Annotated in this window: 53 protein-coding genes and 2 pseudogenes (1 of these 55 running past the window's edge); 27 read left to right on the top strand and 28 right to left on the bottom strand. The window is 67.3% G+C overall.

The window, feature by feature from the left end:
• Positions 1 to 360: 360 nt before the first annotated feature.
• Both ATO4_RS26985 and ATO4_RS08575 read right to left on the bottom strand, forming a co-directional pair.
• A complete protein-coding gene (locus ATO4_RS26985; RefSeq protein ID WP_139802324.1) occupies positions 361 to 735 on the bottom strand; it encodes a hypothetical protein in 375 nt (124 codons plus the stop codon).
• 209 nt (positions 736 to 944) lie between these two features.
• Positions 945 to 1154: a cold-shock protein gene (locus ATO4_RS08575; protein WP_083591026.1), complete on the bottom strand. Its 210-nt coding sequence runs from the start codon at positions 1152 to 1154 to the stop codon at positions 945 to 947.
• 714 nt (positions 1155 to 1868) lie between these two features.
• On the opposite strand from ATO4_RS08575, the gene ATO4_RS08570 reads away from it, so the two are divergent.
• Positions 1869 to 2936 carry a hypothetical protein gene (locus ATO4_RS08570; protein WP_083591025.1) on the top strand — a complete coding sequence of 356 codons (1068 nt, stop codon included), beginning with the start codon at positions 1869 to 1871 and terminating at the stop codon, positions 2934 to 2936.
• A 64-nt stretch (positions 2937 to 3000) separates the two neighbouring features.
• On the opposite strand, the gene ATO4_RS08565 is transcribed toward ATO4_RS08570, so the two are convergent.
• The 12 genes from ATO4_RS08565 to ATO4_RS08510 form a co-directional block, all read right to left on the bottom strand.
• Positions 3001 to 3696: an Isoquinoline 1-oxidoreductase subunit gene (locus ATO4_RS08565; RefSeq protein ID WP_083591024.1), complete on the bottom strand. Its 696-nt coding sequence runs from the start codon at positions 3694 to 3696 to the stop codon at positions 3001 to 3003.
• A gap of 249 nt (positions 3697 to 3945) precedes the next feature.
• Positions 3946 to 6102 carry a xanthine dehydrogenase family protein molybdopterin-binding subunit gene (locus ATO4_RS08560; RefSeq protein ID WP_083591023.1) on the bottom strand — a complete coding sequence of 719 codons (2157 nt, stop codon included), beginning with the start codon at positions 6100 to 6102 and terminating at the stop codon, positions 3946 to 3948.
• Positions 6103 to 6105: 3 nt separating this feature from the next.
• Complete coding sequence (locus tag ATO4_RS08555; protein ID WP_083591022.1) at positions 6106 to 6564, bottom strand: (2Fe-2S)-binding protein; 459 nt, start codon at positions 6562 to 6564, stop codon at positions 6106 to 6108.
• Positions 6565 to 6958: 394 nt separating this feature from the next.
• On the bottom strand, positions 6959 to 7147 hold the full coding sequence (locus ATO4_RS08550) for a CsbD family protein (RefSeq protein ID WP_083591021.1): 189 nt from the start codon (positions 7145 to 7147) through the stop codon (positions 6959 to 6961).
• On the bottom strand, positions 7140 to 7946 hold the full coding sequence (locus ATO4_RS08545) for a DUF805 domain-containing protein (RefSeq protein ID WP_176222909.1): 807 nt from the start codon (positions 7944 to 7946) through the stop codon (positions 7140 to 7142). Before ATO4_RS08545 ends, ATO4_RS08550 begins: the two co-directional genes overlap by 8 nt.
• A gap of 316 nt (positions 7947 to 8262) precedes the next feature.
• Positions 8263 to 8667: a F0F1 ATP synthase subunit epsilon gene (locus ATO4_RS08540; RefSeq protein WP_083591019.1), complete on the bottom strand. Its 405-nt coding sequence runs from the start codon at positions 8665 to 8667 to the stop codon at positions 8263 to 8265.
• The gene (locus tag ATO4_RS28280) at positions 8645 to 8860 is read right to left on the bottom strand and encodes a glutathione S-transferase (protein WP_083591018.1); all 216 of its coding nucleotides are present in this window, start codon (positions 8858 to 8860) and stop codon (positions 8645 to 8647) included. The genes ATO4_RS08540 and ATO4_RS28280 overlap by 23 nt, the downstream gene beginning before the upstream one ends.
• On the bottom strand, positions 8860 to 10299 hold the full coding sequence (gene atpD / locus ATO4_RS08530) for a F0F1 ATP synthase subunit beta (protein ID WP_083591017.1): 1440 nt from the start codon (positions 10297 to 10299) through the stop codon (positions 8860 to 8862). The genes ATO4_RS28280 and atpD overlap by 1 nt, the downstream gene beginning before the upstream one ends.
• A 27-nt stretch (positions 10300 to 10326) precedes the next feature.
• A complete protein-coding gene (locus tag ATO4_RS08525) occupies positions 10327 to 11208 on the bottom strand; it encodes a F0F1 ATP synthase subunit gamma (RefSeq protein ID WP_083591016.1) in 882 nt (293 codons plus the stop codon).
• A gap of 69 nt (positions 11209 to 11277) precedes the next feature.
• Positions 11278 to 12807 carry a F0F1 ATP synthase subunit alpha gene (gene atpA, locus ATO4_RS08520; RefSeq protein WP_083591015.1) on the bottom strand — a complete coding sequence of 510 codons (1530 nt, stop codon included), beginning with the start codon at positions 12805 to 12807 and terminating at the stop codon, positions 11278 to 11280.
• Positions 12807 to 13367 (bottom strand): F0F1 ATP synthase subunit delta, encoded by a 561-nt coding sequence (locus ATO4_RS08515; RefSeq protein WP_083591051.1) that lies wholly within the window; start codon positions 13365 to 13367, stop codon positions 12807 to 12809. Before ATO4_RS08515 ends, atpA begins: the two co-directional genes overlap by 1 nt.
• A 270-nt stretch (positions 13368 to 13637) precedes the next feature.
• Positions 13638 to 14030 (bottom strand): hypothetical protein, encoded by a 393-nt coding sequence (locus tag ATO4_RS08510; protein ID WP_083591014.1) that lies wholly within the window; start codon positions 14028 to 14030, stop codon positions 13638 to 13640.
• A gap of 44 nt (positions 14031 to 14074) precedes the next feature.
• On the opposite strand from ATO4_RS08510, the gene ATO4_RS08505 reads away from it, so the two are divergent.
• From ATO4_RS08505 to ATO4_RS08465, 9 genes are all read left to right on the top strand, one after another.
• Complete coding sequence (locus ATO4_RS08505; protein WP_083591013.1) at positions 14075 to 14467, top strand: hypothetical protein; 393 nt, start codon at positions 14075 to 14077, stop codon at positions 14465 to 14467.
• Positions 14468 to 14536: 69 nt separating this feature from the next.
• Positions 14537 to 15304, top strand: a complete 768-nt coding sequence (locus ATO4_RS08500) for a class I SAM-dependent methyltransferase (protein WP_083591012.1) — start codon at positions 14537 to 14539, stop codon at positions 15302 to 15304.
• Between the two features lie 296 nt (positions 15305 to 15600).
• Positions 15601 to 16404 (top strand): DUF4129 domain-containing protein, encoded by an 804-nt coding sequence (locus ATO4_RS08495; protein ID WP_083591011.1) that lies wholly within the window; start codon positions 15601 to 15603, stop codon positions 16402 to 16404.
• Positions 16401 to 17789 carry a hypothetical protein gene (locus ATO4_RS08490; protein ID WP_083591010.1) on the top strand — a complete coding sequence of 463 codons (1389 nt, stop codon included), beginning with the start codon at positions 16401 to 16403 and terminating at the stop codon, positions 17787 to 17789. The genes ATO4_RS08495 and ATO4_RS08490 overlap by 4 nt, the downstream gene beginning before the upstream one ends.
• Positions 17743 to 18699: a MoxR family ATPase gene (locus ATO4_RS08485; RefSeq protein ID WP_083591009.1), complete on the top strand. Its 957-nt coding sequence runs from the start codon at positions 17743 to 17745 to the stop codon at positions 18697 to 18699. The genes ATO4_RS08490 and ATO4_RS08485 overlap by 47 nt, the downstream gene beginning before the upstream one ends.
• Positions 18699 to 20012, top strand: a complete 1314-nt coding sequence (locus tag ATO4_RS08480; RefSeq protein ID WP_083591008.1) for a DUF58 domain-containing protein — start codon at positions 18699 to 18701, stop codon at positions 20010 to 20012. The genes ATO4_RS08485 and ATO4_RS08480 overlap by 1 nt, the downstream gene beginning before the upstream one ends.
• Entirely contained in the window at positions 20009 to 21031 is a 1023-nt protein-coding gene (locus ATO4_RS08475) for a stage II sporulation protein M (RefSeq protein ID WP_083591007.1), read from the top strand. The genes ATO4_RS08480 and ATO4_RS08475 overlap by 4 nt, the downstream gene beginning before the upstream one ends.
• Positions 21031 to 21981 (top strand): RDD family protein, encoded by a 951-nt coding sequence (locus ATO4_RS08470; RefSeq protein WP_083591006.1) that lies wholly within the window; start codon positions 21031 to 21033, stop codon positions 21979 to 21981. Before ATO4_RS08475 ends, ATO4_RS08470 begins: the two co-directional genes overlap by 1 nt.
• Positions 21982 to 22062: 81 nt before the next feature.
• A complete protein-coding gene (locus tag ATO4_RS08465; protein ID WP_083591005.1) occupies positions 22063 to 22851 on the top strand; it encodes a hypothetical protein in 789 nt (262 codons plus the stop codon).
• Between the two features lie 158 nt (positions 22852 to 23009).
• On the opposite strand, the gene ATO4_RS08460 is transcribed toward ATO4_RS08465, so the two are convergent.
• Together ATO4_RS08460 and ATO4_RS08455 are read right to left on the bottom strand one after the other, a co-directional pair.
• On the bottom strand, positions 23010 to 23744 hold the full coding sequence (locus ATO4_RS08460; RefSeq protein WP_083591004.1) for a ribonuclease HII: 735 nt from the start codon (positions 23742 to 23744) through the stop codon (positions 23010 to 23012).
• Positions 23745 to 23913: 169 nt separating this feature from the next.
• Complete coding sequence (locus tag ATO4_RS08455; RefSeq protein ID WP_083591003.1) at positions 23914 to 25071, bottom strand: PA0069 family radical SAM protein; 1158 nt, start codon at positions 25069 to 25071, stop codon at positions 23914 to 23916.
• Between ATO4_RS08455 and ATO4_RS08450 the strand changes: the two genes are divergently transcribed.
• Complete coding sequence (locus tag ATO4_RS08450) at positions 25003 to 25737, top strand: glycosyl transferase family 2 (protein ID WP_245308641.1); 735 nt, start codon at positions 25003 to 25005, stop codon at positions 25735 to 25737. The genes ATO4_RS08455 and ATO4_RS08450 overlap by 69 nt on opposite strands.
• A gap of 214 nt (positions 25738 to 25951) precedes the next feature.
• Here the strand turns inward: ATO4_RS08450 and ATO4_RS26980 are convergent.
• Positions 25952 to 26054, bottom strand: a pseudogene (locus tag ATO4_RS26980) (IS5/IS1182 family transposase); the annotation flags it as partial.
• A gap of 82 nt (positions 26055 to 26136) precedes the next feature.
• Here ATO4_RS26980 and ATO4_RS08445 point away from each other — a divergent pair.
• Positions 26137 to 26457 carry a ribonuclease E inhibitor RraB gene (locus ATO4_RS08445; RefSeq protein WP_083591001.1) on the top strand — a complete coding sequence of 107 codons (321 nt, stop codon included), beginning with the start codon at positions 26137 to 26139 and terminating at the stop codon, positions 26455 to 26457.
• Between the two features lie 15 nt (positions 26458 to 26472).
• On the opposite strand, the pseudogene ATO4_RS26975 reads toward ATO4_RS08445, so the two are convergent.
• Positions 26473 to 26577: pseudogene (locus tag ATO4_RS26975) on the bottom strand (FAA hydrolase family protein); the annotation flags it as partial.
• Between the two features lie 53 nt (positions 26578 to 26630).
• A complete protein-coding gene (locus ATO4_RS08440; RefSeq protein ID WP_083591000.1) occupies positions 26631 to 28538 on the bottom strand; it encodes an ABC-F family ATP-binding cassette domain-containing protein in 1908 nt (635 codons plus the stop codon).
• A 326-nt stretch (positions 28539 to 28864) separates the two neighbouring features.
• Here ATO4_RS08440 and ATO4_RS08435 point away from each other — a divergent pair, with 326 nt between their 5' ends.
• Entirely contained in the window at positions 28865 to 29569 is a 705-nt protein-coding gene (locus tag ATO4_RS08435) for a chromosome partitioning protein ParA (protein ID WP_083590999.1), read from the top strand.
• A gap of 297 nt (positions 29570 to 29866) precedes the next feature.
• Positions 29867 to 31534, top strand: a complete 1668-nt coding sequence (locus ATO4_RS08430) for an AMP-binding protein (protein WP_083590998.1) — start codon at positions 29867 to 29869, stop codon at positions 31532 to 31534.
• Positions 31535 to 31567: 33 nt separating this feature from the next.
• On the opposite strand, the gene phoB is transcribed toward ATO4_RS08430, so the two are convergent.
• The 8 genes from phoB to ATO4_RS08390 all read right to left on the bottom strand — a co-directional run bounded on the left by phoB (position 31568) and on the right by ATO4_RS08390 (position 40357).
• Positions 31568 to 32293, bottom strand: coding sequence for a phosphate regulon transcriptional regulator PhoB (gene phoB, locus ATO4_RS08425; RefSeq protein WP_083590997.1), 726 nt, complete (start codon positions 32291 to 32293; stop codon positions 31568 to 31570).
• 4 nt (positions 32294 to 32297) lie between these two features.
• Positions 32298 to 33041 (bottom strand): phosphate signaling complex protein PhoU, encoded by a 744-nt coding sequence (phoU, locus tag ATO4_RS08420; protein WP_083590996.1) that lies wholly within the window; start codon positions 33039 to 33041, stop codon positions 32298 to 32300.
• Between the two features lie 28 nt (positions 33042 to 33069).
• A complete protein-coding gene (gene pstB / locus ATO4_RS08415; protein WP_083591050.1) occupies positions 33070 to 33879 on the bottom strand; it encodes a phosphate ABC transporter ATP-binding protein PstB in 810 nt (269 codons plus the stop codon).
• Between the two features lie 12 nt (positions 33880 to 33891).
• The gene (gene pstA, locus ATO4_RS08410) at positions 33892 to 35172 is read right to left on the bottom strand and encodes a phosphate ABC transporter permease PstA (RefSeq protein WP_083590995.1); all 1281 of its coding nucleotides are present in this window, start codon (positions 35170 to 35172) and stop codon (positions 33892 to 33894) included.
• Positions 35165 to 36547: a phosphate ABC transporter permease subunit PstC gene (gene pstC, locus ATO4_RS08405; protein ID WP_083590994.1), complete on the bottom strand. Its 1383-nt coding sequence runs from the start codon at positions 36545 to 36547 to the stop codon at positions 35165 to 35167. Before pstC ends, pstA begins: the two co-directional genes overlap by 8 nt.
• A 68-nt stretch (positions 36548 to 36615) precedes the next feature.
• The gene (locus ATO4_RS08400) at positions 36616 to 37656 is read right to left on the bottom strand and encodes a PstS family phosphate ABC transporter substrate-binding protein (protein WP_083590993.1); all 1041 of its coding nucleotides are present in this window, start codon (positions 37654 to 37656) and stop codon (positions 36616 to 36618) included.
• Between the two features lie 154 nt (positions 37657 to 37810).
• Complete coding sequence (locus ATO4_RS08395) at positions 37811 to 39070, bottom strand: ATP-binding protein (RefSeq protein ID WP_083590991.1); 1260 nt, start codon at positions 39068 to 39070, stop codon at positions 37811 to 37813.
• 168 nt (positions 39071 to 39238) lie between these two features.
• On the bottom strand, positions 39239 to 40357 hold the full coding sequence (locus tag ATO4_RS08390) for a hypothetical protein (RefSeq protein WP_139802323.1): 1119 nt from the start codon (positions 40355 to 40357) through the stop codon (positions 39239 to 39241).
• A 228-nt stretch (positions 40358 to 40585) separates the two neighbouring features.
• Here ATO4_RS08390 and ATO4_RS08385 point away from each other — a divergent pair, with 228 nt between their 5' ends.
• From ATO4_RS08385 to ATO4_RS08370, 4 genes are all read left to right on the top strand, one after another.
• Entirely contained in the window at positions 40586 to 42451 is a 1866-nt protein-coding gene (locus ATO4_RS08385) for a glycoside hydrolase family 15 protein (protein WP_245308640.1), read from the top strand.
• Positions 42438 to 43247, top strand: a complete 810-nt coding sequence (locus tag ATO4_RS08380) for an SDR family oxidoreductase (RefSeq protein ID WP_083590988.1) — start codon at positions 42438 to 42440, stop codon at positions 43245 to 43247. Before ATO4_RS08385 ends, ATO4_RS08380 begins: the two co-directional genes overlap by 14 nt.
• A 148-nt stretch (positions 43248 to 43395) precedes the next feature.
• Positions 43396 to 44193, top strand: coding sequence for an SDR family oxidoreductase (locus ATO4_RS08375; RefSeq protein ID WP_083590986.1), 798 nt, complete (start codon positions 43396 to 43398; stop codon positions 44191 to 44193).
• Between the two features lie 137 nt (positions 44194 to 44330).
• Positions 44331 to 45884 (top strand): bifunctional diguanylate cyclase/phosphodiesterase, encoded by a 1554-nt coding sequence (locus ATO4_RS08370; RefSeq protein ID WP_176222906.1) that lies wholly within the window; start codon positions 44331 to 44333, stop codon positions 45882 to 45884.
• Between the two features lie 244 nt (positions 45885 to 46128).
• Here ATO4_RS08370 and ATO4_RS08365 read toward each other — a convergent pair whose 3' ends face one another.
• Positions 46129 to 47028, bottom strand: coding sequence for a polyprenyl synthetase family protein (locus ATO4_RS08365; protein ID WP_083591048.1), 900 nt, complete (start codon positions 47026 to 47028; stop codon positions 46129 to 46131).
• A 161-nt stretch (positions 47029 to 47189) separates the two neighbouring features.
• Here ATO4_RS08365 and ATO4_RS08360 point away from each other — a divergent pair, with 161 nt between their 5' ends.
• The 9 genes from ATO4_RS08360 to ATO4_RS08320 all read left to right on the top strand — a co-directional run.
• Positions 47190 to 47870 carry a transglycosylase domain-containing protein gene (locus ATO4_RS08360; protein ID WP_083590983.1) on the top strand — a complete coding sequence of 227 codons (681 nt, stop codon included), beginning with the start codon at positions 47190 to 47192 and terminating at the stop codon, positions 47868 to 47870.
• Between the two features lie 356 nt (positions 47871 to 48226).
• Positions 48227 to 48406 carry a 50S ribosomal protein L32 gene (rpmF, locus tag ATO4_RS08355; RefSeq protein ID WP_083591047.1) on the top strand — a complete coding sequence of 60 codons (180 nt, stop codon included), beginning with the start codon at positions 48227 to 48229 and terminating at the stop codon, positions 48404 to 48406.
• Positions 48407 to 48720: 314 nt separating this feature from the next.
• Complete coding sequence (locus ATO4_RS08350) at positions 48721 to 49416, top strand: GntR family transcriptional regulator (protein WP_083590981.1); 696 nt, start codon at positions 48721 to 48723, stop codon at positions 49414 to 49416.
• Between the two features lie 248 nt (positions 49417 to 49664).
• Positions 49665 to 50459 carry a transporter substrate-binding domain-containing protein gene (locus tag ATO4_RS08345; RefSeq protein WP_083590980.1) on the top strand — a complete coding sequence of 265 codons (795 nt, stop codon included), beginning with the start codon at positions 49665 to 49667 and terminating at the stop codon, positions 50457 to 50459.
• Positions 50460 to 50560: 101 nt separating this feature from the next.
• Positions 50561 to 51235 (top strand): amino acid ABC transporter permease, encoded by a 675-nt coding sequence (locus ATO4_RS08340; RefSeq protein WP_083590978.1) that lies wholly within the window; start codon positions 50561 to 50563, stop codon positions 51233 to 51235.
• Positions 51235 to 51987 carry an amino acid ABC transporter ATP-binding protein gene (locus tag ATO4_RS08335; RefSeq protein WP_083590976.1) on the top strand — a complete coding sequence of 251 codons (753 nt, stop codon included), beginning with the start codon at positions 51235 to 51237 and terminating at the stop codon, positions 51985 to 51987. Before ATO4_RS08340 ends, ATO4_RS08335 begins: the two co-directional genes overlap by 1 nt.
• A gap of 58 nt (positions 51988 to 52045) precedes the next feature.
• The gene (locus ATO4_RS08330) at positions 52046 to 53266 is read left to right on the top strand and encodes a cysteine desulfurase-like protein (protein WP_083590974.1); all 1221 of its coding nucleotides are present in this window, start codon (positions 52046 to 52048) and stop codon (positions 53264 to 53266) included.
• A gap of 20 nt (positions 53267 to 53286) precedes the next feature.
• Positions 53287 to 54717, top strand: a complete 1431-nt coding sequence (gene hydA / locus ATO4_RS08325) for a dihydropyrimidinase (protein ID WP_083590972.1) — start codon at positions 53287 to 53289, stop codon at positions 54715 to 54717.
• A gap of 185 nt (positions 54718 to 54902) precedes the next feature.
• Positions 54903 to 55952, top strand: the 5' portion of a protein-coding gene (locus ATO4_RS08320; RefSeq protein WP_083590971.1) for an FAD-binding oxidoreductase. It continues 345 nt past the right edge of the window; 1050 of the gene's 1395 nt are visible here — the first part of the coding sequence; the start codon lies at positions 54903 to 54905; its stop codon lies beyond the right edge, outside the window.

The raw sequence follows: 55952 nt of genomic DNA, 5'->3' as shown, positions 1-55952 counted from the left end.
GCGTCTGGGGAGAAGATTCGTGCAAGGAGGGCGATGGCGCCCCTGGTCGAGCGCCGCCTCCGGGGCAGCACCAGCAAAACCGCGCGGAACGCGCACTGTCGTGTCGGCGGCTTCGTCAGCCCTGCCACCGTCGCCGCATCGGGAAGGGGCACAGTTGCGACCGGGTTCGTTGCCTCAGATGGCGCGTTGCGCGCGGCTGCGGGCAGCACGGCGTCGACCGGGCCTCGCCGAGTGCAGGCAGGTCATGCCTGGCACGTGCCGTGGACGGCTCTCGCCTTCGCCGAGGGTTTCGAATCTCTGGGGCACGTCCGGCCGGATCCAACCGAACGCCTTGTCGCAAGCACCCGGAAGCCTTGTTTGTCAGGTGCGTCCGCGCTTGACCTTCTTCTTCGGCGCGGCCCGGGTCGGAGCGGCCGGCGCGTCCGGCTCCTCTGCCTCGCGAGCCAGGCGCATGGCCTTCAGCTTGGCGGACTTCTCGCGGGTCGCGTCGGCATCCTGCCGGATCAGCGTCATCGCCGAGCCTTTTTCATGGCGATCGGCGGGCGCACCGAAGACGCGTTCGGCGCGTGCCAGAACTTTTTCGTTCATCTTTGTCTCACTCGTGGTCGGGCGGCCAAAGCCACCTGCGTCCGTATGAAGGGCCGGGACGCGTCGGGCCCCTGGAATCGCCGGATCCGTCTCATCCGAAATCTGCGGCGAAGGACTGCTTCTTTGCAAGGCGACATAGGGCGTCACGGTCTCCCGGACAGCCGCACTGCCGGTCACGCGACCGCTGTCTGCGCACCGGTCGGACGCGGAGGGCCAATGGCCCGCGTGCCGGATCTTCCGGCGAGGCGGCCGTGGCCGGACCTCCAAAAACAAAAAAGGCCGGGCGAACCCGACCTTCCTCTTCTGCTCATCCGCGCTGCCAGTACATCCGTGGTCAGCGGTTCGGAGCAAATGGCTCAGACGGCCTGCAGATTGTCGGCCGACGAACGGCCGGTGCGGCGGTCGGTGACCACCTCGAACTGCAGCTTCTGGCCCTCGACGATGGTGCCGAGGCCAGCCCGCTCTACGGCCGTGGCGTGGACGAAAACGTCCGTTGCGCCGCCTTCCGGAGCGATGAAGCCGAAACCCTTCTGGGTGTTGAAAAACTTGACGGTACCAACTGGCATGACGATCTCCTTCGTATCGACATATTGATGAGGATCGGGCCGAGTGCCCAGTCCTTCGCTTTCGATATTGAAGAGAAGATCAGCCGGTGCGCCTCTGTCCGATACGGGTGTTGCGAAACACCTGATGCCGAAGCGGCTGGCGCGGAACCGAAATTTTACAAGCAAGATCGATAGGCTGAATATGCATCCGGTTTGTGGCCAGCGCAAGGCGAGGCCATCTTTTATTTTTCTGCGAGCTGTCCCCGGCGGATCTTCGCGGCAAGTCCTGGCGGGGCCCATCCGGTCTGCGCCGGGATGATTTCGGGCCGCGGCCCGCTCGTTCCCCGAGACCTTCCCGACGGGCCTGAATTTCAGTGAGCTTTTCGGCGGGCGGGTGGTTGTCGGCGGACGAGCGCCCGACTAGCTTCCACCGGACACGTTTCAATCCTCGGGAGGTCACGGGTGTGGGCCAAGGCAGCACGACTGCTTCTACTGGCGGCTGGAGCGGCGCTCGCATTCGCGCCCGGCCGCAGGCGCTCCGCAGGTGGTGACGCCGCCCGGGCCCCGGGCTCCAGCCCGTCGACGCGCCGCGCCGGCGGGCGTGCCGCTGGCGAGGGGAGCGACGCTGCGGCTGCCGCCATGCGCCATGTCCGCCGAGATTCCGCCGGAAGTGGTCCCGTCGACCGGGCCGCTCCTGCAGCAACCCCGACACCGACAAACGACGGGCCAACGACCATGAGCGCAAACGATCCCAAGGCGACTGCCGACGGTCTCGAGACGGACCACCCGGTCGCGGCCTCCCTCGAATGCAGCGAGCGGCTGAAGGGGCGCAGGGAGGCGCTGCCCGGCAAGACGATCGCGGATCCGCTGGCCGACAAGCACAAGGCGGCGGCCTTCGACCGCGACTTCCGGACGCTCGACTATTCCCATCTCACGGAAGACGAGGCGGCCCGCGAACGCGAGCGTCAGAGGCTGCGGCGCGATCAATCGTCCTGGCATCCGACCCCGTCGGGCGCCCGCCGGGCAGCGCCGGAGCCGGTCCAGCATGCCCAGTTCGCCGCCTTCGGCGGGAGCATGGTGTCGGCCGAGGTCGTGCGCGGGCGTAGCAGCGAGCGGGTGCCGGACATGATGCCGACGCTGGCGCCGGGCGCGCCGCCGGCAAAGCCGGAGAAGCCGCGGACCGTCCATGCCGAACGGCGGGCGAAGATGGCCTTCTCCCATCCCGATGGCCCGACGCCGGCCAAGGAGGAGAGGCGGCTGCCGCCCGACCCTCTGGCGGAAAAGCACAAGGCCGAGAAGTTCGACAAGGACTTCCGCACGCTCGACTATCGCCGCCTCGGCAAGAAGGCCGCGGCGCCTTCGCGCATGCCGGGGATCGAGCCCGACGGCATCCTCGACAAGGAGAGCCTCGTGGACGACCGCCCGGCAGCGGGCGCCTCGCAATCCGGAGAGACGCAGCCCGCCGCCTTCCGCACCACCGGCGCCCAGGCGCCGCTGCAGACCATCGCCGAGGACGGGGGAGCGGCGGGTGCTAGCCCGGCCGACAAGGGGCCGCCCGTCGCGGCCAGCGCGCCCCAGGGACTGCCCGCGCCCCGCCACGGCAATCCCGACGACCTGACTCGCATCGAAGGGGTCGGAACCGCGATCGAACGGCTGCTCTTCGACCGGGGGATCTATCACTTCGATCAGATCGCCGGGCTGGAACCCCATCAGGTGGTCTGGCTCGAGCAGGAACTCGGCTTTCCGGGGCGCCTCGGCGAAGAGCGCTGGATCGAGCAGGCCCGCCGGCTCATCGAGGGGTGAGCCCGGAAGAGCCGACGGGTGAGCTTATGCGCTTGGCGCCGGTCGAAGACCGGGGCCGACGCCATCAGCTGTCCGGGCAGTGCGCGCCGGTCGCGGCCCATGCCTTGTAGAGTTCGCCGAACTGCTTCTGGGTGCCTGGAACCGGCTCGCGGCCTTTGCCCGGATGCCAGCCCCAGCCGACGAGATCGTCGTCGGCCATGTGATCGACGAGTTCGGCGAGCGTCTTGCCGCCGTTGCGGTCCTCGTCCTTGATCTGCCGGCAGATGTCGCCCAGCGAGCGGCCCTGCCACGCCATCTCGATCGGCGCCAGATGCCAGTTCGGATTGCCCGGGATCGACTGGATGTTCTCGCTCTGGGCGACCACCGGTACGTTGGCCGGGCCGTGGCAGGTGTTGCACATCATGCCCGGCTCGCCGAAATTGGCGTCGCCGCGCCGGACCGGCGGCTGATGCAGATGCATGTCCATGCCCTGCAGCGGCCGGTCGCCGGCCGGATGGCAGTTGACGCAGCGCGGATGCAGGAGAACCTTGCCGGTCTCCTGGAAGATCGCGATCGAGCGTTCCTTCTGATCGGCGATGTCGTCGAAGTCGGCGACGCTCTTCAGGCTCTTCTCGTCGGCCCTGTCGACCGGCGGCAGCGCCGGGGTCGAGGGCGCCGGTGCCTCGGGGGCGCGATCCTGGGCATGGCTCGCCGGGGAAAGCGCGAAGGCCGGAGCGAAAATGAGCGCGGCAAGAAGTCCGGCCCGTATCTTGTTGCGCATCGTGGTCCTGATCTGTTCGTTGTCTTCGCATACTCGCCGCGGCAGGCGGCAGGATCGTGTCGGCGACGTCGAGAGGATCGCGGCGGAAGGGGACGCGAACGTCTCGACCGGTCGTGTGCGGCGAGACGTCTCGCACGAGGCCCCAGCGCCCCCGGGAAATCCTGCCATCGATCCGGGAGCCACTTCACACGCCTCCCGATACGGGTGTTTCGCCATGGCGCCGGCCCGCGAGGCGCGGGCTGCTCGCCGTCAGGCGATGGGGCCGCTGGCCAGGGGCAGCCGCTGGACGGGCTGCCCGGTCAGCTGGCGCCAGGCATTGGCAACGGCCGGGCCGATCGGCGGCACGCCCGGTTCACCGACGCCGGTGGGCGGCTCGGTCGAATCGATGATCGCCACCTCGACCTCGGGCATCTCGTTGATGCGCAGCGAGCGGTAGTCGTCGAAGTTCGACTGCACCACCCCGCCGCCCTCGCCGAGATCGATCGAATCGAACAGGATCGCCCCGAGGCCGTAGCCGATGCCGCCTTCCATCTGGGCGCGGATGACGTTGGGATTGATGGCGACGCCGCAATCGACGGCGCACCAGACCTTGTGGACCTTCGGCACGCCCCCTTCGCCGATCGAGACCTCGGCGATCTCGGCGACATAGGTGTCGAAGCTCTTGTGGACGGCGACGCCGCGCCGACGCCCCTCCGGGACGGGCGAGCCCCAGTCGGCGATCTCGGCGACCCTCTTCAGGACACCCGCATGGCGCGGCGCGTCCTTCAGGAGCGCCAGCCGACCTTCGACGGGATCCTTGCCCGCCCGATCGAGCAGCCGGTCGAGGAAGGTCTCGACGGCGAAGGCGGTGTGGGTGTGGCCGACCGAGCGCCACCACAGCACCGGAACTCCGAGCCTCGGCTGATGCGCCACCACCCGCAGATTCGGGATGGCGTAGGCCATGTCGGCAGTGCCCTCGACGGTGGTGCCGTCGAGCTCGTCCTTGTTCATGATCGACTGGCCGACGATCGTATGATCCCAGCCGGAGACGTTGCCGTCCCGGTCGATCGCTCCCCGGATCGAATGCAGGTAGATCGGCCGGTAGAAGCCGCCGCGGATGTCGTCCTCGCGGGTCCACATGTGCTTGACCGGCCGCTTCATGCCCGAGGCTTTGAAGACGGCTGCCGCCTCGCGCATGTAGGGCGAGCCGAACTGGGCCCGGCGGCCGAAGGAGCCGCCGGCGAGCTGCACGTTGACGCGCACCTTGGCGGGATCGACGCCGCAGATTTCGGCGATCGCCGCCTTGTCCTGGCCGGGAAACTGCGAGCCGTTGTAGCAGTCGATCGAGCCGTCCTCGGCCATCATCAGCACCGCGTCGAGCGGTTCCATCGGCGCGTGGGCGAGGAACGGAAAGACGATCTCCGCATCCATCGAGGTGATGCCCTCGGCGGAGAAGGCGCCTTCGACGTCGCCCTTGTTGCCCGCCTCGAGGGCGCCGGCCTTCATCTCCGCGCGATAGTCTTCGTAGATCCGCTGGCTGGACCGGGTCTCGGCCTTGGAGAGGTCCCACTCGATCTTCAGGGCCGCGCGGGCCTTCAGTGCGGTGTAGGTATCCTCGGCGTAGACGGCGACGCCCTGGGGCACCTGCCTGACGTCGACGACGCCCTTGATCCGGCGCGCCTCGCCGTCGTCGAAGCCCTTCACCGTCGCGCCGAAATGGGCCGAGTGGGCGACCATGGCGATCAGCATGTCGTCGGCGAGGACGTCGAGGGTGAAGACCGCCTTGCCGTTGGTCTTCTCGTCCGTGTCGAGCTTGTGCCGGTCCTTGCCGATCAGCACGAAGTCCTTGGGGTCCTTCAGCTTGACGTCGCCGGGCGGATCCATGGCGGCGGCCTTGTCGGCGAATTCGCCGAAGCCAGCCTCCTTGCCGGATCCTTCGTGCCGGATGCGGCCGGCGGCGACGGTGATCTCGCTCGCCGTAACGCCCCACTCCTGCGCCGCCGCGGCGACCAGCATCGCCCGCGCCGTGGCGCCGGCCTTTCGGAGCTGCTCGTAGGAATTGGCGATGGAGGTCGAGCCACCGGTCCCCTGCAGCCCGAAGGCGAGGTTCTTGTAGACGTCGTCGTCGGCAGGCGCTGCCGCGGCGCGCATCTGCGACCAGTCGGCGTCGAGCTCCTCGGCGACGATGGTCGTCAGCCCGGTATAGGGACCCTGGCCCATTTCGAGATGCTTGGAGAGCACCGTCACCGTTCCGTCGGGCGCGACGCGCACGAAGGCGTTGAGATCGGCATGCGGTCCCTGGGCGTCCTGGGGCGCACCCCGGATCAGCGCGGCGCCGGCCTGGCGACCGACGAGGGTGAGGCCGATGACGAGCCCGGTCCCGGCGAGAAAGGCGCGGCGTGTCGGCCGAATGGTCTGGATGCCCATGGCTCAGCCCTCCATCGTCTTGGCGGCGTCGTGGATCGCCTGGCGGATGCGCTGATAGGTGGCGCAGCGACAGATGTTGCCGGCCATCGCGCCGTCGATGTCGTCGTCGGTTGGGTTGGGCGTGAACTGCAGGAGCGAGATCGCCGACATGATCTGGCCCGACTGGCAGTAGCCGCATTGCGGCACGTCGATCGCCCGCCAGGCCGCCTGGACGGCCTCTGCTTCGGTGCCCTCGACCCCCTCGATCGTCGTCACGCTCGATCCCTCGAGGGTGGAGATGGGGGTGACGCAGGAGCGCCGGGTCGAACCGTCGACATGCACGGTGCAGGCACCGCACTGGGCGATGCCGCAGCCGTATTTCGTGCCGGTCAGTCGCGCCGCGTCTCGGATCACCCAGAGGAGGGGCGTGTCCGGATCGCCGTCAAACGAAGTTTCCGTGCCGTTGAGAGTGAAGGTGACCACGTTCGTCTCCTGGTCGCTCGTTCAGACGGGCGTCCGACTCACGTGCGGACTCATCCGCCTGCGCGCGAACCTGCCTGCCCTGATTTGATCCACTCTAAACTAAACGGTTGAACGCACATCGCAAGTGGTGCGGGTGAAGGATTCGGTGGTGGCCGATGAACGCGCCCCTTCAGGCGGAGGTGCCTCGAACGCCCTTGCGCAGGCAGCGCCGCCGCTCGCAACAACCAAGGGCCAAAAGGGGAAATCTGACCGGACGACGCCAGTCCTGTCGAAGAAAACGAGGCGCGGACCGACCGTGCAGGGGAGGGGCAGCCTCGCCATCGGCCGCAACGCAAAAGCGGCCGCCCTATGCCGGGACGGCCGCCGAATCATGCTCGAACGATCACGGTCGCGGTCAGTGCGTGCCGGTCTGGTCCTTCACGGCATCCTTGACCTTGCCGTAGTTCTTCTCGGTCTTGCCTTCGACCTGATCCATCTTGCCATCGGCCTCCATGCGGCCGTTGCCGGTGGCCTTGCCGGCGACTTCCTTGACCTTGCCGCCCAGTTCCTTGGCCGCGCCCGAGATCTCGTTCTTGTCAACCATTGTCATTGCTCCAACAGTGCCACCGCAGACGGGGTGACCGATGCAGGTGAAACGGCAGTGCGTGCTCGCATGTTCCGGAGCCAGGTGGTCTATCTTGTCGCAGATGCTCTCGACCCGCCGGGACAGGGTGCTGGGCGAACGTCGGGATGACCGTCTGAAGCCGCCGCGTCACCCGGCGTTGGCGGGGGGACGGGGGTGGCGGGCGGCGCGCCGGGCGAGGCTGTGCGCTATCAGGCCGAATAGCCGCGCCGCCCGAAGGCCGGCCGCGGCATGCTCTCGTCATCGCCCCGACGGGACGCTGAGCCAGCCCGGTGGGCTTGGCGCGTTTCTGGCCGGGATGCATCCTCACCTGGGGCCTGCCCGTGTCGGTCGGCCAGGCGAGCCGCGGCGACCCGCCCGCCGCCGCCGCCGGCTCGTCGAAGGCTTCCAGCGCCTCGCCGAGATCTCCGTAGCCGCTGCGATCGCGTGACGGCCCGTATTCGTTCCATCCGGGCGTGCCGGCCTTGAACGCACACAGGATCATGATCACCGTCCCGGCGACCGGCACGAGGCAGAGCAGCGCGACGAAGCCGCTATAGTCCAAGTCGTGGAGCCGGCAGACCGTCGTCGCCGCTCCGATCCAGAACTGTGCGACGATGAGGAGGACGCCGAAGACCGCGATCAGCAGGCTTTCCCCGCTCTGGTTCGCCGCCAGGAGCAGCGCAGCGAAGCCCAGGCCGACGAGGCCCGCGCTGAAGAGCAGGCCGAGCCACCAGGTCGCTCGGCCGATACGCCCGTGAAAGCTGAAAAATCGAGACACCGCCGCCACTCCAGACCGACCATGGATCGATGCTGGCTCCCTTGCGTAAGGAAACCGTATAGAGGGCGCCGAACGGGTCTCGTCGTAACGGAGGGATGGGGTGCACGAGTTCCGTGCCGATGCCGTCCTGGTAAAGCGCCGAGGCCCTCGCTCAATGAGGCCGAGGCCCTCGCTCAATGAGGAGGCTCGGCCAAACGTCTTGTCGGTCTCACCTGTGTCGACGGACGTCGATTCAGTCACTCACGCAAAGAAAAGGCCCGGATCGCGTTTGCGCCGGGCCAGCAATTCCGCAAGGAGCGGACCGAGGAGGTCGCCGTCAGCCGGCCAGAGCCGCCCGGGCTTCCTTCAGCTGGTCGAGCCTGTGCTGGGCACTGGTCTTCGCCTCGGCCGTCTCCGCATCGGCGACGTCTTCCTCGGCGTCCCGGATGCTCTGGTCGAGAGCCTTCATGTCGACCTTCTCGGCAGGCTCGGCATGTTCGGCGAGGAGCGTAAGGCCGCTCTCGTTGACGTCGGCGAAACCACCGCGCACGAAGATGCGGCGCTCCGCTCCGCCTTCGGGCGTCACAACGACGATCCCGGGCTTCAGTGTCGTCATCACCGGTGCGTGGTTGGCCATCACGGTGAAGAAGCCCTCTGTTCCCGGTACAGAGACCGCCGTGACGGCCTCCGACATCAGGAGCTTTTCCGGGGAGACGAGTTCAAACTGGAAGCTGTCGGCCATCGGTCTTTGGTTCCTTCGCGGCGGCCTCGAAATGCCGAACCGCCGTTTCGAACTTGTCGCGGCAGCCGGGATTGCAGAAGCCGACGACCGCGTCGTTGTAAGTCGTCAGAGAATCGCCCGCGATCGGATTTCCCGACCACGGGCAGGTCTCGTTGATCGCGTCCTCCAGGCGAAGGCCGCGATCGTTTCGCATCAGGCGGCGTCCTGAGCCAGCTTCTTGGCTTTCTCGACGGCCATCTCGATGGAGCCGACCATGTAGAAGGCAGCTTCGGGAAGATGGTCGTATTCGCCCTCGACGAGGCCCTTGAAGGACTTGATCGTGTCCTCCAGGGGCACCAGCTGCCCGGGCGCGCCGGTGAAGACCTCGGCGACGAAGAAGGGCTGCGACAGGAAGCGCTCGATCTTGCGGGCGCGCGCCACCGTCAGCTTGTCCTCCTCGGACAGCTCGTCCATGCCGAGAATGGCGATGATGTCCTGCAGCGACTTGTACTTCTGCAGGATCTGCTGGACCTTGCGGGCCACGTCGTAGTGCTCTTCGCCGATGATCATCGGGGAGAGCATGCGCGACGTGGAGTCGAGCGGGTCGACCGCCGGATAGATGCCCTTCTCGGAGATCGCACGGTTGAGAACCGTGGTCGCGTCCAGATGGGCGAAGGAGGTGGCCGGCGCCGGGTCGGTCAGATCGTCGGCCGGCACGTAGATGGCCTGCACCGAGGTGATCGAGCCCTTGGTCGTCGTGGTGATGCGCTCCTGCATCTGACCCATGTCGGTGGCCAGCGTCGGCTGGTAGCCCACCGCCGAGGGGATGCGGCCGAGCAGCGCCGACACTTCCGAGCCCGCCTGGGTGAAGCGGAAGATGTTGTCGACGAAGAACAGGACGTCCTGGCCCTGGTCGCGGAAATGCTCCGCGATGGTTAGGCCGGTGAGCGCGACGCGGGCACGGGCGCCCGGAGGCTCGTTCATCTGGCCGTAGACGAGCGCCGCCTTGGAGCCCTCGGCCGAGCCGTCATGCTCGTGGGGGTTCTTGTTGACGCCCGATTCGATCATCTCGTGGTAGAGATCGTTGCCCTCGCGGGTACGCTCGCCGACGCCGGCGAAGACCGAATAGCCGCCATGGGCCTTGGCGACGTTGTTGATCAGTTCCTGGATCAGCACCGTCTTGCCGACGCCGGCGCCGCCGAACAGGCCGATCTTGCCGCCGCGGGCATAGGGCGCCAGGAGATCGATGACCTTGATGCCGGTGACGAGGATCTGGCTTTCCGGCGACTGCTCGACATAGGGCGGAGCGGACTGGTGGATGGCGCGCTTCGATTCGTAGGAGATCGGGCCGACCTCGTCGATCGGCTCGCCGATGACGTTCATGATGCGGCCGAGCGTTCCGTCGCCGACCGGAACCATGATCGGCTCGCCGGTGTCGACGACTTCCTGGCCGCGCACGAGGCCCTCGGTCAGGTCCATGGCGATGCAGCGCACCGTGTTCTCGCCGAGATGCTGGGCCACCTCGAGAACCAGGCGGATGCCGTGATTGTCGCATTCGAGCGCGTTCAGGATCTGCGGCAGATTGCCGTCGAACTCGACGTCGACGACGGCGCCGATCACCTGATGGACGCGGCCTACGTTCTTGTCAGCCATATTTGAAAGGCCTCCTCTCGATAGGTGTCAGAGCGCTTCGGCGCCCGAAATGATTTCGACCAGTTCCGTCGTGATCTGCGCCTGGCGCTGGCGGTTGTAGGAGACCGACAGCTTGTCGATCATTTCGCCGGCGTTGCGCGTCGCGTTGTCCATGGCGCTCATCCGCGCACCCTGTTCGGAGGCTGCGTTCTCGAGCATGGCGTGGAGGATCTGGACCTTGATGTTGCGCGGGATCAGCGCGTCGAGAATGGCGGCCGGTTCCGGCTCGTATTCATAGACCGCGGCGACGCTCGCGCTGCCGTTGTCGTGCCCGGCCCCCGAGAGATCGGCCGGGATCACCTGCTGGCCCGTCGGCACCTGGGTGATGACGTTCTGGAACGCCGAGTAGAAGATCGTGCAGACGTCGAACTCGCCCTTGGCGAAGAGCTCCATGATCTTGTCGCCGAGCGTGTCCGCCTGATCGAAGCCGATCTGCTTGACCTCGCGGAAGTCGATCCGCTCGACGATCTTGCCGGACAGGTCGCGGCGCATCATGTCCCACGCCTTCTTGCCGACGGCGAAAAACTTGACGGTCTTGCCCTCGGCCTCGAGCCGGCGCTGATGCTGGCGCGCGTGCTTGATGATCGAGGCGTTGAAGCCACCGCAGAGGCCGCGCTCGGCGGTGAAGACGACGAGCAGGTGCACGTCGTCCTTGCCGGTACCGACCATCAGCGGCGGGCCGTCGCCTTCGACGGCGCCGGCGATGTTGGCGAGAACCGAGGCCATGCGGTCGGCATAGGGCCTCGCCGCGGCCGCCGCGTCCTCGGCCCGACGCAGCTTGGCCGCCGCGACCATCTGCATGGCCTTGGTGATCTTCTGCGTGGATTTGACCGACGCGATGCGGTTTCGAAGGTCCTTCAGTGATGCCATGGTCTGGCGCAGTCTCCCGCTGGCTCGGCCTTGCCCCTCAGGGCAAGGCCTTCAGCCTCGTTTTCCGGATCAGGCGAAGGTCTTGGCGAAGGAGTCGATCGCCGATTTCAGCTTCCCTCGGAGCTCGTCCGAGAGAGCCTTCTCCTTGGCGATCTGGTCGAGGACGTCCTTGTGCTCCGAGCGCATGGCGCCGAGCAGGCCTTCCTCGAAGTCGCCGACCTGGTCGACGCGGAGCTTGTCGAGATAGCCCTGGGTGCCGGCGAAGATCACCACCACCTGCTCCTCGGTCTTCAGCGGCGAGAACTGCGGCTGCTTCAGCAGCTCCGTCAGCCTGGCGCCGCGGTTGAGCAGGCGCTGGGTGGCGGCGTCGAGATCCGAGCCGAACTGGGCGAAGGCGGCCATCTCGCGATACTGGGCGAGTTCGCCCTTGATCGAGCCGGCGACCTGTTTCATCGCCTTGACCTGGGCGGCCGAGCCGACGCGCGAGACCGAGAGGCCGACGTTCACCGCCGGGCGGATGCCCTGGTAGAACAGGTTGGTCTCGAGGAAGATCTGGCCGTCGGTGATCGAGATCACGTTGGTCGGGATGTAGGCCGAGACGTCGCCGGCCTGGGTCTCGATGACCGGCAGCGCGGTGAGCGAGCCGGCGCCATGATCGTCGCCCATTTTGGCGGCACGCTCGAGCAGGCGAGAATGCAGGTAGAAGACGTCGCCCGGATAAGCTTCGCGGCCCGGCGGGCGGCGCAACAGCAGCGACATCTGGCGATAGGACACGGCCTGCTTGGACAGGTCGTCATAGCCGATCACCGCATGCATGCCGTTGTCGCGGAAATACTCGCCCATGGCGCAGCCGGTGAAGGGCGCGATGTACTGCAGCGGCGCCGGCTCGGAGGCCGTCGCGGCGATGACGATGGAGTATTCCATCGCGCCGCGCTCTTCCAGCGTGCGCACGAACTGGGCGACGGTGGAGCGCTTCTGCCCGACGGCGACGTAGATGCAGTAGAGCTTGTCGCTCTCGCGGTTCTCGTCGTGGGCCGGCTTCTGGTTCAGGAAGGTGTCCAGGAGGATCGCGGTCTTGCCGGTCTGGCGGTCGCCGATGACCAGCTCGCGCTGGCCGCGTCCGATCGGGATCAGCGCGTCGATGGCCTTGAGGCCCGTCGACATCGGCTCGTGCACCGACTTGCGCGGGATGATGCCCGGCGCCTTGACGTCGACGCGGCGGCGCTCGGTGCTCTCGATCGGGCCCTTGCCGTCGATCGGATTGCCGAGACCGTCGACGACGCGGCCGAGCAGGCCCCGGCCGACGGGCACCTCGACGATCGCGCCGGTGCGCTTGACGGTGTCGCCTTCCTTGATCTCCCGGTCGGAACCGAAGATCACGACGCCGACATTGTCGGCCTCGAGGTTGAGGGCCATGCCCTGGATGCCGCCGGGGAACTCGACCATCTCGCCGGCCTGGCAGTTGTCGAGGCCGTAGACGCGGGCGATGCCGTCACCGACCGACAGAACCTGGCCGACTTCCGAGACTTCCGCCTCGTTGCCGAAGTTCTTGATCTGGTTCTTCAGGATCGCGGAAATTTCCGCGGCGCGGATGTCCATCAGCCGACCTCTTTCAGTGCAAGCTTGAGCGAATTGAGTTTGGAGCGGAGCGAGGTGTCGATCTGGCGCGAGCCGATCTTCACGATCAGTCCACCGAGGATCGCCGAGTCGACGGTCTCGCGCATCGTCACGGTCTTTCCGGCGTAAGACGACACCGCCTCCGAGAGGGCGCTGCGCTGCCCCTCGTCGAGCGGATGGGCGCTCGTCACCTCGACCTCGACCTCGCCGCGGTGCTCGGCCGTGAGCTCGCGGAACCGCCGGATCATGCTGGGGAGAACGAACAACCGCCGATTCGCCGCGACGACCTTCAGGAAATTGCTGGTGAGCGGGCTCGCGCCGACTTCGACGACGATCGCCGCGATGGCACGGAGCTGCTCGTCCGATGAGAAGGCCGGGCTTTCCACCAGACGGCGGAAATCGGCATTGTCACGGATCAGGCCTTCGAAGGAATCGAGCTCGGACTCGACCGTCTCGAGCGAATTCTCATCGAGTGCGAGTTCGAACAGGGACTGGGCGTAGCGGTCTGCGACCCCCGAAACGGGAGAGGATGATTGTGCCACGGACGACCGTTTCTCTTTCGCGTTCTTCAACTCCCTGCCGCACCGGATTGTCCCCGCGCCGCAAGGTCTTGAAACCGTTGGTTGGATGCCAAGCGGATTGCCAACGAGATGCCGGCCCTCCCCCTTCAGGCTGCGTCCGTCTAGCATAGGGATTTGACCGCGACAACACGCTTCGGGCAGGCAATCGGACGGCTTTTGAGGGTTATTCACGGCGCTTCCGCTGCTGAGGCGCGGTGGCCTCGACCATATCGCCGGGCGGGCGAAGTCCGCTCAGGAGGAAATGAAGCCGAAGGCCGGGGCGAGGGCCGCCGCTGCAAGCACGATTTCCAGGACAAAGTAGAAGAGCGCGCGGAAGGTGGCGCCATCGGTGAGCAGCGATACCAGCCGGCCGAAGGCGGAGAACAGCCAGCCGGCGCCGAGCGCCAGTTGAACGAAGGGTTGATCGTAGAGGGCCGCGCCGACCAGCCCGACGCCCAGCCAGAAGCCGGCGAGGCTGGCCCGCGATCCGCCGAGGGCGTCGGAGCTGCCGGCGCTGGGCGCCAGCCCGATCGCCGACAGCATCAGGCGCGGCGCGAACAGGGCGGCAAGCCCAAGGAGGGCGGCGACACAGGCAGCTGCGAAGGGCAGCCAGCCGGCAGGGTCGGTGGGAAGGGAGAAGTCCATTCGGGATCCTTCGACATGTCGAGAAGGCAAAGGGGCAGGGTCTGTTGCGGCCGGACGAAGCGCATGCCGTCGCCCCCGTCAAGGCGCGAGGCGGGGAGTTCGCCGCTCTGGTGCCCTGCTCGATGCTCGACGTTGCGGGATTCAGAGACCGGTCATGGTCGACGCAGCAGGGCGTCGGCGTCCCGAAGCTGCTGCGGCGGACGGTGGTGACTCGCGGCCAAAAAATGCGCGATGACGACTTGGCAAGCGGGGCAGTGGCGCGGCACAGTCACGCGCATGCCGACGAAGCAGTTTATGGCTTGGAACGGGCCGGGATGCGTGAGTGGGGAGCCATGGCGACGGGATCGCTTTTCGGAGGTGACGATGCGTCGGCTTATCGTGCTAGAGCGTTCCTCGTGCGGCCGGTCGGGCGCACGGCGCTGAAGTCCGCCGCGTGATCAGGATGCGCGAGCGACGAACACCGCAAGTTCCATCGGTAAATACGGCAGCAGATTGAAGGCAACCTGATGACACCCACCGAGATCGAATCCATCTTCGCGAAGTACCACAAGCCCAACTGGGGCTCGGTCTCCGTGGATGAAACCCTGTTCATCCGCGATCTCATCGATCGCCACAAGCCGAAGAGCTTCGTCGAACTCGGCATGGCGTCGGGAATGTCATGCGCGCTGATCGCCAAGGCGATGGACGACGCAGGCATCGACGGCGTCGTCCACACGATCGACCATGACGACACCTTCTTCGGCGACAAGACCAAGCCGAACGGCTTCCTCATCGACGAGGTCTACACCGGCAGCCGCGTCAAGGTGCACAAGCACAAGTTCAAGCGCAGCATCGATCTCGACGACCTCGATCTCGGACCGTTCGAGATGGCCTTCATCGACGCGGCGCACCCCCATCCCTGGCCGCTGCTCGACACGCTCTTCGTGCGCCCGCACATGGCGGGATCGAAGACCGTCATCCATCACGACCTCGAACTCTTCGCCAAACAGCGGGTGGTGCTCGGCATCGGCCCGAAATATGTCTGGGACCAGTTTCCGGAGTCCGCCCGCCAGCGCGGCGAAGGCGGCGCGTCGAACATCTTCTCCGTCTCGCTCGATATCGACGACGCGACTTTCGAGAGGATCTTCTGCGACGGCATTCTTCTGCCCTGGACCTCGCAGCTCGGCCCGATGGTGGTCCACCGGGTCCGAAAGGTGCTGGAGCGGACGGTCTCGAAGCGGGCGCTCGACGTCTTCAACGAGGCGATGATCCGCTTCAACGCCCCGAAGAAGTAGTCGCAGGCGGGCGCCGCCCGGACATGCCGGTGGACGGTTCGGTCGACGGGCCGCCGCCGGCGCTGACGGCTCTCCGGCCGCATGCGGGCGGAACAGCAACGCAGCCGTTCGCTCTTGCAGCGCGTGAACGGGCGGGCGACACCGGGCCCGCCCGATGCCGCCAGAGGCCACGCCACCGTTGCTGCGGCAGGGCGCGGTCGATGCCTTCGGCGAACGATACCTGTTGCATTGGCCAGGAGCGTCGGGACCGATAGCTTGGATGCGATCGTCCGTATCGGACATCGGGCAGCCCGCCCGTGTCCGGCCTGGGCATCGTTCGGGGGTGCCTCATTCGCGCGGGATTTGCTGCCATTCATGCCGGCGAGCGACGCGGACCGGGCCGCCATCGCCGGTGGCTGTCCGCCTGCGCGGTCGCCGCGATTCTGCTCGCCATTCCCGCACCGGTCCTCGCCGACGAGGGCACCGCGGCCGTACTGCCAGCTCAACCGCAGCTCACCGATGCCGGCAAGGCCTATCTGGGAGCGGTGGAGGGCCTGCGTCTGCAGACGGAGATCCGCTATCTTTCGCCCGATGCCGATCTCGATGCGGCCGAAGATGCCAGTCGACGCCAACTGGACGCCGATCCCGGCGCGATCCTCGCGCGGCTCGAATGGGGCAGCAAGGCCGTTCTCGTCCTCATGGTTCTTTTGCTCGTCCTCCTTCTGTGGCTGGGCCGGGGCCAGCTTGCCGACCTGATGGGGCCCCGCGACCGGCGCCTCGGACCTGCCGGCGCGACCGTCATCCATCGGCCGGACGGCGAACTCGATCACGACCTGATCGCCCGGCTGCGCCGCGAGGGCGACCCGCGCCAGGGCCTGCGACAAGTGCTCGAGCGCTTCCTGGAACTCGCCGCAGAGGACAATGCGATCGTCCTCAAGCGGTCGCTGACCACCCGCGAACTGGTGCAGCGCCTGCCCGGCAGCTGGTCGCATCGCGCCGAACTCGAAAGCCTCGCCCGCCAGACCGAACTCGTCCTGTTCGGCGGCCGCGAGATGGACATCGCCAGCTACCACCGCTGCCTCGACGTCGCGGCGCCCTTCCTGCGCAGGACCGTGGCATGACGGGCGCCGCATCCGAGACCTCGCCGAAGTCGGCAGATGGACGTGGCGAGACCGTCAGGATGGCGGCAATCCTCGCCGTGGTGATAGCCGTGGTCGCGCTGCTGATCGCCCTCGGCGCGCGGCGACCCCTGGAACACAGCGCGATCGGTCTTGCGGGGCTGGAGCGGTGGCTCGGCGAAAAAGGCGTGCCGACCGTATCTGCCATCGGCGACGCCACGGCGGCCGGCACCCTGCGCATCCTGCCGATCTACGATCCGAGGCTCCTCGGCGAGGGAGCGCGGCAAGAGGACGGGGCCGAGGACGAACGCGGCTCGCTGGCGCCGCGGCCGCTGTCTGAGGCCGAATTCGCCGCGCGGGCGCGGGCGGGGCCCGTGCTGGCGGTGCTGCCGAAATGGCGGGGCGGCATCGTCAGCCGCGGCGTCGCGCATCCGGACCTTCTCGTGCCGTCGCATGCGATGGCATTCTTCGGCGAGCCGCCGGTGGCGCGACTGCCGGAGCGGGGGCTTTCCCGTCTGCTGGTCTACGATGCCGACAATGACGAAGTGCTGCCGCAAGCCGCGACGCTCTATTCCGGCCAGGTGCTGAGCCGGTCCCTCGACGAGAAGTGCCGCCCCGTCCTGGTCCTGCGGGACGACGGCGGCCGCGACCTCGGCACGCTCCTCGCCGACTGCACGGGCGCATCGCTCGTGCGATCGAACAACGCCCTCTTCGTCCTGTCCGATCCCGACGTCTTCACCAATGCCGGGCTCGCGAATGGCGACAATGCCGCGCTCGCGCTGTCCCTCGTCGATAGCTTCGCCGGCAATGCCAAGGTCTTCGTCGAGACCGACACGACCCGTGGCCCGGACCCGGCCTTGGCGCCGTCGCAGACCGACGGGGACGATCCGCGTCAACGGACGCTGGCCGATCTCGACCGCTTCTTCGTCTATCCCTTCTCCACTTTCTGGATCGGGCTGGTGCTCGTCTCCGGCCTCGCGCTGTGGCGTGGCAGCCGGCGCTTCGGCCGCCCCCAGGCGGACGAGGAACCGGCCGAGGCATCCAAGCGCCGCACCATCGAAGCGTCCCGCCGCATCCTCATGCTGGCGCGGGCCGACGAAGCGTTGGTCGACCGGCATGTGAAGGATCGCGTCGAGGGGCTGGCCAGCGGCCTCTTTGGTGCGGCACGCGGGCAGACGGGCGGCGACGCGGCGGCGCTCACGCGCTTCCTGTCGCGGCGCGCGCCGCAACTCGGCGAACGATTCGCAGGCGCCTACGCCACTGTTACCGACGAGCGCCTCACGGAACGCTCCCGCCTCGAAGCGCTCGGCGCCTTCGAGGCCGTCATTCAGGAGATCTGGCATGAATTTGGACGAGTTGCGGGCCCTGCGCGACAGGATCGCCGCTGAGATCGAAAAGGCGGTGCAGGGGCAGGAGGCGATCGTCGAGCTGCTGCTCGTCTCGCTGTTCGCCCGCGGGCACTGCCTGATCGAGGGGCCGCCGGGCACGGCGAAGACCCTGCTCGCCCAGTCGCTGGCGGCCGCGCTCTCCCTCGATTTCAAGCGCATCCAGTTCACGCCCGACCTGATGCCCGGGGACGTCATCGGCTCGAACATCTACGACTTCGGTTCGCGGCAGTTCGAACTGGTGCGCGGGCCGATCTTCACCGATATCCTCCTGTCGGACGAGATCAACCGCGCTCCGCCGAAGACCCAGGCGGCGCTCCTGCAGGTGATGAACGAGCGCCGGGTGACGATCGACGGCACCGACCATGCGGTCGGCAGCGTCTTCTTCGTCGTCGCCACCCAGAACCCGATCGAGCAGCAGGGCACCTATCCGCTTCCCGAAGCCCAGCTCGACCGGTTCCTGTTCAAGCTCGAGATCGACTTTCCCGGTGAGGATGCCGAATTCGCGATCCTGCGGCGGCACGCCGGCCAGCCCCTCGACCATGATGCGCGCAAGGCCGCCATCGCGCCGGTCGCCGGGCTGTCGGAGATTCGCGCCGGCCAGGCGCTGGTCGATGCGATCCGCCTCGACGACGAGATCCTGCGCTACGTCCTCGGCCTCTGCCGGGCGACCCGCGCCGACGTCGACATCGCCTATGGCGTCTCCACCCGGGCGGCCGACGGGCTCTGCGGCGCGGTCAGAGCCCGGGCGGCCCTCGACGGCCGCGACTATGCCATTCCGGACGACGTGAAGCTCTTGTTCAGGCCGACGATGCGCCACCGCGTCGTCCTCTCGCCGACCGCCGAGATCGAGGGCCGCAGCCCCGACAAGGTGCTCGCCGCCATCCTCGAACAGATCCCGGCGCCGCGCTGATGCGGCCCTCCCGCCTCCTGCTCCTGATCGCCGGCCTGATCGCGCTGGCATCGCTGGCGCTGGTGGTGCTGCCGGGCGCGCCGGCGGAGGTCATACCGGCGGTGTGGGCGGCTCTGGGGCTTGCCGTTCTCGCCGACGCCGTGCTGACGCCCGGCCGCCGCCGGTTCATTCTCGAGGCGCCGGCGACGCGGGAGATGTTCGTCGGCGACGCCGCGACACTGGACTTCCGCCTTGCCGCGACGAAGGGAACGGGGCGGGGGCCCGGTTCGTCGGTCGTGCGGATCGCCTGGCCCGCCGGCCTCGCCGGGCCGCCGCAATTCGTGCTCCATCCCGGAGGACATGTCTCGTCGGCGCAGGTGACGGTGGAGGCCCGCCGGCGCGGCGACTTTGCGCTGGGCGAGGCGGCGGTGATGCGCCGGAGCCGGCTGCGCCTCCTCGACATCGTCGCCGCCTATCCCTGCCCGACCCGGCTGGTCGTGGTGCCGAATGTCCGGGCGATCACCTCGGGGGAGATCGACGTCCAGATCGCCACCGAGGCCTTCGGCAGCCGCGCCGCGCTGGTCCGCGGAGAGGGGTCCGAGTTCCACCAGCTGCGCGACTTCGTCGCCGGCATGGACAGCCGCACCATCGATTACAAGCGCTCGGCACGGCACGGTGCGCTGGTCGCCCGGGAGATGCGGGCGGAGAAGAACCACAACATCGTGCTCGCCCTCGACAACGGCCATCTGATGCGCGAGGAGATCGCCGGGCTGGCGAAGATCGACCACATGATCAACGCCGCGCTGGCGCTCGGCTGGGCCGGCATCCAGGGCGGCGACCTCGTCGGCCTCTACGCCTTCGACGCGCGGCCGCGCCTCTATCTGCCACCGAATGGCGGGCGCCGGGCCTTCGCGCAGCTGCGTGCCAGGGCAGCCGGATTGTCCTACCGGGCGATCGAGACCAACCACACCCTCGCCATGACCCATCTCGGCCAGCGGCTGTCGCGGCGCTGCCTCGTGGTGGTGTTTTCCGATTTCGTCGACACCACCACCGCCGAGCTGCTGGTGGAGAATGTCGCGGTCCTGAACCGCCACCACGTGATGGTCTTCGTCTCCATCCGCGATCCGCTGCTCGCCGGCTACCGGCACCGGGCGGCCGGAAACCTCGGGGACGTGGCGGGCGCCGTCGCCGCCGCCGGGCTGGAGCGGGAGCGCCGGCTGGTGCTGGAACGGCTCGCCCGGCTCGGCGTCTTCGTGGTCGACACCGATCCCGGTGGGATCACCGCGCGGCTCGTCTCCACCTATCTCACCATCAAGGCGCGGGAGCTGATATGAGCCCACCTGCCATCCGCTCGACACGCTTTCGCGACGAGCGCGAGGCCGACTGGAAGCGCCTCGGGGCGATCGTCGAGGCGGCCGAGAAACGGGGCCTGTCGCGCCTGTCCTTCGACGACGCGCGCGACCTCGTCCTGCTCTACCGCCAGGCCACCAACTCGCTGTCGGTCGCCCGGGAGATCTCCCTCGATCTCGCCGTGGTCCGCTATCTCGAAAGCCTCTGCGCGAGGGCCCATCTCGTCGTTTATGCCCCGCGCGAGAGCCTGTCTGGCCTCTTTTCCCGCTTCTTCGCGCGCTCGGCGCCGCAGGCGGTGCGCCGGTCGGCGGTGCCGATCGCGCTCGCCTTCCTGCTGATGGCCGCAGGGGCGGTGGCCGCCTATCTCCTGACCGCACGGGACCCCGGCTGGTTCTACGCCTTCGTGCCGGGCGACCTCGCCGCCGGACGCGGGCCGGGCGCCAGCGCCGAGGCGCTGCGGCGGGTGATCTATGGCGAGGACGACCAGCCGCTCGGGGAACTCGGCGCCTTCGCCACCTATCTCTTCTCCCACAATACGAAGGTCGCCTTGTTCGCCTTCGCCCTCGGCATCGTCTTCTGCGTGCCGAGCGTCGTCCTGCTGCTCTACAATGGCGCGATGCTCGGTGCCTTCGTCCAGATCCATGTCGACAAGAACCTCGGCCTCGACTTCATGGGCTGGCTGACCATCCATGGCGTGACCGAGCTCTCCGCCATCGCCATCGCCAGCGCCGGCGGCCTGACGCTCGGCTATGCCATGCTGTTTCCCGGGCCGAGGAGCCGCCCGGCGGCGCTGCGCCATGCCGGGCGGGACGCGGTCAAGCTCGCCGTGGTCGCGGCGGTCATGCTGTTTTGTGCCGGCCTTCTCGAAGGGATCGGCCGGCAGGTCGTGACGGACTTCTGGGCCCGCCTCGCCATCGGCTGGGGCGTCGGCCTCCTCTGGCTCGCCTGGTTCTGCCTCGCCGGGCGGGATGGCCGAGCGGCGGCCCAGCCGGAGCCCGCCTGATGGCCCTCTGGCGCCGCAGGAACGACGCCAAGGCCACGGCCGCGGCACGCCAACGGCTCGCCGGCCTCCACGGCAAGCGCCTGACGCTGACGCCGCCGGAGGGCGTCGTCCTGCATCTCGACGTCGCCAGCCTCGGGGCCCGCTTCGGCGCCCAGTTCGTGGACTTCGTCATCACCACCGCGGCGACGATCGGCATCATTCTCGCGCTGCTTTTCGCCGGCATCGTCAGCGGCGCGGCTTTCGGCGCCATCGCGGCCCTGCTCGTCCTCGTCTTCGGCGCGCCCTACTACGTCCTCTGCGAACTCCTGATGAACGGCCGCACGCCGGGCAAGAAGCTGCTCGGCCTGCGCGTCGTCTCCCGGAACGGCTCCGGGCTTTCCACCCATCAGGTCGTCGTGCGCAATCTCACCAAAGAGGTCGAGGTGTTCCTGCCGGCAGCCTTCCTGATCGGAGGCGGCGAGGACCAGCTGTGGTTCAACGTCGTCATGATCACCTGGCTTCTCGTCGTCGTCGCCGTCCCGATCCGCAGCAAGGCCAATCGGCGGATCGGCGATCTCATCGCCGACACCGCCGTGGTGCTCGATCCGCGGCCGCTGCTCCTGCCCGACGTCGCGGTGAGCGTCGGCGAGGCGGCGCGCGAGCGCTTCGTGTTCTCCAGCCGGCAGCTCGAGCTCTACGGCGCCTACGAGCTGCAGGTGCTGGAACGGCTCCTGCGCGGCGGCGAGGAGGCGAGGGACAGCCGCGAAAGGCGGCAGGGCCTCGCCCGGATCGGCGAGCGAATTCGGGCCAAGATCGGCTATGAGGAGAGCGTCGCACCGGCCGATGAGGAGGCCTTCCTCCAGAGTTTCTACGTCGCCCAGCGGGCCTTCCTGGAACAGAAGAAGCTGATGGGCGATGCAAGGGTGGACAAGTTCCACCAAACGCAGGAGGCACCGGCGGACGACCGGTGATCCTCACTCGCAGGCCCTGCCGGAGCTGTGCCGCGGCACCGTTCGACCCGACTGAAAGACCCATCGACGAGAGGAGATGAGATGACAGCCGTCGATACCGACACGACACTGCCCAGGCCGACCTTCGGTGTGGGCGCCAGGATGAGCGACACCCTGGCGATCTTCTTCGGACATTTCGCCGTCTTCGGCGGGATCGGCATCGTCGCCGGAATCCTGATGCAGATCCCGACATTCCTGGTTCTTGGCGCCCATGCGCTCGATCCGATGGCTCCTGGCGCCGACGGGCAACTGATCGACCAGAACCCGTTCCTGTTCATCGTCATCGCGCTGGCCGTGCCGCTGCTGGTCTATTCGGTCCTCACCGCCGTCCTCGTCCTTGCGGCCTACGACGCCCGGGCCGGACGACGCGCCAGGATCGGGTCCTATGTCGCGACGGGGCTCCGGCAGATCCTGCCGCTGATCGTGATGTCCATCGCGGCGTGGCTGCTGATCGGCATCGGCTTCGCGCTCCTGATCGCGCCCGGCCTGTGGCTGCTGGGGGTGCTGTCGGTCTTCGTGCCGGTGATCATGGTCGAGGGCAACGGCTTCGGCTCGCTTGGGCGCAGCGCCGCCCTGACGAAGAACTATCGCTGGCCGATCATCGGGTTCCTCGTGCTCGCCTATGTCATCGTCTACCTGCTCACGATCGCTGCCACGGCCGTCGTGGCATTCCTCGTTTCCGGCGTCCCGATCCTGTTTCTGCTGCTCCAGGGCGCGGCGAGCGGGCTGTCGATGGCCTTCGCCTCGATCGCCGTCGCCGTCACCTATGCAAGGCTGCGCGAGATCAAGGACGGTGTCGGCTTCACCGACCTGGCCGACGTCTTCGCCTGATCGCCAGAGATCGAAGATGTTCAGCCAGCGGCCGGGAGCGATCCCGGCCGCTGATTCTCGCGCTGCGGTCTGCCGTAGCATCCGGCATCGCAGCGAAATCGCAGGGTATCGGGGCTTGTGCGAATGCAGTGCCGGCGCTGCGGGCGCAGGTGCCGGGTTCAGATCAGCAGGAGGCGCTGCTTCAGCGGGCTGAAGGTCATGCGGTGGAGGGGTGAGGGGCCGTTGGCCGCGATCGCCGCGAGATGGGCTGCGGTGCCGTAGCCCTTGTGCTCGGAAAAGCCGTAGCCGGGAAAGGCCAGGCACGCCCGCCGCATCATCCGGTCGCGCACCACTTTGGCGACGATCGAGGCGGCGGCGATCGACAGCGAGGCCGCATCGCCGCCGATGACGGCCGAGGCCTGGCAGCGGCAGCCGGGCGGCACGTCGCGGCCGTCGACGAGGACGTGATCGGGCGCAACGCCGAGGGCGGCGACGGCTCGCCGCATGGCGATCAGCGTGGCGCCGCGGATGTTGTACCGGTCGATCTCGGCGGCGCTGGCACAGGCCGAGGCGACGGTGGCCGTCTGCAGGATCCGGACGAAGAGTTCCTCCCGCCGCTCCGCCGTCAGGGCCTTGGAATCGTCGAGGCCGTCCGGGATGTCGTCCGGATCGAGAATCACCGCCGCGGCCGTCACCGGCCCGGCGAGTGGGCCGCGCCCGGCCTCGTCGACACCCGCAACGAAGCGCTGCCCGAGCGAGATCAACTGGCGCTCGCGCTCGAAATCCGGACCCGGGGGGCAGATCTGCGGGCGCTGAGGTTTTGCGGCGCGTGCTGCCTTCGGCGATGCGACGGCTGCGATGCGACGCTTCGGCGCCTTGGGAAGAACGGGAGAATCGGAGGAATGCGCGGTCATCGTGCGGCGGAGACTCGCGCATCCTCCGATCCCATGCAAGGCCTTCCAGGCTCCCGGGGGCGCGGGAGCCCGAAGGCCCGAACCCGAACGCAAGACGGGCGTCCGGGATCTGCGAGCCGGCATCGTCGAACGATCCCGGCGCGCGGCCCTGTCGCAGCCGTTGCGGCGACTACAACAGGGCGAGTTGCACGCCGGCGGCCTTCGGCGGCGTGAAGAGATCGGTCCTGAGCTTGACGCGGTCGGCGTTCAGTTCGAGGCGGCGGGCGGTCATCTCGAAGCGGCGGCGGATCTGGAAGGCGTAGGGGCCGCTGCCCTTCATCCGCTTGCCCCATTCGGCGTCGTAGTCCTTGCCGTCGCGCATCGAGCGCAGCAGCGACAGGACGTGGCGGTAGCGATCCGGGTAATGCCGGAGCAGCCAGTCCTTGAACAGCGGGGCGACCTCCAGCGGCAGGCGCAGGAGCACGTAACCCGCCTCTTTGGCGCCGGCCGTCACGGCGGCTTCCAGAAGCCGCTCGATCTCAGAGTCGTTCAGCCCGGGGATGATCGGCGCGGTCATCACCATGGTCGGGATCTTCGCTTCGGAGAGCGCCTTGACCGCATCGAGACGCTTGGCCGGCGTCGCGGCGCGCGGCTCCATCGCCCGCGCCAGCGTCCGGTCGAGCGTGGTGACCGACAGCGCCACCTTGACGAGGCCCTTGGCCGCCATGCGCGACAGGATGTCGATGTCCCGCGTCACCAGCGCCGACTTGGTGACGATGCCGACCGGATGATTGGCCGCCTCCAGCACTTCGAGGATCTCCCGCATCACCCGCCGGTCCTTCTCGATCGGCTGGTAGGGGTCGGTGTTGGTGCCGATGGCGATCGACTTCACCTCGTAGCCGGGCTTGGACAGCTCGCGCTCCAGGAGTTCCGCCGCGTTCGGCTTGACGAACAGCTTCGATTCGAAGTCCAGCCCCGGCGACAGGCCCATATAGGCATGGCTCGGCCGGGCGAAGCAGTAGACGCAGCCGTGCTCGCAGCCCCGATAGGGGTTGATCGACCGGTCGAAGGAGATGTCCGGCGAGGCGTTGCGGGTGATGATCGTCTTTGGCTTCTCGACCTGCACCTCGGTCTTGAAGGCCGGCAGGCTGTCCAGCGTCTCCCAGCCGTCGTCGAAGGACGAGCGCGAGAACGGCTCGTAGCGCCCGGACGGGTTGATGCCCGCGCCGCGGCCGCGGCGACGCTCGGCCGGAACGCGCAGATTGGCACCATCGACGATGTGGTTCGCGATCTCGATGCCGTTGGCGGTGGAAAAGGCCGCGCGATCGGCCGCCGTGATCTGCTGCATGTCCTGCCCTCCAGTCGTTGGGCTTTCGCATTCGATGAACGAATCATTAAAGCCAGAACAGGAACAATACAAGAACAAAATGCGATCGGGCTGGCATGGTTCCGCAACCTGCGTTACCGGGGCCGGATGCTGAGCGTATTCATCGACTGCGGGCCGGACGACCAGAAGCTGGCGTCCACATTGGCGAGCCTCGTTCCCGGGGCGGTGGAAGGCCTCGTGCGCGAGGTCGTCTTGGTCGATCGCCAGATGGGGAGCGATGCGCGCAAGGTCGCCGATCATGCCGGATGCCGGGTGATTGCGGCGGAAGACCTGCGCGAGGCGATCCGGACGGCGAAGGGCGAGTGGCTGCTGCTCGTCGAACCCGGCGCGCGGCTCGTCCCCGGTTGGATCGGAGCGGTGGTCGAGCATGTGGAGACGGTCCAGGCGGGACGGTCGGTGCCGCCCTGCGCGCGCTTCCGCCGGGCAGCCATCGACCGGCCGCGCTTCCTGCAGCGGTTGCGCCAGATCCGTATGGCCTTGGCGGAGGGCTTTCTGGTGCGCCGGAGCCAGGCTGTCGGCCTCGCCGGTCAGGCCGGCGCCGCGCCGACGCTGGAGCGGCTGGCCAAGGGCGTCGCGGTGACCCGGCTGGATGCCGAAATCCGCCCGGCGCAGGGCACGCGGGGATAGGGCCGGATCGGCAAGAGGGACGCCTGGTTCTGCGTCCCGATCCTGCGGCGACGAGCGGACAGGGCGCGATCCGCCTCGCTCGGCCCGCGGCGCAAGATCGGCGCATGCCGCAGATGCCGTCGCTCTCGCCGGGAGAGGTGCCGGGCGGCCTTCTTGATTCTAATCGTGTCCCCTAACGGCTTGAATACGATCCGGAAAAGCGAGAGCGTGCTTTCAGCACGCGGCGGTCATCAACGCGCGGGGACGCATCTAGGCTTTCTGGGCAGCAGAGGCACGATCTGGCGCCACTCGAAGTCGGTTGGGTCGTAACGGCTCATGCGCTCTTGAAAAAGACAACGACGAGTTTGGTAATCCTGCTTCGCCGATGTAGCTTCGGCAGGATCGCTTTGCGAGGTGCCAATGCCGTTGTTCGAAGAGAATGCTGCGATTTTGCGGAACATGGAAGCCGCCGGGAGCGACCTTGGCCCGTCTTGCTCCGTCGACTTCTCACACGTTTTTCCGGATCAGGCTTCGGCCGACGCCTTCGCTCGCGAGACAGAACAGGAAGGCTTCTCCGCGACTGTCGAAGAGGTCGACTGCAGAGAAGACTCTTGGGAGGTCACAGCCTCCAAGAATATGGTCCCCACGTGCGAGAATATCACCTATACCGAGAAGCACCTACATGCTCTGGCCCAAGCGCATCAGGGCCGAGCAGATGGCTGGGGATTCTTCCGCACCTGACCGCAGGTGAATTATTTACCGGTTCAGGGCCTGGATGACCGCTACGGCAAGACGCCCGACGCCCTCGACTGCGCCTTCCAGGCGGTCGCCGCGTTCCACCGCGCCGACGCCCGCCGGGGTGACCCGTCCGGCCGACGCCTCGCGCCACTGGCCGGAAGTTGCGCCGGATGCGCCTACTCGGCCGCCATGGCGGCGTCGTGCTCCTCGGTCAGCCCCAGCCAGTCTTCCTCGCAGGAGGCGAGCGTCTTCGCCGCATCGGCGCGCTGCTTGTTGAGGCTGGTCGCCCGCGCCGGATCCTTGGCGTAGAGCGCCGGGTCGGCGAGCTTCTCGTCGTAGTCGGCGATGGTCTTCTGCAGGCGGGAGATCTGGATCTCCAGCTGACTGATCTTCTTCTTGAGCGGCTTCAGCGCCTCGCGCCGTTCGGCCGCCTGGCGGCGCTGGTCGACCTTGGAGACCTGCGGCTCGATCTGGACCGGCTCGGTGCCGGCACCGCCCGCCGCCCCGCCGCCAGAGCGCGAGCCGGAGAGGATCAGCTTCTTGTAGTCCTCGAGATCGCCGTCATAGCGCGACACGGTGCCGTCGCCGACGATCCACAGGCGGTCCATCGTCGCCTCGACCATGTGGCGGTCGTGGCTGATCAGGATGACGGCGCCGGGATAGTCGTTGAGGGCGTGGACGAGGCTCTGGCGCGCCTCGATGTCGAGATGGTTGGTCGGCTCGTCGAGGATCAGGAGGTTCGGTGCGTCGAGGGTCGCAAGGCCCATCAGGAGCCGCGCCTTCTCGCCGCCGGAGAGCTTCTCGGCGGCGGTGTCCATCTTCGCCGTCGGCAGTCCCATCTGCGCCACCTTGGCCCGGACTTTCGCCTCCGGCGCCTCGGGCATCTGCCGGCGCACGTGCTGGACGGCGCTTTCCGCCGGCCGCAGGTCGTCGATCTGGTGCTGGGCGAAGAAGGCGATCTTCAGTCCCGGCGCGCGGGTGATGGTGCCGGCCTGTTCCTTCAGGCGGTCCGCGACGAGTTTGGCGAAGGTGGACTTGCCGTTGCCGTTCTGGCCGAGCAGCGCGATGCGGTCGTCGGTGTCGATCCTGAGATCGAGACTGGTCAGGATCGGCCGGCCCGGCTGGTAGCCGACGGCGACGTTCTCCATGCGGATGATCGGCGAGGCGGGCTGCTTCTCCGGCGCCGGGAAGACGAAGGGCGTGACGTGCTCTTCGACGATCGACTGGATCGGCCCCATCTTCTCCAGCGCCTTCAGCCGCGATTGGGCCTGGCGGGCCTTCGAGGCCTTGGCCCGGAAGCGCTCGACGAAGGACTCCATGTGCTTTCGCGCCGCGTCCTGCTTGGCGATCGACTTCTGCAGGAGTTCCAGCTTCTCGGCGCGCTGGCGGGCGAACTGGTCGTAGTCGCCGCGATAGAAGTTCAGCTTCTGCTGGTCGAGATGGACGATCGAGGAAACGGCGTTGTTGAGGACGTCGCGGTCATGGGAGATCACGAGGACCGTGTAGGGATAGCGCTGGACGAAGTTCTCCAGCCACAGCGTGCCTTCCAGATCGAGATAGTTGGTCGGCTCGTCGAGGAGCAGCAGGTCGGGCCGCGAGAACAGCACCGCCGCCAGCGCGACGCGCATGCGCCAGCCGCCGGAAAAGGACGAGGCGGGCCGCGCCTGCGCCGCCATGTCGAAGCCGAGGCCGGAGAGGATCGCCGACGCCCGCGCCTCGGCCGAGTGCGATTCGATGTCGGCGAGGCGCGTGTGGATGTCGGCGATGCGGGTGGGATCGCTCGCCGTCTCCGCCTCCTGGAGAAGCGCGAGGCGCTCGCTGTCGGCCTTCAGCACGATCTCGATCAGCGACTCTTCCGTGCCCGGTGCCTCCTGGGCCACCTGGCCGAGCCGGGTGTTCTTGGGAAACGACACCGACCCGGTCTCCGGCGACAGATCGCCGGTGATGATGCGGAACAGCGTCGACTTGCCGGCGCCGTTGCGCCCGACGAGGCCCGCCTTTGTGCCGGTCGGCAGGGTGAGGCTGGCATGGTCGATGAGCAGGCGCCCGGCAACCCGCGCGGTAAGGTCGGTGATCTGAAGCATGGCGGCCTTTTGCCACGCGGCGCGAGCCGGCGAAAGGGGCCTTTGGGCCGAGCCGGACGGGCGCCGGCAAAATTTACCGCCGGCCGACGGCGGGGGCCGGATCTCGGCCCGGTGGCACCCGACCGCAACGGGCTCTCCCCATCGCACAAGTTTCGCCCAAGCCACCTTCCCTTAACTCCCGCGAATTCGGCCTGCCAGCCGACGGTCACGACCGCGCGCCGGATGGGCGGAAGGCGCCGCCTGTTCGCCCCGGCCCGGCCTTCGAGACGGCCCCGCCCTGGCTCTCCGCAACCCGCGCCCCGAGGGACGCAGAAAGGGACGTTCGCATGATTTCCGTGGTCTCCGTCGGCTCGCTCAAGACATCCGGCTCCTCGACCGTCGCGCTGACGCTCGCCAGCGTGGCAGCCGCTGCCGAGATCCCGGTGCTGCTGATCGACGCGGCACGCGACGGCGACCTTGCCGATTGGGCGGCTCGTGGCGGGGTGCCCTCGAAGATCTGGGTGGAGCGCAGCCGCGACGCGGTGGCGATGGACCGGCTGGTGCGCGCCGCCTGCAAGCGCGGCGACCTCGTCGTCATCGACGCGGGCGACGAGGCGGCGATGATCCGGCAGGCCGCCCGGCTCTCCGACCGCGCCCTCATCCCGGTGCGCTTTTCGCCGCTGTCGGCGCATGCCGCCGTCGAGACCGACCGCATGCTCGCCGAGGAAGCCGGCCGTGGCCGCCGCCCGCGCGACCGCTGCTTCGTCGCCAGCGCCGTCGCCACCATCCCCAGCCGCATCGCCCGCAGCCTCGAGACGATCATCGCCGAGAGTGCGACGGCGCGCCTGCCGATCGGCCTCGTGCAGCGCGCCGCCTATGAAGCGCCGTTCCTCTTCGGCGGCACGATCTTCACGCTGGAGGAAGAGATCGCCCCCGGCCTCGACCGCGCCAGGGCCGAGGCCGCGAGCCTCGCCTACGAGATCGGCATCCTCGGCACCCGCCAGGAAAAGGCGGCGCCGGCGAGACGCGAGATGGTCCGCAAGGCGGCCTGACCGCCTTCCGGGGCGTTCACCACCCTCGCGGCAAAGCCCGCGGCCTGTTCGTCCTTTGCGCGGCGACTGCGGCGACGAACCTCCCCCGACCCCGCCTCGGCGGGGTCTGTGCGTTTCGGGCCGTCCCCTGCCAACGCTCCTTCATCCCATGCCCGCCGTCCCCTATGTTCGCACGACCGGCCATCCTCGTGCATCGGCCGCAAAGGGTGTCGCGCGCCGGTCCGCGCCGTTGCCGACGATGCTCGGCTTGGCGACGACTGACCTTTACGATAACGTCAAAGGTGGGAGGACTGCCGCATGAACAAACCCTGGCTCGCGCACTACCCCGAGGGAGTGCCGTCGGAGCTGGCGGAGATCGGCTATCGATCGCTCGCCGACCTGCTCGACAACGCCTTTTCGACCTTCGCGGACCGCAATGCCCTGCATTTCATGGGCGCCGTCTTCACCTATCGGCGCTTCGGGGAACTGGCGCGCGATTTCGCCGCCTATCTCCAGACGCTCGGGCTGAAGAAGGGCGACCGGATCGCGCTGATGATGCCCAACGTGCCGCAATATCCGGTGGCGATCGCCGGGGCGGCGATGGCCGGGCTGACCATCGTCAACGTCAATCCCCTCTACACGCCCGGCGAACTCGCCCATCAGCTGAAGGATTCCGGCGCCAAGGCGATCGTCCTCCTCGAGAACATGGCCGCGACCTTCGCCGCCTGCCGCCAGAAGACCGATGTCGAACACGTCGTCGTCACGGCGATGGGCGACCTCTTGCCGTTCCTGAAGGGCACGATCGTCAATTTCGTCGTGCGCCGGGTCAAGAAGATGGTGCCGCCCTTCGATCTGCCCGGCGCGGTCTCGTTCAAGCAGGCGCTGGCGACCGGCGCCAAGGGCAAGCACGTCAAGGTGGACGTCGCGCCGGAGGACATCGCGGTCCTGCAATATACCGGCGGCACGACCGGCGTCGCCAAGGGCGCGATGCTGACCCATCGCAACATCGTCGCCAACGTCCTCCAGTCGGAGGCGTGGAACGCGCCGGCCCTGAAGCATCTGGGACCGGGCGAGCAGTCGGTGACCGTCTGCGCGCTGCCGATCTACCACATCTTCGGCTTCACGGTGAACCTGATGCTGTCGGTGCGCAATGGCGGCGCTTCGATCCTCATTCCCAATCCCCGCGACATCCCGGCGACGCTGAAGGCGATCAAGCCGTTCCGGTTCCACTCGTTCCCTGCGGTCAACACGCTGTTCAACGCGATCGCGCTGCATCCCGAGGCCAGAAGCGTCGACTGGTCGTCGCTGAAGCTCGCCGTCGGCGGCGGCATGGCCGTCCAGGCGGCCACAGCCGAACGCTGGAAGAAACTGACCGGCGTCTCGATCTGCGAGGGCTACGGGCTGTCCGAGACCTCGCCGTCGGCCTGCTGCAATCCGACGGACCGATCGGAGTACACCGGCAACATCGGCGTGCCGCTGCCTTCGACGGAGCTGGCGGTGCTCGCCGAGGACGGGACGCATCTCGCCCCCGGCGAAGTGGGCGAGATCGCCATTCGCGGGCCGCAGGTGATGGCCGGCTACTGGAACCGGCCCGAGGAGACCGCGGCGGTGATGACCGCCGACGGCTTCTTCCGCTCCGGCGACGTCGGGGTGATGAGCGCCGATGGGATCTTCAAGATCGTCGACCGCAAGAAGGACATGATCAACGTCTCGGGCTTCAACGTCTATCCGAACGAGATCGAGGAGGTGGTGACGCGCATGCCGGGCGTCGTCGAGGCCGCGGCGATCGCCATTGCCGACGAAGGATCCGGCGAGGCGGTCAAGCTGTTCGTCGTGCGCAGCGACGAGGCGATCAACGAGGACACGATCCGCTCCTACTGCAAGCAGAATCTGACCGGTTACAAGCGGCCTCGGATCATCGAGTTCCGCGACGAACTGCCGAAGTCCGCCGTCGGCAAGGTGCTGCGGCGCGAACTCAGGAACTGATAGCGCGGCGACACCGGTGTGGCGGCGAGGATTTCAGCTCGCCGCCTTTTCTTTCACCGCCTTGGCCGTGGTGAAATTTTCGTCGAGGGCGTAGCCGGCGCCGCGCACGGTGCGGATCGGGTCACGCTGGCGCCCGCGGTTGATGGCCTTCCGGAGGCGTCCGACATGGACGTCGACGGTGCGCTCGTCGACATAGATGTCGCGGCCCCAGACGCCGTCGAGAAGCTGTTCGCGGGAGAACACCCGGCCCGGCGACTGCATGAAGAATTCCAGCAGCCGGAACTCCGTCGGTCCGAGCTTGATCTCGCGCCCGGCCCGGCGCACCCGGTGGGTCTCCCGGTCGAGGTCGATGTCGCCGGCCGACAGATGCGTCGCGATCTTCTCGGGCTTGGCGCGCCGCAGCATCGCCCGGACCCGGGCCACGAGCTCGGGCGTCGAGAACGGTTTGACGACATAGTCGTCGGCGCCGACGGAGAGGCCGCGCACCCGCTCGGACTCTTCGCCTCGCGCCGTCAGCATGATGATCGGTAGGCGCTCCGACGCCTCGCGCTGGCGCAGCCGCCGGCAGAGCTCGACACCGGACAGTCCCGGCAGCATCCAGTCGAGGATGAGGAGATCGGGCAGCTCCTCCTTGAGACGCAGATCGGCTTCGTCGCCCCGTGCGATGACGTCGACCGAGTAGCCTTCCGATTCGAGGTTGTAGCGCAGGAGAACCCCCAGCGCTTCCTCGTCCTCGACCACCGCGATGCGGGCACTCATTCCGTCACTCTCCGGCACCGCCCGACGGGGGCGGGGTGGTCAGGTCGGAATGGGCGAGCGACGCCGTCACGTCGCTCTTCGGCCGTTCCGCGCTCATCTCTTCGCCGGTCTTGATGTAGTAGACCGTCTCGGCGATGTTCGTCGCATGATCGCCGATGCGCTCGATGTTCTTGGCGGTGAACAGAAGATGAGTGCAGGCGGTGATGTTGCGGGGATCTTCCATCATGTAGGTCAGCAGCTCGCGGAAGATCGACGTATAGACCGCGTCGATGCTCTCGTCGCCGTCGCGCACGGCCATCGCCTGCTTCTCGTTGCGAGTGGCGTAGGCGTCGAGAACTTCCTTGAGCTGTTCGAGGGCGAGATCAGACAGGTGTTCGAGCCCGCGAACCAGCTGCATCGGCTGGGAATGCTCGTGCACCGCGATGACCCGCTTGGCAATGTTCTTCGCCAGGTCGCCGATCCGCTCGAGATCGTTGGAAATGCGGATCGCCCCGACGATCTCACGCAGATCGACCGCCATCGGCTGGCGCTTGGCGATGGTGCTGATCGCCCGTTCGTCGACTTCCCGCTGGACGGCGTCGAGCAGGAGGTCGTCGGCGACCACCGACTGAGCCAGGGCCCAGTCGGAGCGCATCAGCGCGGCGACCGATTGTTCGACCATGCGCTCGGCCTGGCCGCCCATCTCTGAGATGCGGCGGATGATGAACTTCAGCTCATCCTCGTAAGAGGTGACGATATGTTCGGCCATGCTGGCGGCCTCCCTCGTGGTTGCCCGGTCAGCCGAATCGGCCGGTGATGTAGTCCTGGGTGCGCTTGTCGTCGGGATTGGAGAAAATCTTTTCCGTCGGGCCGACCTCGGCGAGATCGCCCAGGTGGAACATGCCGGTCAACTGCGAGACGCGGGCCGCCTGCTGCATGGAGTGGGTGACGATGACGATCGTGTAATTCTCGCGCAGCTCGTCGATCAGCTCCTCGACCGTCGCCGTGGCGATCGGATCGAGCGCCGAGCAGGGCTCGTCCATCAGAATGACTTCCGGCGAGACGGCGATGGCCCGTGCGATGCACAGGCGCTGCTGCTGGCCGCCCGACAGGCCGGTGCCCGGCTCGTCGAGACGATCGTGCACTTCGCGCCACAGGCCGGCCTTGCGCAGGCTGGTTTGAACGATCTCGTCCAGCTCCTGCTTGCTGCGGGCAAGGCCGTGAATCTTCGGCCCGTAGGAGACGTTGTCGTAAATCGACTTCGGAAAGGGGTTCGGCTTCTGGAACACCATGCCGACGCGGGCGCGCAGTTCCACGACGTCGATGTCGGGATTGTAGACGTCCTCCCCGTCGAGCAGGATCTCGCCGCCGACCTTGGCGATGTCGATCGTGTCGTTCATCCGGTTCAGGCAGCGCAGATAGGTCGACTTGCCGCAGCCGGAGGGGCCGATGAGGGCCGTCACCTGGTTCTTCGGAATGTCGAGCGAGACCCCGTTCAGGGCCTGCTTGGCGCCATAGTGGACGGTGACGTCCCGGGTCTTCATCTTGATCGGTGTGGCAGCTTGCACGGCCGGATCCCTGCTCAAAGTCGCTTGAATGTTTTCCATCATCTCCGGCTCCTACCAGCTGCGTTCGAAGCGGCGCCGAAAGAAGATCGCGGCCGCATTCATCATCGCGAGAAAGACCAGCAGCACGCAGATCGCCGCGCTGGTTCGGGCAACGAAGCCGCGTTCGGGACTGTCGAACCAGATGAAGATCTGGGTCGGCAACGCCGTCGAGGCATCCATCACACCGCCCGGCTCCGAAGTCAAAAACGCGTTCATGCCGATCAGAAGAAGTGGCGCGGTTTCGCCGAGCGCCTGGGCGAGGCCGATGATCACGCCGGTCATGATGCCCGGCAGGGCGAGCGGCAGCACATGATGCCAGATCACCTGCATCTCCGACGCGCCGACGCCGCGCGCTCCGTCACGGATCGAAGGCGGCACGGCCTTCAGAGCACTGCGCGAGGTGATGATGATCGTCGGCAAGGTCATCAGCGCCAGAACCATGCCGCCGACCAGCGGCGCCGAGCGCGGCAGACCGAAGAAGCCGAGGAAGAGCGCCAGGCCGAGCAGACCGAAGACGATCGAGGGCACCGCCGCGAGGTTGTTGATGTTGATCTCGATGAAGTCGGTGAACCGGTTCTTCGGGGCGAATTCTTCCAGATAGACGGCTGCACCGAGCCCGACCGGAACCGAGATGAGGAAGCACACCACGAGCAGGTAGAAGGAGCCGAAGATGGCGCCCTTGAGACCGGCCAGTTCCGGGAAGCGGCTGTCGGCGTTGGTGATCAGTCCCCAGTCGAGCACCGAACGGACGTCTCCCGACTGCTGGAGGGTCTGGAAGGCGCCGACCTGGAAATCGTTCAGGGGCCGTCTGTTCTCGGGGGCTGCCGGATCGATGACGCCTTCATAGAGCTGTTCGTAGGAGTCCGACACCGGAACCCAGATTTCGAATGGCGAGGTGACGGCGACGTCCCCGGACTCGATGGCGTCCCGGACGAGATACTGAGCACCATTGCTCAGGATCTGCTGGTAGGTCCGCGTCTGCGCGGGATTGTCGGCCGCCGGAAGCTTCGCGACGATGGCTTCGTTCACCAGGGTCCGGACGTTGGCTTCGCGCGCTGCCTCGACACTTTCGAAAGGCGCGAACTGAAGCCGGACCTGGGTTTGTGTCCACGCCCCGGACGAGGCGGTGATGATGGAGAACAGCAGCACGCCGAGCATCGTGATCGCGAAGATGATCGCCGCCAGACCATACGCTTTCAGTCGGCTCTGTGCTTTGCGGCGAGACGACAGGCCGTTGCGGATGGCATCGATCGACGGCCTCGTCGCGATAGTGGCTTCCGTCGCCTCAATCATATTGTTCCCTATAGTGTTTGACGATCTGAAGCGCCACGAGGTTCAACAGGAGGGTTCCGAGGAACAGCGAAAGACCGAGGCCGAAGGCCGCGAGTGTCTTGGGATTGTCGAAGGACGTATCGCCGATGAGGAGCGAGACGATCTGTACCGTCACCGTCGTGACGCCGTCGAGTGGATTGGCGGTGAGATTTGCGGTCAATCCGGCCGCCATGACGACGATCATGGTTTCGCCGATGGCCCGGCTCGTGGCGAGCAGAACGCCGCCGACGATGCCCGGGATCGCTGCCGGCAGGATGACCTTCATGACGGTTTCGGCGTTGTTGGCGCCGAGGCCGAGGGATCCGTCACGGAGCGCCCGCGGCACCGCCCTCAAGGCATCGTCCGACAGGGACGAGATGAAGGGGATCAGCATCACGCCCATCACCAGCCCCGGTACGATGGCCGCCGTGGGGGAGACGGTCACGCCGATGGCGTCGCCGGCGCCGCGAATGGCGGGTGAGACCACCAGGACCGCGAAGAAGCCATAGACGATGGTCGGGATGCCCGCCAGGATTTCGATGAGCGGTTTCGCCACGCTTCGCACGGATCGGGGAGCGAACTCGGACATGTAGATGGCCGCGAAGAGACCGACCGGGAAGGCGACCGCCATGGCGGTGAAGGCGATCACGATCGTGCCGACGAAGATCGGGACGGCACCGAAGGCACCGGAGCTGGCGACCTGGTCGGGACGGATGGCGATCTGGGGATCCCAGTTCGTTCCAAACAAGAACTCGGTGATCGGGACGACGGCGAAGAACCGCAAGCCCTCGAAGAGCAGGGAAAGGAGGATGCCGAGCGTTACCGCGATGGCCAGCGCTGCGCAGGCGATCATCAGCCAGCGCGTCACGGTCTCGGCGGTGTTGCGGGCCCGGAAACGGGCGCTGACGCGTCCGTAGACATAGTAGATCGCGGCGAGGCCGAGGAGCAAGATCAACGCCGGCAGGAGCCAGCGGGACATTTCGCTTGCGGCGGTGAACTCTTGCGCGGCAGCCACGACTTCCGGTGACGGTTCACCAAAGGTGACGCCGATCGCAGCTTGGCGAACCTCGCTGATGATCAGGCTGAGGCGGGCCGTTTCCACTCCCGACGTCATGCTGTCCGGCAAAGCGGAGACGATCACGGCGTTGAGGGCAGCCGGTTCCAGGAGTAACCACGCCACCATCACGATATAGCCGGGCACCACGACAAGCAGCGCGCAGAGATAGGCGTAGAACTGCGGGAGGGAGTGCACCTTCTCGGTGCTGGACGCTCTCATGGCGGCTGCTCGCCGATAGAGCAGCACCGCGCCGACGGTCGCGATCAGAACGGGAAGCAGCAGAATGATTTGAATGGGCATGGAAACCGCCTCTGAGCCGGAATCCGGCCCCCCGCCCTAGCGGCGAGGGGCCGGCGATCACTGATCAATCAGCTCTGGGGAGCTTCCATGGACTTGCCGTTCGTGACGGCATCCTGGACTTCCTTGAGCTTCTCCGGCTTCAGCGGGACGAGACCACGCTCCGAGAGGTAGCCGCCGGGCGCGAGGGCTTCGTCGCTGGCATACTCGGCAACGAACTCGTTGAGGCCGGGAATGGCGTTGCGGTGAGCGTTCTTGATGTAGATGAAGAGCGGACGCGAAACGGCGTATTCGCCGGATTCCACGGTCTGCTCCGAAGGCGCCACACCATCGACCGCCGCGCCCTTCAGCTTGTCCTGGTTCTCATAGAGGAAGGAATAGCCGAAGATGCCGAAGGCGTTCTTGTCGCTCTCGAGGCGTTGAACGATCAGATTGTCGTTCTCGCCGGCCTCGACGAACTTGCCGTCACCGCGCATGCGCTGGCAGACCGACTTGTGACGATCCTTGTCGAGAGCCTTGATCTCCGGCAGCTCGGCGCAGCCTTCTTCCATGACCAGCTCGACGAAGGCGTCACGGGTGCCGGACGTCGGCGGCGGGCCGTAAACCAGGATCGGCTCGTTCGGCAGCGAGGAATCGATCTCGCTCCAGTTGGTGTAGGGGTTGGCCTTGATCTCGCCGTCGACCGGCACTTCGGCGGCCAGCGCCTTGAACAGCTGCTCCTTGGTCACCGACATGTCGGGACCTTCGACCGAGCTGGCGAAAGAGAGAGCATCGTAGCCGAGCAGGACTTCGGTGACGTCGGTGACGCCGTTGGTCTTGCAGAGCTCGAATTCCGACGCCTTCATGGCGCGCGACGCACCCGTGATGTCAGGCGTGTTGGGGCCGACGCCCTGGCAGAAGATCTGCATGCCGCCGCCGGTGCCGGTCGACTCGACGACAGGAGCCTTGAAGTCCGACTCGTTGCCGAAATTCTCGGCGACGGCCTGGGTGTAGGGGAACACGGTCGAAGAGCCGACGATCTGGATCTGATCGCGGCTCTGGGCGAAGGCGGGGCCGGATACCGCGGCCAGAGCGGTGCCGACCGCGAGGCCGGCAAGAAAGGTCTTGTTCATCGGATTGGTCTCCCTGTGGAGGTTTTGCGTGCGAACCTTGTGGGCGTCAGCCACCTCGGGGGCGGCTGTTGGTTCGGCGCCATAGCTACAGGCTGCGCAAGACCTGTCTATGACAAGGACGTTTCCGTTATATGACAGTGCAAGGTATTGAATGTTATGACGTTTCGAGCAGTCTTGCCGATTCGGTGTCATTTTCGGCAAGGGCCGGGAAGCGGGCCGTGAAGGTCGAGCCGCGCCCGACGACGGAATCGACGATGAGCCGGGCGCGGTGGCGCAGGAGGATGTTGCGGACGATCGACAGACCGAGGCCGGTGCCGCGCTTGGCGCGCGAATTGCCGACGTCGACCCGGTAGAACCGCTCGGTCAGGCGCGGCACGTGCTCGGCCGGAATGCCAGGGCCGAAATCGCGCACCGAGGCGTCGACCACCGCCTGGCCGCGCTCGATGGCACGCTGCAGCGTGATCTCGACGCGTCCGCCTTCGGACCCGTATTTGCAAGCGTTCTCGATGAGATTGGCGAAGACCTGGATCAACTCGTCCTCGTCGCCGACGACGAGGACATGGTCCTCGCAGCTGTCGAAGCCGAGCTCGACGCCGAGCCCTTCGGCGAGGGGCTTGAGCTGCGAACGCACCTTGGCGAGGACGGCGACGAGGTCGGCGTGGGACTGCGGCGCGACGTGCCGGCGCATCTCGATGCGCGAGAGGGAGAGGAGATCGTCGATCAGCCGCGACATCCGCGTCGCCTGCTCGCGCATGATGGCGAGGAACCGGTCCCTCGCCTGCGGATCGTCCCGTGCCGGCCCCTGCAGCGTCTCGATGAAGCCGGAGAGCGAGGCTAGCGGCGTGCGCAGTTCGTGGGAGGCGTTGGCGACGAAGTCGGAGCGCATGCGCTCGACCCGCCGCTCGGCGGTGCGGTCGTGGAACAGGACGAGGAAGAAGATCGGCTGCATTCCCTGGGGGGCAGGAACCGGCAGCACCTCGACCAGCCAGTGGCGCTCGATCGGCCGCCGCTCTTCCAGCGTGGCCGTGGTCGCGACGGCATTGGCGATGGCCGTCTCGATCGAGGCGAGAAGCTCGGGCGAGCGGAAGCGGAGCGACAGGGGATCGGCGAGGGCCATGTTGCCGAAGGCGACGGCGGACACGGGATTGCGATAGCGGATCAGAAGGTCCCGGTCGATGATCAGCGCCGCCTCCTGCAGCGCCTCGAGCACGGCCTTCATGCCGCGATCGGGCCAGGTCTGATCGGAGGACCGCCCGTCCCCCTCGCTGCGCCTCGCGCCCTCCCTGGCCGGCCACATGACGGTCAGGACGAGGATCACGAAGACCAGCGCCGCCGTGGCCGCTGCATTCGGATGCAGAAGCGCCAGGGCGAGGAGCGAGAGGGCTGCGATGAAGGTGAGGCGTTTCCTGCGCATGCCGTCTTCGTGGTTTCGTCGTTGGAGGAGCGTTCCGTCGCGGCGCCACGCCCTGGCTGGCGGGGCCCGAATCGTCCGGCCCTATCCGACGCTCCTTAGCATGCGATTGTGAACGTCAGGACGCGCCACCGTTGCCGACGGCGAGGCCGGTTCGAACCGCTCGCCGCCTCACGGGGCGTTGCGCAGCTTCAGCCCGAGGAACAACAGATCCGCGCCGTCCTTGCCCACCGAGGGATCGACAGCGATCTGCCCGCCGGTCACGGCCTCGGGCGGAAATTCCAGGTGGAACAGGAAGTTCTCCTCCGGCAGCGCAGTGGTGAAGCGTTGCCGCCCGCAGACCGTCTCGCCGCCGAACAGGCAGCGCAGGGTGAAGGTCCGCGGCTTGCCGTCGGGCGAGCCGACGACGATCTCGCCCTCCACTTTCCGGCCGGCGAACTGGCGGGCGACATCACCGGCCATCGGCAGCTCGATCTCGCGGGGGGCACCCGTGTCACCCGTTCCGCCCTCGGCCGCCGGTCCCGCGGACGCCGCCGTCAGCTTCAGTCGCGGCTGCTCCCCGGCCGGTGCGACATCCGTGATGGCGGCGTCGCTCGCGGCAAATTCGCGAAGCGCGGCGGGCGTGTAGACGTCGAGCCAGGCCGGCGCCGCATCCTGCGTCGGTGCCGTGTCGGTATTCTCGCGGATCGCCTCGGCGACGGACAGGCCGCCATCCGCCGTGGCCTCGCCCTGCCTGGCCGTCTCGACCGTCCGGGACGAGAAGAACGGCAGGACCATCCAGACCGCGGCGCCGACGAGGAACACGAGGAGAAGGGTGATGACGAGGCTGACCAGGAGGCGTGGTCCGCGCCTGCCGGCATGCGAACCGTCGTCGGCTTCGTCCTCCTGCGAGCCGTCCTCGTCGTCCACCAGCCTTTCGCGGTCGGCCAGATCCGGTCCGGCAAGTTCGCCTGGCGTCAGTCCGCCGGCAGCCAGATCGCCTGCCGTCGCATCCTGGGGTCGCCGGTCGTTGCCCGCGCGCTCGGTCCCAGGCGCTGCCAGACCCGTCGCAGCGGCGGCTCCGGCGTCATTGAGGGGCGCAGCGTCGTCATCGGAAGAGCCGTCATCAAAAGAGCCGCCGTCGGCGAATTCGTATTCGATCGCCTCGATCGCGGCGATCAGGTCGCGGCGATGCCTCTCCTTGGCCTCTTCCGCCATCTCCCGGTCGGCCTCCAGGCGCAACAGCGCCCGCTCGGCGGCCTCGTAGATCTGCAGGCGGAAGTCCGGATCGGCACTCTCTCCCTTCGCCAAGGCGCGCCGCAGACTGTTTTCGATCGCGCTTCCCAAATATCTCCAACCTTCTTCGGCCGGCTGACGCCGAACGTCGCCCGCACTCCCTCTGCGCTGTTATGTAACAGCCGTGGGCATGGTTGCAAATCCTTGCCGCACAGCGGCTTTTCGCACTGCGGCAAGCTGCGGCCTTTACGCCTTCGCCTGATGGCCAATGTTCGGCAGACGATTTATTCAGGCAGGAAGCCAATGGCCGACAAACCCACACCCGACGTTCCCAATCGCATTGCGGCACATGGGGTGATCGGCGACATGAACACCATCGCCCTCGTCGCCGAGGATGGGACCATCGACTTCCTGTCGCATCCGCGCATCGATTCTCCCAGTCTGTTCGCCGCGCTCCTCGATCCGGCGAAGGGCGGTCGCTTCGTCTTCTCTGTCGAGGACGGGACGATCAACTACCGTCAGATCTATCTTCCCGACACCAACATCCTCATCAGCCGCTTCCTCGGCGACGAGGGCATCGGCGAAGTCTGCGACTACATGCCGATCGACGGGTCCGGCCGCATCGTCAGACGCGCCAGGGCGATCGTCGGGCCGAAGACCTTCCGGCTCAACGTCTCTCCGCGGCCGGACTACGCCCGGGCGAAGCCGGTGCTGACGCCGGTCGACGGCGGTGTCTCGATCGCCTGGACGGGCGAGAGCGGCGAGGAGAGCGTGACGCTCTACGCCCCGTTCGATCTGGCGATCACGGGTGACGAGATCGACGCCAAGGTCGATCTCGGCGAAGGCGAAAGCTGCTGGGTGGTGCTGTGCCCTGGCCGACCCGGCGCGCCGCCGGTCTCGGAGCGCTATGTCCGCCGCTCGTTCTCGATTACCCGGGACTTCTGGCACAAATGGGTCAATCGGGGCAGCTATCCGACCTTCTGGCGCGAACTCGTCGTGCGCTCCGCCCTGACGCTGAAGCTCCTGACATCGACCGAATACGGCTCGATCGCGGCTGCTGCGACCTTCGGACTGCCGGAGGTTCTTGGCGGCGAGCGCAACTGGGACTACCGCTATTGCTGGGTCCGCGATTCCGCCTTTACGCTCTATTCACTGTCGCGCCTCGGCTACTATGACGAGGCCGAGGCCTTCGTCCACTTCCTGATGGAGCGGGCGGTCGAGACGGGCGAGTCCGGCCTGCAGATCATGTACCGCATGGATGGCGGCGAGGAGATGCCGGAGGTCGATCTCGACCATCTGTCGGGCTATGATGGCTCGCGGCCGGTGCGGATCGGCAACGCCGCCTACCAGCAGCGCCAGATGGACATCTACGGCGAGTTTCTCGACGCGCTCTACATTTCGACCAAGGCGCGGGGAAAGCCGGCCTATGCGGTCTGGACGAAGATCTCCCGCATCGTCGACTGGCTGTCGCGCAATTGGCATCTGCCCGACCGCGGCATCTGGGAGAGCCGCGGCGAGCCGCAGGAATACCTGTCCTCGAGGCTGATGTGCTGGGTGGCGCTGGACCGGGCGCTGAAGATCGCCGAGATCCATTCGCTGCCGGCGGACATCCTCGCCTGGCGCGGCGAGCGCGACAAGATCCAGAAGACCATCATCGAGGAGTTCTGGAACCCCGACGTCGGCGCCTTCACCCAGTTCAAGGGTTCCTCGACCCTCGACGCGGTCGTCCTCTTGATGCCGCTGGTCAAGTTCATCAATCCGCGCGATCCGATGTGGACCTCGACCCTGAAGGCCGTGCGCAAGCACCTCGTGCGCGACTGCCTGGTCAAGCGCTACATCAACACGGACGAGAACGACGACGGGCTGGAAGGCGAGGAGGGGGCCTTCACCATCTGCTCCTTCTGGTATGTCGAGGCGCTGGCGCGGACCGGCTACGTCGCCGACGCCCGCCTGCTGTTCGAGAAGCTGCATACCTATGCGAACCATCTCGGCCTGTTCTCGGAGGAACTGTCGGAGACGGGCGACCATCTCGGCAATTTTCCTCAGGCACTCACCCATCTTTCCCTGATCTCTGCAGCCATCTGGCTCGATCGAACGTTGAACGGCGACAAGGCCAATCCCGGCTATTTCGAGTTCAAGATCATGGAGGATCCCGATGGCACCTTCTGACATGACGCGTCTCGACGGGCAGGCGGCCTTGGTCACCGGCGCCTCGTCCGGCATCGGCCGCGCCTCGGCGCTGGCGCTGGCGGCGGCCGGCGCGAGCGTCGCCGTCAACTACCGCGGCAAGTCCGAAGAGGCGGACGCGGTCGTCGCGCAGATCGAGACTGACGGCGGCCGGGCGGTGGCCGTGCAGGCCGACGTGTCGAAGGAAGACGAGGTGGCGGCGATGTTCGCCGAGGCCGAAAGCGCGCTGGGCCTCCTCGACATCGTCATCTCCAATGCCGGCATCCAGAAGGACGCCAGCATCGGCGACATGACGCTCGACGACTGGAATGCGGTGATCTCGGTCAACCTCACCGGCGGCTTTCTCGTCGGGCGCGAGGCGATCCGCCGCTTCCGCGCCAAGGGTCAGCGCCCCGAGGTGAGCCGGGCGGCGGGCAAGCTGGTGTTCGATTCCTCGGTCCACCAGGTGATCCCCTGGGCATTTCGGGCGAACTATGCCGCGGCCAAGGGCGGGCTCCACATGCTCATGCAGTCGCTCGCCCAGGAGGTCGCCGAGGAGGGAATCCGGGTGAACTCCGTCGCGCCCGGCGCGATCGCGACAGCGATCAACGCCGCCGAGCGCGACGAGAGCGAGGCGGACATGCTGAAGCTCATCCCCTATGGCCGCATCGGCGAGCCCGACGACATCGGCCGCATCGTCGCCTGGCTGGTCTCGGATGCAGCGGACTACATCGTCGGGCAGACGATCTTCGCCGACGGCGGCATGACGCTCTATCCGGGCTTTCGCGGCAACGGCTGAAAAGGCCGGGACCCCGAGAGACGCTGCCGCCCGCCGCTCGCCCGCGTGCAGAGACGGCGCCGGCCTGCTATGTCCGCACGAATGCCGTGGTCGGTCAGGGGTTCGCCCGACGGATCCGGCCGAGCGGACCAGAACAAGGAGCAGCGTCATGGCACTCGACGGACGCGTCGCCATCGTCACCGGAGGCGCCAAGGGAATCGGCTATGCGATCGCGCGCCGCTTTCTCCATGATGGCGCCAAGGTGGTCATCGCCGACAATGACGAGAAGGCCGGCAACCTCGCGGCGAGCGAACTCTCGGAACTCGGCGACATCATCGCCGTCGGCTGCAACGTCGCCGAGCGGCTGGACGTCCATAACCTTGTCGCCGCGGCGCTCGACCGCTTCGGCGACGTCGACATTCTCGTCAACAATGCCGGGGTGGTGAACAAGGCCGCCTTCCTCGACCTCGACGAGGCCGAGTTCTCGCGCGTGCTCGACATCAACCTGAAGGGCGCGTTCCTCTGCGGCCAGGCCGTCGCACGCCACCTCGTCGACAAGGTGAAGCGTGGCGGGCCGGCCGGCGCGATCATCAACATGTCGTCCGTCAACGCCGTCTTCGCGATCCCCGACCAGGTGGCCTATTCGGTGTCCAAGGGCGGCCTCAGCCAGTTGACCAAGGTAATGGCCCTGTCCCTTGCCCCCCACGGCATCCGCGTCAACGCGATCGGGCCCGGCTCGATCATGACCGATCTCCTGAAGGGGGTGGTCGAGGACGAGGCCGCGACGCGCAAGGTCTTGTCGCGCACTCCGCTCGGCCGGATCGGCGAACCCCGCGAGATCGCCGCCATCGCCAGCTTCCTCGCCTCGGACGAGGCGAGCTACATCACCGGCCAGACCATCTATGCCGATGGCGGGCGGCTGCCGCTCAACTACACCGTCGAGGTCGGCAAGCGCGACGACGACTGATCCGCCTGCTTGGCCGAGCCTTCGGGGCAGCGGGGCGAGGACAGCGCGCACAATTATCGGCCGCGCTTACGGATGTTGTTAACGGAATGATGGGAAGACCGGTGCCGCCTGGGAACGCGGACCGGATCGAACCTTCCATGGTCGTTCAACATCATGCCACCGAGCGCTGGAAATTCCTCTTCTGGGGGCTCGCTCTGAGCCTTTGCGGCCTTGCTGCGATCAATGTGGTGGCCGTTCTCGAAGCCATCGGCCACGATCGTCCGGCCCGTGTCGTCGTCATCGTCCAGGCGCTGGCCTGCCTCGCCGGGCTGATGGGGCTGTTCGAGCTTCGCAAGGCCTTCGTGGCGATGCTCGAGGCCCAGGTGCGGATCAATCGCCAGCAGGCGCGGGCGTATCGCCAGGACGTCGTCACGGGGGCGCTGAACCGCGCCGGCTTCATCGCCGAATGCGAGGCGCAGCTCCGGACGCGCAAGGATGGCTTCGGCTACTTCCTCCACATCGATCTCGACTATCTGAAGCGCATCAACGACAGCCTCGGCCACGCCAAGGGCGATGCCGCGCTCCGGCACGCCGCCGAGATCGCCCGGGCGATGGCGCCGGCCTGCGCCTTCGGAAGGCTCGGCGGCGACGAGTTCGCGCTGCTCGTGATGAAGCGCCCGCACAAGGAGGCGATTGCCTTCGCCAACGAGTATCTCGCCCGACTCGCCATGACCGTGTGGCACCAGAGCCAGCCGATGAACCTCTCCGCCTCCATCGGCGTCGCGTTGCTCGACCCCGAGATCGCAGGCTTCGACGAGCTGGTTCACCGGGCCGATCTGGCGCTCTACGAGAGCAAGCGCAACGGCCGGGCGCAGGCCACCCTGTTCCGGCCCGAGATGGTCACCGATCTGCGCTACGCCAGGCTGATCGAGCGGGAATTGCGCGCCGCGATCCTCCTCGGCGAGCTGGAGCTCGCCTATCAGCCGCTGTATCGCGGCGACGGCACGCTCGTCGGCTTCGAGGCGCAGGTCCAGTGGCGCCACTCCTTGCGCGGGCTGATCGCCCCGTCCGAATTCGTACCGGTCGCGGAGCGCTCCGTGCTCATCGATCTCCTCGGCGAATGGGTGTTGCGGCGCGCCTGCACGGACATGCGGGACTATGCCGACCTCGACTTTTCGGTGAATTTCTCCGCCAACCAGTTCAAGCGGGACAGCGTCGTCTCGATGGTGGCCGCGGTCCTCGCCGAGACCGGAACCGCGCCCGGAAGACTGGTGATCGAGATCACCGAGAACGCGGCCATGGGGGCGAGCGAAGACGTCAGGGAACGGCTGGCCGCCATTCGCCGTCTCGGCGTGAGGATCGCTCTCGACGACTTCGGCGCCGGCTTAAGCGGCTTTGCCTATCTCCAGTCCTTTCCTGTCGACGCGATCAAGGTCGACCGCGCGTTCATCTCCAAGCTCGGCACCAATTCGGCCTCCAACGTGCTGGTGGCGGCCCTGGTCAGCGTCGCCCATGCGAGCGGGATCTCGGTCGTCGCCGAGGGCGTCGAGACCGAGGACCAGCATCGCCTCGCCCTGCTTGCCGGTGCCGATGTCTTCCAGGGCGACCTTCTCGCCCAGCCGACGACCCTCGGCGCGATCCGGGAGCTTTGCTACCGGCCGGACTCGACCCTGGCGGCTCTGACCCCCCGGGCCATGGCGTCGGGCGGCTAAAGCATGATCCCGAAAAGTGAGAACCGCTTTTCGGAAGCGATCATGCGGCAGGAAGAGGGTAGAGGGGATGTCGATCGCAGCTGATCTCATCCCGCTCTGCACCTGATCTCATCCCGCTCTGGGGCGCCGACGCCGGCTGTGCCGGCGGCCCGCTTCGTCTCCCCGTGTTCCCGAACGCAATCGCCCCGGCATGGCGCCGCCCGGCTCCGGGATATCCCGAAGCCGGAGCGCTCCCGGGCATCCGTCACATCTTGCGGAAGGACACGAACCGGGCGGCCTCGACCAGTGAGGCGGCCCGGTCGCCGAATGGCTCGAGCATCTCCTCGGCACCGGCGACCAGCGCGGCGAGGCGATCCTCGAGGGCGCGCTTGCCGTAGATCTGCGCGAGGGTCTGCTTGCCCTGCTCGCGATCCTTGCCGGTCGCCTTGCCGACCACCGCGGGGTCGCCGTATTCGTCGAGGATGTCGTCGGCGAGCTGGAAGGCGATGCCGACATTCTCGCCGTAGCGGCGCATGCGGGTGCGATCGTCCTCGCTGGCACCCGCGACCAGCGCCCCGGCCTCGCAGGCGCAGGAGATCAGCGCACCGGTCTTCATCGCCTGCATGCGGGTGATCTCGATCTCCGACCGCGGCTTGGCGCCTGCCTGCATGTCGAGGACCTGGCCGCCGACCATGCCCGGCGCGCCCGCCTTCCTCGCCATCAGCGTGATGAGCTTGAGCCGGACGTCCGGCGTGATCGTGTCGACCGCGGCGACGATCCCGAAGGCCAGCGTCAGCAGGGCATCGCCGGCCAGAATCGCCGTCGCCTCGTCGAACGCCTTGTGGACGGTCGGCTTGCCGCGCCGCAGGTCGTCGTCGTCCATGGCGGGAAGATCGTCATGGACGAGGGAGTAGGAATGGATGCATTCGATCGCCAGACCGACCTGCATCGCCGTCTTGGCGTCGCCATCGAGGATCCTGGCCACTTCGCAGACAAGGAACGGCCGCAGCCGCTTGCCGCCGTTCAGCACGCCGTGCCGCATGGCGTTCAGCAGATGGTGTGGCGTGCCCGCGACCAACTGGTGGGACGACAGCACATCGTCCAGAAGATCGCCGACGCCCGCCGCATGGGTCTTGAGTATCGCTTCGAAATCGCCGGGCTTCATCTTGTTCATCTCTTCTCGATATGTGTGTCTTACGTTCACGGGTGGAGGCTTTTTCGATCTCTCTCCAGAAGCCATTGCGCCTGGTTTATAGCGCCGATAAGTAAAGGCAGCCCTTCCAGCGCTGCTCCTCCATCGTCATCATCGAACCCATCGAACGTCCCATGCTCAAAACGACGAAGCGCATCGCCGCTTGGGTCATCCTCGTTATCCTCGTCCTCGTGGCCATCCCGCTGGTGCTGACACCGGTCTACGCGATTCGCGGCGTCCATCCGGTCTCGACCCTGATGCTGTGGGACGAGGTCACCGTCCGTCCGGTGCTCCGGGACTGGGTGTCGATCGACGACGTCGCGCCGGTCATGCTGCACTCCATCATCAAGTCTGAGGACAGCCAGTTCTGCCGACACCGCGGCGTCGACTGGGGCGAGATGCTGGCGGTGATCGACCAGGCCCTCGACGGTGAGGAAACCCGCGGCGCCTCGACGATCACCATGCAGACGGTCAAGAATCTCTTTCTCTGGAACGGTCGGTCCTTCATTCGCAAGGGCATGGAGCTGCCGCTCGCACTCTACTTCGACTTCGTCCTGTCGAAGCGCCGGATCATGGAAATCTACGTCAACATCGCCGAGTGGGACACCGGCGTCTACGGCATCGAGGCGGCGAGCCAGCATTATTTCGGCAAGCCGGCGGCAAAGCTGACGGCTCGCCAGGCCGAGCTCCTGACCGTCTCGCTGCCGGCTCCGGACGCACGCAATCCCGCCGATCCGAGCGCGACCATGCGGCGGCTGGCGCAGCGGCTCGCGGCACGCTCCGGCGCCTATGTGGGCTGTCTCGACGCTGACTGACCAGTTCGGGCTGACCAGTTCGGGCTGCTCGGGGCGGGTCGCAGGATCGGCGGGGGCGGCGATGCCGCGAAGGGGCCCGCTGCATCCTTCCGCCGAGGCGGTGCCCGGTCTGGCGGCCGTCATCATCGCGTCACGGCGGGTCTTTCCTTTTGCCCGGGTCTTTGCTATGGCCAGCCTCGAATTCCCGTCATGCCGGTGTTCCCGTGCGGCCCTTCGGCCCATGAGGGCGCTTTTCGACGTGAATACCGGGCCCGCCGGCGACAAGCGCGGATGGACCGGACGGATGTAGACCTGAGACGAACAAGACGCGACCGGCCCTTCGTTTCCACGAACCGGCGCCGGAATTGGAGCAGACCATGGCCGTACCCAAACGGAAGACGACCCCGTCCAAGCGCGGCATGCGCCGCTCGGCCGACGCCCTCAAGGCGCCGACCTACATCGAGGACAAGAACTCCGGCGAGCTGCGCCGTCCGCATCACATCGACCTGAAGACGGGCATGTATCGCGGCAAGCAGATCCTCACCGTCAAGGACTGAGACGAGCGCAGCCCGCGGCCTGCCGTATCGGGCGTCGCGGCATTCTCGCCAGTCGATGATCAAGCCGGGTCCGCCCGGCTTTTTCTTTGCGTGCTCACGCTCGCCGCGACGTTCCGGCTCCCGGCTGTCGCCGCCTGCCATGCGTGCCGCGGCGCTTGCTCCCGCGTCGGACGGGCGGACGTGTCGGCGCGCCGAGACACCTGCGACATCATGCCGTCGGCATTCCCGAATTTGACATTTGTCCGGGCGGACTTCGTAAGTGGCGGCCGCCACGATTTCGCTCCGGCCGGCCGGAAAGACATGCAGAAAGACCGATGAAGCCGAAGAGGGACGCCGTCGACCGGGTCGCCCAGATCTGCTCCGCCCTGCGCCGGGCGATCATCGAGCGGGCGCTGTCGCCGGGCGACAAGCTGCCGGAGGACCAGCTCGGCGAGAGCTTCGGTGTCAGCCGGACGATCGCCCGCCAGGCGCTGGGCCAGCTGGCGGCCGAGGGCCTCGTCAATCTCCGGCGCAACCGCATCGCGGTCGTGGCGACGCCCACCGTCGAGGAGGCGCGCGACACCTTCGAGATCCGCATCGCGCTCGAAGCGCTGGTGGCCGATTGCCTCGCCGCCGCCATTACCCCCGAGCAGATCGCAGAGCTGCGCCGGCACATCGCCGACCAGGCGGCGGCCGACCCGGTCAGCCAGTCGGCGTCGATCCGCCTCGCCACCGATTTTCACGTCCTCCTGGCCGGGATGACCGGCCGCCCGATCCTCGAGCGATACGTGACCGAGGTTGCCTATCGCAGCGGCCTCGCCCTTTCGGCCTATGGCCGGCCGCATTCGAACGATTGCGCCATCGAGGAGCATCGCCAGATCGTCGATGCGCTGGAGGAGGGCGACGCCGAGGTCGCGGCCGCGGCGATGACGGGGCATCTCTCCGCCGTCGCCGACCGTGCGATGATCCGTTCGCCGGAGCGGGTCCAGCGCGACCTCGCCGCGATCCTCGCCCCGTTCATCGCCGGCTGATCCGGTCCGATCACGGACAGCGCAATCCCTGCACGACCCGCCCGTCCGCCACGATGGCGCGTGGACGCGTCGATCCGCGTCCTGTCCGTCCATCCGCTGCGAAGAAAATTGGCGCGCCCACTTTCTTTCGTCCGGTGAAAGTGCATACACTTGATGGTCAAAAGTGCATGCAAAAAACTTGGGCAGCTGGCTGCTTTTTCGCGCATGGCTGCGCATTTCCCCCGAAGCCGGACAGAAAGGTTCCTGCCATGATCGCTAGACGTTTGTTCCTTGCCACCGTCGTCGCGGTTGGCCTCTCGGCATCGCCGGCCTTTGCCGAGACGCTGACGGTCGGCGCCAATGTCGGCAACGTCCCCTGGGAGTTTCAGGACCAGAGCGGCGAGATCACCGGTTTCGAGGTCGAGCTCGTCAAGGAGGTCGCCTCGCGCCTCGGCTATGACGGCGCCGACATCCAGAACATCCCGTTCAACGGCCTGTTCTCCGCCGTCCAGTCCGGCCGCATCGACGTCGCGGTCTCCTCGATCACCATCACCGAGGAGCGGCTGAAGTCGGTGTCCTTCGCCCAGCCCTATTACGACAGCGACCAGTCGCTGGCGGCCAAGGCCGATGCCGGTATCGCCAGTTCCGCTGACCTCGAGGGCAAGACCGTCGGCGTCGACACCGGCTCGACCGGCGACATGTATGCGACCGAGCGCGAGAAGGACTGGGGCCTGAGCGAGATCCGCCGCTACGAGGGCCTCAACCCGGCGATGCTCGACCTCCAGGCCGGCCGCATCGACGGCTACGTTTCCGACATTCCGGCGGTCGCCTACTATCTGAAGGACAAGCCGGCGATGAAGGTCGTCGAGCGGCTGGCGACGGGCGAGCAGTATTCGATGATGTTCGCCAAGGATGCCGAGCTGGCCACCAAGGTCAACGGCGTCCTCGATACGCTGAAGGACGAGGGCTTCATCGCCAAGCTGCACGAGAAGTGGTTCGGTACGGTGCCGGAAGCCACCACCAGCACCGTCGAGAAGCGCCCGATGCCGACACCGAAATCCTGACAACGCCAGCCTGACGGCGGCTCTGCCGCCGGCCGTCGAGGGCTCCGGCGCGCAGGATGCGCCGGAGCCCTCTCGCCGCCTTCCCGTCGCGAAAGATCCCGATGGACCTCGTCACGACCTTCTTCAACTGGCCGATCTTCGTGCGGTCGCTGCCGCTGCTGCTCGACGGGCTGTGGCGCACGATCGCGCTCGGCTTCCTGTCGATCGTGCTCGGCCTTGCCGGCGGCCTGCTGCTGGCGCTGGGCCGGATGTACGGGCCGCGCTTCCTCAAGGCCGTCATCATCGCCTATGTCGATGTCTTCCGGGCGCTGCCGGTGCTGGTCTGGCTAGTCATCGTCTATTACGCGCTGCCCTTCGTCGGCATCAGCCTGTCGCCCTTTGCCAGCGCGGCCTTCGCTCTGACCACGGTGTCGAGCGCCTACACCGCCGAGATCTACCGCGCCGGCATCGACGCCATTCCCCGCGGCCAGTTCGAGGCGGCCCAGGCGATCGGGCTCTCGGCCTTCGACCTGATGCGCGACGTCGTCCTGCCCCAGGCGATCCGCATCGTCATCCCGCCGCTCACCAACAATTCGATCAACGTCATGAAGGACACCGCGCTCGCCTCCGTCGTCGCCATGCCGGACCTCCTGAAGCAGGCGACCCAGGCCCAGGCGCTGGCCGCCAACCCGACGCCGCTGATCGGCGCGGCGTTTCTCTACCTGCTGCTGCTGCTGCCGCTGGTGCGGCTGGTGGCGATCTTCGAGAAGCGGCTCGGCCGCTCGGGGCGGCGCTGATGACGACGGGCACCAGTCCTTCGCCGATCATCGCCATGCGCGGCGTGACCAAGCGCTTCGGCGAATTCTGCGCGCTGAAGTCCATCGACCTCGACGTCGCGCCGGGGGAGGTGGTCGTCCTGCTGGGACCGTCCGGCTCCGGCAAGTCGACCCTCATCCGTTGCATCAACCTCCTCGAGACCTATGACGAGGGCGACGTCGTCGTCGACGGCATCCGGGTCGAGGAGGGGCGAAATCTCAGACAGGTGCGCGAGGAGGTCGGGATGGTCTTCCAGGCCTTCAACCTCTTTCCCAATCTCACCGTCCGCGACAACGTCGCGCTCGGCCCGGTCCGGGTGCGCGGCCTGTCCTGGCAAGCCGCGAGGGCGAAGGCGCAGGCCCTGCTCGCCCGCGTCGGCATCGGCGAGCAGGCGGAGAAATATCCCATCCAGCTCTCCGGCGGCCAGCAGCAGCGGGTCGGCATCGCCAGGGCACTGGCGATGGAGCCGCGCATCCTGCTCTTCGACGAGCCGACCTCGGCGCTCGATCCGGAGATGGTCGGCGAGGTGCTCGACGTCATCCGCACGCTGGCCGGCACCGGCACGACCATGCTGCTCGTCACCCACGAGATGGGGTTCGCCCGCAAGGTCGCCGACCGCATCGTCTTCATGGAGGCCGGCGAGATCAAGGAGATCGCCTCGCCGGACCGCTTCTTCACCGAACCTTCGAGCGAGCGCGCCCGCGCCTTCCTCGACGCCGTCCTCAACCACTGAAGTCTTCTCGCGCCGCTTGTGCTTCAAGCCGGCGCCCGTCGCATGAAAGGCAGCCTCGATGGCTCTCGATCTCGAATTCGTCAGGTCACAGTTTCCCGCGCTCGCCGGCGAATGGGTGTTCATGGACAATGCCGGCGGCAGCCAGGTGCTCCGGACCGTCGCCGAGCGGGTGTCGGACTATCTCCTGACCTCCAACGTCCAGACCGGGGCGAGCTATGCCCCGAGCCTCGCCTCGGCCGAGCGGGTGCGCGAGGCGCGCCGGGCCTATGCACGCTTCATGAATGCCGCCGATGCCTCCGAGATCGTCATGGGCGCCTCGTCGACGGCGCTGTTTCGCTATTTGTCCGAGGCCATGACCGGCAGGCTCATGGCCGGCGACGAGATCATCCTCACCAATGCCGACCACGAGGCCAATATCGGACCGTGGCTGAAGCACCGGGAGCGCGGCGTCGTCGTCAAGTTCTGGAACGTCGACCCGGACAGCTTCGAGCTCGAGCTGGACGGCCTGAAGGATCTCCTCACCGAGCGCACGAAACTCGTCTGCGTCACCCATGCCTCGAACATCCTCGGCACCATCAACCCGATCGCCGAGATTGCCGCGATCGCCCACGCCGCCGGCGCCGAAGTCGTGGTCGACGCCGTCGCCTATGCGCCGCACCGGGCGATCGACGTGAAGGCTCTGGGCTGCGACTACTACGTCTTCTCGAGCTACAAGGTGTTCGGCCCGCATTTCGCGGTGATGTGGAGCCCGAAGGACAAGCTTCTCGCCCTCGACAACATCTACCACTTCTTCATGACCAGGAAGTCGGTGCCCTACAAGATCGAGCCGGGCAACATCAATTACGAGGCGGCCTGGGGCGCCATCGGCGCGGTCGACTATGTCGAGGAACTCGGGCGCCAGGCCGGGGCGGGCGAGGGGCACGCTGCGATCGAGGCCGGCTTTGCCGGCATCGCCGAACAGGAGCGCGTCGTCACCGCCCGGCTGATGGACTTCCTGCAGAGCCGCAATTCGGTGCGCATCATCGGGCGCCCGTCCAGCGCCATCGCGGACCGCGTCGCGACCGTCAGCTTCACCGTCGAGCCGCAGGATTCCAAGGCTGTGGTCGAGGCCGTCGACGCGGCGAAGATCGGCATCCGCAATGGCCATTTCTACGCCTACCGGCTGATCGACGATCTCGGTCTGATGGGGCAGAACGGCGTCGTGCGGGTGTCGATGGTCCACTACAACACGCTGGACGAGGTGGACCGCCTCGTCGCCGCGCTCGAGCCGAAGCTCTGACGGCAGGAGGATCACCGGCAATGTTCGATCTTCTCATCCGCGGCGGCACGATCGCCACCGCCTCCGACGTCTATGTGGCGGACGTCGCCATCCAGGACGGCGTCATCGTCCAGATCGGCCGCGATCTCGGCGTCGCCAGGGAAACCGTCGATGCGAGCGGGCGCTATGTCCTGCCCGGCGGCATCGACAGCCATGTCCACATCTCCCAGCCCTCGGGCGAGGGCATCGTCATGGCCGACGATTTCGAGAGCGGCACGCGTTCGGCGCTTTTCGGCGGCAACACCACCGTCATGCCCTTCTGCCTGCAGAAGAAGGGCGAGGGGCTGCGCTCGGCGCTGAACGACTATCACGCGCTGGCCGAGGGCAACTGCTACACCGACGTCTCCTTCCACATGATCGTCTCGGATCCGAGCGATCAGGTGCTCGGCCAGGAACTGCCGGCCCTCGTCGAGGACGGCTACACCTCGCTGAAGGTGTTCATGACCTATGAGGATCTGCGGCTCTCGGACGCCCAGATCCTCGGCGTCCTCGACACCGCCCGGCGGACCGGCGCCCTCGTCATGGTCCACTGCGAGAACGAGGACGCGATCCGCTATCTGATCGGCCGGCACGAGGCCGAGGGCGACGTCGCACCGCGGGCCCATGCGACCACCCGGCCGATCGCGGCCGAGCGCGAGGCCACCCACCGGGCGCTGTCGCTGGCCGAGATCGTCGACGTGCCGCTGGTCATCGTCCACGTCTCCAACCGGGAATCCATGGAGGAGATCGAGCGGGCCCGACAACGTGGCCGCAAGGTGATCGGCGAGACCTGCCCGCAATATCTGATGCTGACCGCCGACGATCTCGACGGCATGGACTGGGAGGGGGCGAAGTTCGTCTGCTCGCCGCCGCCCCGCGACAAGGCGAGCCAGGACGCCTGCTGGGACGGGATCGAGCGGGGCGTCTTCGACCTCTATTCCTCCGACCACTGCCCGTTCCGCTACGACGATCCCGAAGGCAAGCTGAATCCCAGGGGCAAGGAGAGCTTCCGCCACATCCCGAACGGTATCCCGGGCGTCGAGACGCGGCTGCCGATCCTGTTTTCGGAAGGCTTCATGAAGGGGCGGATCGATCTGCCGCGCTTCGTCGCGCTGTCGGCCACCAACCATGCCAAGGCCTATGGTCTCTATCCCAGGAAGGGCACGATCGCCATCGGGGCCGACGCCGACATCGCCATCTGGGATCCGGCCCAAAGGCGCACCATCCGCCACGCCGACCTCCACGACGCCTCGGACTATTCGCCCTATGAGGGGATCGAGATCACCGGCTGGCCGACGACCGTCATCCTCGGCGGCTGCGTCGTCATGGCCGACGGCCAGCTGACCGGCGAAGCCCGGGGCGGACGGTACGTTCCGCGGGAGCGCCCTGCCGATCGCGGCGGCATGCTTGGGTTTTCCGGCAGCGGCGCCTGATCGCGGAGCCTCCCGCACGGCGCGGCATTTCCGAGCGCCACCGATCAGCGCGGCGAAGTTTTCCGGAACATGCTCTGGTGCAGCGGGCCGGGGATTTGATACGCCTGCGGATGGCGGCATCGTGCCGCGGCCGGCCATCGGGCTTCGTTCGCGCGCCGCCCCGAGCGCGAAGACGGAGGCGGAGCATGGACGAGGCAGGTATCCTGCGAGACTTGCGGGCGGTCCTCGGCGACAGGGGTGTCGTCGCCGACGCGGCCGGGATGCAGCCCCATCTGGAAGACTGGACGGGACGCTTTCATGGCCGCGCCCTCGCGGTCGCCCGCCCTGCCTCGACAGACGACGTCGTCGCGGTGGTCGCGCTCGCCCGCGAGCACGGGCTCGGCCTCGTTCCCCAGGGCGGCCGCACCAGCCTCGCCGCGGGCGCGACGCCCGATGGGTCCGGCGGCAACCTCCTCCTCAGCCTCGAGCGGATGAACCGCATCCTCGCCATCGACCGCGTCGGTCTCAGCGTCGCCGTCGAGGCCGGCGCCATCGTCGACACCGTGCGCGATGCCTTGCGCGCGGTCGGCCGCGACCTGCCCATCTCCTTCGGCGCCAGCGGCTCGGCCACCATCGGCGGTGTCGTCGCGACCAATGCCGGCGGCGCGAACGTTTTGCGCTACGGCATGACCGGCCGCTTCGTCCTGGGGCTCGAGGCGGTGCTGGCCGACGGCACGGTGGTCGGCGGCGTCACGCCGCTCCACAAGGACAATTCCGGCCTCAACTGGCCGCAGCTCCTGGTCGGCAGCGAGGGCACCCTCGGCATCGTGACGCGCGCCGTCCTGAAGACCCATCCGCTCAACGGCCATGTCTGCGCGGCGCTGCTGTCGGTCGCCGACGTCGCCACCGCGCTGACGCTCTACGAGCTGGCGGTGGACAGGGTCGGCGAGCGGCTGTCGGCCTTCGAGCTGATGTCCGGCGCCGCCGTCCGCCACGTCGAGACGGCGCTCAAAACCGCCTCGCCGATCCCGGTCTCGCCCTGGATGCTGCTGATCGAGGCGGCCAGCGTCTCGGCCAGCATCGAGGGGGATTTCGAGAGTTTCGTCGAGGCGGCGATGGAGGCGGGGCTGGTGGAGGACGGGACGATCGCCGCCTCCGGCGAGCAGGCCGCCGCCTTCTGGCGCCTGCGTGAGAGCCTGACCGAGGCCGAGGCGAAGACCGGGCCCTCGGCCAAGCACGACGTCTCGGTTCCCATC

Source organism: Aurantimonas sp. 22II-16-19i, from assembly GCF_002088275.1.
In the GTDB taxonomy this organism is placed as follows: domain Bacteria; phylum Pseudomonadota; class Alphaproteobacteria; order Rhizobiales; family Rhizobiaceae; genus Jiella.
The sequence above is the reverse complement of the archived record's forward strand: the minus strand, read 5'-3'. Positions and strand labels throughout refer to the sequence as shown.

What these genes read in the sequence shown, in the direction of transcription:
- ATO4_RS28280 (WP_083591018.1), bottom strand. Translation starts at nt 8,860, where the DNA reads ATGCGAAACGATCGCGGCCTTCGCCTGGAGGACGCGATCAACGAGACC.
- ATO4_RS08380 (WP_083590988.1), top strand. Translation starts at nt 42,438, where the DNA reads ATGGCACCTTCTGACATGACGCGTCTCGACGGGCAGGCGGCCTTGGTC.
- rpmF (WP_083591047.1), top strand. Translation starts at nt 48,227, where the DNA reads ATGGCCGTACCCAAACGGAAGACGACCCCGTCCAAGCGCGGCATGCGC.
- ATO4_RS08500 (WP_083591012.1), top strand. Translation starts at nt 14,537, where the DNA reads ATGACACCCACCGAGATCGAATCCATCTTCGCGAAGTACCACAAGCCC.
- ATO4_RS08470 (WP_083591006.1), top strand. Translation starts at nt 21,031, where the DNA reads ATGGCCCTCTGGCGCCGCAGGAACGACGCCAAGGCCACGGCCGCGGCA.
- ATO4_RS08475 (WP_083591007.1), top strand. Translation starts at nt 20,009, where the DNA reads ATGAGCCCACCTGCCATCCGCTCGACACGCTTTCGCGACGAGCGCGAG.
- ATO4_RS08395 (WP_083590991.1), bottom strand. Translation starts at nt 39,070, where the DNA reads ATGCGCAGGAAACGCCTCACCTTCATCGCAGCCCTCTCGCTCCTCGCC.
- ATO4_RS08490 (WP_083591010.1), top strand. Translation starts at nt 16,401, where the DNA reads ATGACGGGCGCCGCATCCGAGACCTCGCCGAAGTCGGCAGATGGACGT.
- ATO4_RS08345 (WP_083590980.1), top strand. Translation starts at nt 49,665, where the DNA reads ATGATCGCTAGACGTTTGTTCCTTGCCACCGTCGTCGCGGTTGGCCTC.
- ATO4_RS08480 (WP_083591008.1), top strand. Translation starts at nt 18,699, where the DNA reads ATGCGGCCCTCCCGCCTCCTGCTCCTGATCGCCGGCCTGATCGCGCTG.
- ATO4_RS08445 (WP_083591001.1), top strand. Translation starts at nt 26,137, where the DNA reads ATGCCGTTGTTCGAAGAGAATGCTGCGATTTTGCGGAACATGGAAGCC.
- ATO4_RS08525 (WP_083591016.1), bottom strand. Translation starts at nt 11,208, where the DNA reads ATGGCATCACTGAAGGACCTTCGAAACCGCATCGCGTCGGTCAAATCC.
- ATO4_RS08540 (WP_083591019.1), bottom strand. Translation starts at nt 8,667, where the DNA reads ATGGCCGACAGCTTCCAGTTTGAACTCGTCTCCCCGGAAAAGCTCCTG.
- ATO4_RS08360 (WP_083590983.1), top strand. Translation starts at nt 47,190, where the DNA reads ATGCTCAAAACGACGAAGCGCATCGCCGCTTGGGTCATCCTCGTTATC.
- pstC (WP_083590994.1), bottom strand. Translation starts at nt 36,547, where the DNA reads ATGCCCATTCAAATCATTCTGCTGCTTCCCGTTCTGATCGCGACCGTC.
- phoB (WP_083590997.1), bottom strand. Translation starts at nt 32,293, where the DNA reads ATGAGTGCCCGCATCGCGGTGGTCGAGGACGAGGAAGCGCTGGGGGTT.
- ATO4_RS08370 (WP_176222906.1), top strand. Translation starts at nt 44,331, where the DNA reads ATGGTCGTTCAACATCATGCCACCGAGCGCTGGAAATTCCTCTTCTGG.
- phoU (WP_083590996.1), bottom strand. Translation starts at nt 33,041, where the DNA reads ATGGCCGAACATATCGTCACCTCTTACGAGGATGAGCTGAAGTTCATC.
- ATO4_RS08350 (WP_083590981.1), top strand. Translation starts at nt 48,721, where the DNA reads ATGAAGCCGAAGAGGGACGCCGTCGACCGGGTCGCCCAGATCTGCTCC.
- ATO4_RS08485 (WP_083591009.1), top strand. Translation starts at nt 17,743, where the DNA reads ATGAATTTGGACGAGTTGCGGGCCCTGCGCGACAGGATCGCCGCTGAG.
- ATO4_RS08385 (WP_245308640.1), top strand. Translation starts at nt 40,586, where the DNA reads ATGGCCGACAAACCCACACCCGACGTTCCCAATCGCATTGCGGCACAT.
- ATO4_RS08560 (WP_083591023.1), bottom strand. Translation starts at nt 6,102, where the DNA reads ATGGGCATCCAGACCATTCGGCCGACACGCCGCGCCTTTCTCGCCGGG.
- ATO4_RS08400 (WP_083590993.1), bottom strand. Translation starts at nt 37,656, where the DNA reads ATGAACAAGACCTTTCTTGCCGGCCTCGCGGTCGGCACCGCTCTGGCC.
- ATO4_RS08430 (WP_083590998.1), top strand. Translation starts at nt 29,867, where the DNA reads ATGAACAAACCCTGGCTCGCGCACTACCCCGAGGGAGTGCCGTCGGAG.
- pstA (WP_083590995.1), bottom strand. Translation starts at nt 35,172, where the DNA reads ATGATTGAGGCGACGGAAGCCACTATCGCGACGAGGCCGTCGATCGAT.
- ATO4_RS08510 (WP_083591014.1), bottom strand. Translation starts at nt 14,030, where the DNA reads ATGGACTTCTCCCTTCCCACCGACCCTGCCGGCTGGCTGCCCTTCGCA.
- ATO4_RS08460 (WP_083591004.1), bottom strand. Translation starts at nt 23,744, where the DNA reads ATGACCGCGCATTCCTCCGATTCTCCCGTTCTTCCCAAGGCGCCGAAG.
- ATO4_RS08375 (WP_083590986.1), top strand. Translation starts at nt 43,396, where the DNA reads ATGGCACTCGACGGACGCGTCGCCATCGTCACCGGAGGCGCCAAGGGA.
- ATO4_RS08550 (WP_083591021.1), bottom strand. Translation starts at nt 7,147, where the DNA reads ATGGTTGACAAGAACGAGATCTCGGGCGCGGCCAAGGAACTGGGCGGC.
- ATO4_RS08570 (WP_083591025.1), top strand. Translation starts at nt 1,869, where the DNA reads ATGAGCGCAAACGATCCCAAGGCGACTGCCGACGGTCTCGAGACGGAC.
- ATO4_RS08435 (WP_083590999.1), top strand. Translation starts at nt 28,865, where the DNA reads ATGATTTCCGTGGTCTCCGTCGGCTCGCTCAAGACATCCGGCTCCTCG.
- ATO4_RS08330 (WP_083590974.1), top strand. Translation starts at nt 52,046, where the DNA reads ATGGCTCTCGATCTCGAATTCGTCAGGTCACAGTTTCCCGCGCTCGCC.
- hydA (WP_083590972.1), top strand. Translation starts at nt 53,287, where the DNA reads ATGTTCGATCTTCTCATCCGCGGCGGCACGATCGCCACCGCCTCCGAC.
- pstB (WP_083591050.1), bottom strand. Translation starts at nt 33,879, where the DNA reads ATGGAAAACATTCAAGCGACTTTGAGCAGGGATCCGGCCGTGCAAGCT.
- ATO4_RS08575 (WP_083591026.1), bottom strand. Translation starts at nt 1,154, where the DNA reads ATGCCAGTTGGTACCGTCAAGTTTTTCAACACCCAGAAGGGTTTCGGC.
- ATO4_RS08455 (WP_083591003.1), bottom strand. Translation starts at nt 25,071, where the DNA reads ATGCAGCAGATCACGGCGGCCGATCGCGCGGCCTTTTCCACCGCCAAC.
- ATO4_RS08365 (WP_083591048.1), bottom strand. Translation starts at nt 47,028, where the DNA reads ATGAAGCCCGGCGATTTCGAAGCGATACTCAAGACCCATGCGGCGGGC.
- ATO4_RS08565 (WP_083591024.1), bottom strand. Translation starts at nt 3,696, where the DNA reads ATGCGCAACAAGATACGGGCCGGACTTCTTGCCGCGCTCATTTTCGCT.
- ATO4_RS08440 (WP_083591000.1), bottom strand. Translation starts at nt 28,538, where the DNA reads ATGCTTCAGATCACCGACCTTACCGCGCGGGTTGCCGGGCGCCTGCTC.
- atpD (WP_083591017.1), bottom strand. Translation starts at nt 10,299, where the DNA reads ATGGCTGACAAGAACGTAGGCCGCGTCCATCAGGTGATCGGCGCCGTC.
- atpA (WP_083591015.1), bottom strand. Translation starts at nt 12,807, where the DNA reads ATGGACATCCGCGCCGCGGAAATTTCCGCGATCCTGAAGAACCAGATC.
- ATO4_RS08340 (WP_083590978.1), top strand. Translation starts at nt 50,561, where the DNA reads ATGGACCTCGTCACGACCTTCTTCAACTGGCCGATCTTCGTGCGGTCG.
- ATO4_RS08335 (WP_083590976.1), top strand. Translation starts at nt 51,235, where the DNA reads ATGACGACGGGCACCAGTCCTTCGCCGATCATCGCCATGCGCGGCGTG.
- ATO4_RS08465 (WP_083591005.1), top strand. Translation starts at nt 22,063, where the DNA reads ATGACAGCCGTCGATACCGACACGACACTGCCCAGGCCGACCTTCGGT.